Origin of the sequence: Micromonospora sp. NPDC048871, from assembly GCF_043198155.1 — a bacterium.
Classification (GTDB): Bacteria; Actinomycetota; Actinomycetes; order Mycobacteriales; family Micromonosporaceae; genus Micromonospora.
Window position 1 is genome coordinate 56219 of sequence record NZ_JBICUM010000010.1, and the last position, 55639, is coordinate 111857.

Genomic DNA, 55639 nt, shown 5'->3' on the forward strand with positions numbered 1-55639 from the left:
ATCAGGGCCCATTCCGTCGCGGAGTAGCCCGCGGCGCAGGCGGGCAGGGTGTGCGGGTCAGCCTCGGGCGATCCGCCGAAGGCGGGTCGCCTCAGCATCGCGGGGTGCCGTCGTGGGCCACCGGCGCGCTGAGTCGATGACGTGCTCGCTGACGCTCGCTCATGGCGGGACCTCCGGCGTCAGCATATGCGCCGCGCCGCCGGTAAGGGCTGGTATGGGGTGAATCCCAGCAAGGGGCCCGGGCCGCCGAACGGGGCCGGACGCAATGAGCGGCGGGGCCCTCCCCGGCACCCGCCGCCCACGCTTTGATGGGTTCAGATTCTGCCGTACGGCCGTCCGACTGCACAGAGACCGAGGTCACATTTATATTTTTGTGACATTACTCTGCGTAGCAGAACCTCCCCCACGAGGCGATCTCCGCAGGTCGCATCGGTGCCCGTCAACACCCAAGTTACTTGCAGGTAGCACGATTTGAGCCCGTCCTAATTGGAAACGCTCCCATCACCCGCCGTCACGCAAATGCGACATGCATTTGCGATCAGCCAGTGCCCGTCTTCACTCAAGTCGATCGATGTTTCCATGTGACGCTGGGTGCCGTCCCGGCCGGTTTCGGCGATACTCCGAGGGGAATGCGACGGGGTGGCACAGAGTTCCACCCGACGTAGCTGTTCCGCGTGATCGGAGAGATTCAGATGGCAACCGTCGACCTGACCACCGCCAACTTCGACCAGGTGACCGAGAGCGACGGCATCGTTCTGGTCGACTTCTGGGCCGACTGGTGCGGCCCCTGCAAGCGGTTCGCGCCGGTCTACGAGCGATCGTCCGAAAAGCACTCCGACATCACCTTCGGCAAGGTCGACACCGAGGCCCAGCAGGAGATCGCGGCCAAGTTCGACATCCGCTCCATTCCGACGATCATGGCCATCCGCGATGGGGTGATCGTCTTCGCGCAGCCGGGCGCGCTGCCGGAGTCGGCGCTGGAGAACCTGATCGAGCAGGTCCGGGCGCTGGACATGGATGACGTGCGCAAGAAGCTCGCCGAGCAGAGCTCCTGACGACCCGACGACCTCGGGCGGGGTCGGACCGGCCCCGCCCGGCGTTGCCGCTTGCGACACCGTCGTACGTGTGTTCGAATGTCTTCCATGCGCTGGGAGAACCTCACCGCTCCCCCGGTCGAGGGAGACCCCGGACGGGCAGCGTCAGCGACTCCACCCCTGCCGCTGGCGCTGCCCGGCGCGGTCGTCCGCACCTTCGACACCCCCGGCTTCGCCGGCATGACCTTCTACGAGGTGCAGGCCAGGTCGATCCTGAACAAGGTCTCCGGGGCCTCCGGGGTCCCCTTCGAGTGGTCGCTCAACCCCTACCGAGGGTGCAGCCACGCCTGCCTGTACTGCTTCGCCCGGAAGACCCACACCTACCTCGACTTCGACGCCGGAGCGGACTTCGACCGGCAGGTGGTCGTCAAGGTCAACGCGGGTGAGCTGTTGCGCCGCGAGTTGGCCGCACCCCGATGGCGAGGCGCACATGTGGGCATGGGCAGCAATGTCGACTGCTACCAGCGGGCCGAGGGGCGATACCGCCTCATGCCGCCGATCATCGAAGCGCTGCGCGACTTCGCCAACCCCTTCTCGATCCTGACCAAGGGCACCCTGATCCTGCGCGACCTGCCCCTGCTGCGGCAGGCGGCCGAAGTCACCCGGGTAGGGGTCTCCTTCTCGGTGGGCTTCATCGACGAGCAGCTGTGGCGCACGGTCGAGCCGGGCGCCCCCAGCCCACGGCGACGACTCGACGCCATCCGCCAGTTCACCGACGCCGGCTTCGAGGTCGGCGTCCTGATGGCGCCGATCCTGCCCGGCCTCAGCGACGACGACGAGTCCATCGAGACCACGGTCGCGGCGATCGCCGCCGCCGGGGCCACCAGAGTGCTCCCGTTGCCCCTGCACCTGCGCCCCGGCTCTCGCGAGTGGTACGCCCAATGGCTGGCCCGGGAGCATCCCCACCTGGTCCCCCGCTATCGGGAGCTGTACCGCTCCGGCTCCTACGCGCCGCAGTCCTACCAGCGGGAGCTGACCGCCCGGGTACGCATCGCCGCCCGGCGGCACGGCCTGCACCGACCCGACAACGGTGACCACCGCGGGGCATCCACCCCGCCGGCCCCCGCACCCGAGCAGCTGAGCCTGCTGTAGCGACCGCCGCCCCACCGGCCCGCGCACCCCGGCCGGTGGGACTACAGTCGGCAGATGCGCTCACCCAGCCAGATTCTCGCCGAATCCGCCGTGATCGCCGTCGTCGGCGCCTCCCGTGACCCGGACAAGCCGGCCCACAGCGTGCCGGCGGCGATGCAGCAGCAGGGCTGGCGGATCATCCCGGTCAACCCCACTGCGGACGAGTTGTTCGGGGAGCCGGTGTACCGCTCCCTGGCCGACATTCCGCACCCGGTCGACCTGGTGAACGTGTTCCGGCCGGCGGAGGAGGCCGAGGAGGTGGTCCGGCAGGCAGTGGCGATCGGCGCCCCGGCGGTGTGGTTGCAGTTGGACATCGTCTCCCCGCAGGCCCGCCAGATCGCAGAGCAGGCCGGGATCGACTACGTCGAGAACCGCTGCATCGCCGTCGAGCGGGCGGTGGCGAGTCTGACCCGGCTGGGCTGACTGCTCGGGGCTGCCCTCCGGACAGCAGGAACACCGGCCGGCGCGGGCAGTCCACCGAACCGCTGTGAAACACCTCCGGTGCGGGTAGCGTCCCGAACTGGGGGCGTCATCCGACAGCCACCGGCACCGTCGGCGGACGGAGGAGATCAGCATGAGCCAACCGCCCGAGCCGGACCAACCGCCGTCACCGGACCAACCGCCACAGTCACCGTACGAGCCACCGCCGTCGCCGTACGAGCAGCCGTCGCAGTACGGGCCGCCGGGCGAGACCGGGCAGCCGTCGCCGTACGGGCAGCCGGGCGAGACCGGGCAGCCACCGTACGGGCAGCCGGCCTACGGGCAGCCCACGTACGAGCAGCCGGGGCAGCCGCCGCACGGCCAGCAGTGGGGGCAGCAACCGCCGTACACCCCGCAGGTGCCCTACGGGCAGTACGGCCCGCCCTCCCCACCGGGCGGCGGTGGTGGCACCAACGTGCTCGCCGTCCTGGCGCTGGTCTTCGCGTTCGTCTTCGCTCCCGCCGGCATCGTGCTGGGGCATCTGGCCCGGCGGCAGTTGCGCACCAGCGGGGAGCAGGGGGAACAACTGGCCAACTGGGGCCTGATCCTCAGCTACATCTTCACCGGCCTGTACCTGCTGGCCTGCTGCGGTTGGCTGGCCCTGGCCCTCTGGGCCGGTTCGGACAGTCAGTACACCTGAGGCGGGTCAGCGGAACTCGGCCTCCCGCACACTGTTGCCGCCGTCCACCACCAGCATCTGCCCGGTGATGTACGAGGCCGCCGGCGAGCAGAGGAAGGTGATCGCGGCGGCCACCTCGTCCGGCGTACCGGGGCGTCCCACCGGGGTACCCAGGCCCTGCTTGAGCTCGGCGATGGTGGAGGCTGCCGTGTGGATGGTGCCCGGTGCCACCGCGTTCACGGTCACCCCGTCGGCGATCATCTCCATCGCCAGGGCCCGGGTCAGCCCCACCACACCGGCCTTGGCCGCCGCGTACGCCGCCTCGGTGGGCAGGGCGTTCACCGGCCCGGCGGTCGCCGCCAGGTTCACGATCCGTCCCCACCCCCGCTCGGCCATCCCGCCGATGAAGGCCCGGCTGCACAGGAAGGCCGTGGTGAGGTTCCGGTCGATCTCGCCCCGCCATTCGTCGTAGCTGAGCTGGGCCACCGGGCGCAGCACCTCCGGGGAGGCCCGGCTGGCCAGCCCGGCGTTGTTGACCAGGACCTCCACGTCGCCGAGTTGCTCGGTGACGGCGTCGGCCAGTGCCCCTACCTCCGACTCGTCGGTGAGGTCGGCGACGAATCCGGTGACCCCCAGTTCGCCGGCCCGTTCGTGGATGCGTCGGGTGGTGGAGACGATCGCCACCCGAGCCCCCAGGTCGGTCAGCCGCCGGGCGGTGGCGTACCCGATCCCGTCCGCGCTGCCGGCCCCGGTCACCAGGGCAACCTTGCCGTCCAACCGCATCGTCACCGGCTCGGGTAACACGGCCGGCGAATCCTGCTCCTCCGCCCCGGCCGCCGCGGCGGCGCGGGTCCGTCGGACCACACCCGGCCGACTGTTGTCCCGCCTCGGCCTGCTACCGAACCGGTCCGCCGCTCGTGCGTCAATCCCCATGCCGCGATCCTGCCCTGCGGCACCGCCTCGGGCAACGCGGCACTCGGGACGGTGTGGGTGCACCCTGGTCGGCGGTGGCTACGCTGACGTCCCGATATCCCGATGGAAGTGAGCCGATGACACAGCCCACGTCCGGCGGCTGGCCTGATCCCTCGGCCGGCCAGCCCTCCAGTCCGCCGGTCGATCCCACCCTGCCCGCGAGTGCGCCACCGTCCGTGCCCGCCCAGCCCACCGGGTACGACCCCTACCAACCCGCCGACCCGTACGGCGGTATGAAGGCCGACCTGGGCACGCCGGCTCCCGCGCCGTACCCGCCGGCCGGTTACCCCGGGCAGGCCGGTTACCCCGGGCAGCCGGAATACGGGTACCCGCAGCCGGGATACGGCTATCCGCCCCCGCGACCGACGAACTCGATGGCCATCGTCGCGCTGGTGCTAGCCCTGCTGGGGATCGGCTCATGCATCACCGCACCGATCGGCGCGATCATGGGACATGTCGCCATGCGGCAGATCCGTGAGACCGGCGAGGGCGGCGAGGGCATGGCGAAGGCCGCCATCATCGTCGGCTGGATCCTCACCGGTCTGATAGTGCTCGCGATCGGCGCCTACGCTGTCCTGATCGCCTTCGCGATCTCCAGCACCCCCACGAGCTACTGACCGGGGTGGGCCCGCCGCGCGGCACGGTCGAGGCGGGCTCACAACCGGGTTGTCACGGTAATCTCCTCCGGTGACCGGGGTGAATGAACCTGTGGAGCAGCCCACCGGCCGTCGACTGGTGGTGGTCACCGGAGCCAGTTCCGGCATCGGACTGGCCGCCGCGGTCGACCTGGCCCGCCGAGGTGACCAGGTGGTGCTGGTCGGTCGAGACCCCTTCCGGCTGCGCGCCGCCGCCGAGGAGGTACGCGAGTGCTCAGGTGAACGTCCCGCGGTGTTCCGCGCGGACTTCGCCGTGCTCGACGACGTCCGGCAGTTGGCCGAGCAACTGCGGGCCGCGTACGACCGGATCGATGTGCTGGCCAACAACGCCGGAGCGATCGTGCTGGCCCCGGCCACCACGGTCGACGGCTTCGAACTGTCCATCCAGGCCAACCACCTGGCCCCCTTCCTGCTCAGCAACCTGCTGGCCGACCGGGTCCGCCGGATGGTGGTGACCGCCTCCGGTGCCCATCGCAGCGGGGTACTGGATCCGGACGATCTCAACGCTCCCCTGCGCCGTTACCGCCCGATGACCGCGTACGGCACCAGCAAGCAGGCGAACATCCTGTTCACCGCGGAGGCGGCCCGGCGATGGCCGACGGTCGACTCGTACTGCTTCCATCCCGGGGTGGTGCGGACCCGGTTCGGCAACGAGAGCCGGCTGGTGGCCGTGGGGATGCGTCTGCTGCCGCTGCGCAGTCCGGTCAAGGGTGCCCGGACCCTGGTGTGGCTGGCCCACCAGGACCGGTCGCGGCTGCGCGAGGGCGGGTACTACTTCGACTGTCGGCCTCGGCGACCGTTGCGCAAGGCGGCCGACCCGCAGTTGGCCGCCCGGCTCTGGACGGCCAGCGCGGTCGCGGTCGGTCTGAGCACTGATCCGCCGTGATCACTGCCACCCCGGACCCGTCGTACGCCCGAACCAGCGGCCTACGGGGTCGCGGTACTCGCCGAGCGTTGACATACTCCGCCGGTGACGACCACGGGGGACGCGCGCCTTGAGGTGCTCGACAAGGACGACGAACTGACCGAACGGCTGGACGCGGAACTGACCGCGTACAACCGGCAGGCGACCGGGGCCGACGACGAGGCGGAGCTGTCCGTCCGGGTCACCGGGGCCGACGGGGAGCTGGTGGCCGGGCTGACCGGGTGGACCTGGGGCGGCTGCGCCGGGATCAACATGGTGTGGGTCCGGGAGGACCGCCGGGGCCAGGGCTGGGGCGGCCGGTTGCTGGCGGCGGCCGAACAGGAGGCCCGACGGCGGGGCTGCACCCAGATCTCGGTCGCCTCCTTCTCCTTCCAGGCCCCGGACTTCTACCGACGCCACGGCTATCTCGACACCGGCCAGCGGGAGGGCATCCCGGGCGGCCATGTGGACCACCAGTTCTTCAAGTCCCTGGTCACCGATTCCGCCGCCGCGGTACGCCTGGTCGCCCTGGTGGAGCTGGCGGCCACCGGGGTCGAGGCCGGGCAGCGGTACGAGGATCAGGTGCTCGCCCTGCTGGCCCGGCACGGTGGCCGGGTGGAGCGGCGGTTGCGCACCGGCGACGGTCGTACCGAGGTGCACCTCATCCGGTTCGACACCCGGGCCGGCTACTCGGCCTTCCTGGCCGACCCACACCGGCTGGCGCTGCGGGCCGAGCTGGGTGACGCCGCGCCGGAGACCCGGGTCCTGGAGGTCCAGGAGGTCTGAGCGGGCCCTCAGTCCCGCACCGGTGCGGCGTCCGCCGGCACGGCGGTGCTCACCCGGGTCGCCCGCCGGGCGGTACGGGCGCTGCTCAGCACCACAATGGCCACCCCGACCAGCAGCAGTGACAGGCCGGGCAGGGTCACCGGATCGGGCAGCTGCCCCAGCCAGGCCCAGCCGATCAGGGCCGCGCCGGGCGCCTCCAGCAGGATCAGCACGCTGACCGTGGTGGCGGAGACCCGCCGCAGGGCGTAGCTGAACATCGAGTGCCCCAGCAGTTGGGCACCGGCCACCAGGGCCAGCACGGCCACCCAGGTCCCGGTGTCGAAGCCGCCCAGCGGCACCCCGGCCACCAGGCAGACCACCAGCAGGATCAGGGCACACACCCCGTAGCAGATGGTGGTGTAGGTGGCCGTGCTGACGGTGACCCGGGCCCGCTCGCCCAGGGCCGTGTAGATCGCCGCGAACAGCCCCCCGGCCACCGCCAGCAGATCACCGGTGAAGGCTTCGGCGGAGACCGTGAAATCGGCGCCGGTGGCCAGTACGGCACCGACGACGGCCACCCCGATACCGGCCCACACCCCGGCTGGGAGGCGACGGCCCTGGGCCCGGGCGATCAGCCCCTGCCAGACCGGCTGGGTGGCCACCAGGGCGGTCGCCGCCGCCACCGAGGTGAGTTTCGCGCTCGGCATCCAGGTGGCGAAGTGCGCCGCCAGCGCCACCCCGGACAGCACACAGAACATCCCCTCCCGCCGCCCGGCCCCGGTGACCAACGACCGGAACTCGGCCCGCCGCCGGATCACCGCGAAGGGACTCAGCACCCCCACCGCGATCATGTTGCGCCAGAACGCGACCGCCAGGGCGGGCGCGGCGGCGAAGGCGATCAGCGGGGCGGACGAGGACACCGCGACGACGGCCAGGGCCAGAGCGCCGGTGGTGAGCAGGTCACGGGGTGGACGATGCGGTTCGAGGGGCACGAGGGGTAATCCTCACACGCCGACTTTCGGGCACGGTCTGTCAGCGTTCGGTTACGATCACGCGCGTCCCGTCGGGACCCCTCCCTCGCGCCGGAGGCGCCTTTAGATGCCCAGGTTTCAGGCGGTGCTGTTCGACTTCTTCGGCACCCTGACCGGTCCGGTTCAGCGGGGCAGCGGCCACCGGGCCACCGCCGAGCTGCTCGGCTGCCCACCGGAGGACTTCGTCGAGGTGCTGGACCGCAGCTTCTACGAGCGCGCCTGCGGTCGCTTCGGCACCGCCGAGGCGACCCTGCGGTGGGTCTGCGAACAGGCCGGGGTGCGCCCTTCGGAAAAGGCCCTGCGGGCGGCGGTGGCCTGCCGGCAGCGGGCGATCCGGGCCGACACCCGGTTACGGGTGGACGCCGTGCCGACCCTGCGGGCCCTGCGGGACCGGGGGATGCGGACCGGGGTGATCAGCGACTGCACCCACGAACTGCCGCTGTTCCTGCCGGAACTGGCCGTAGCGCCCCTGCTGGACGTGCGGATCTTCTCCATCCAGGTGGGACGCTGCAAGCCGGACCCGGCGCTCTACCTGGCCGCCTGCGCCCGCCTGGGACTGCCGCCGAGGGACTGCCTCTATGTGGGTGACGGTGGCAGCCAGGAGTTGACCGGGGCCCAGCAGGCCGGGCTTACCGCCGTCCGGCTGGCCGCCCCCGATCTGGTCGACCATCTGGTGTTCGGGGTCGACAGCGGCTGGGTGGGCCCGGCTCTGCTCACCCTCGGTGAGGTGGTCGGACTGGTCGACAGCAGCCCGGTGACCGTGCCCCTCGCCGGTCAGTGACCGCGTACCCGGTGCAGCCGGAAGGGCTTGCGGACCTCCCGTACCGCCGGGGTGGCTCGGGGTGGCTCGGCCAGCGAGTCGGCCGGCAACCGCCCACCGTGCACCGCCTCTCCGGCCGGGGTCAGCCGCACCAGGGCGCAGTCCTCGGCCGCCCAGCGGGCCACCAGGTCGGCCGTGGGGCCGGGGGCGTTGAGCCGTTTGGCTCCCACCAGGGGAGCCAGGGTGTCCCACTCCTCGGTCCCGGGCAGCACCCGGGACACCTGGGCCGTCCAGGTGATGATCCGGCCGCCATGGTCACCGCGGAGGGTCACCTGCGCCTGGTCGGCCTCGGCCAACCCCGGCGCGGACTGCTCCCCGGGACCACTGACCACGAACAGGGCACCCTGATGTGGCACGCACCACAAGGCCAGTGCCGGGCCCTCGGCAACCGCCACCCAGGCCACCGAGGCCTTCTTCGTGGCTTCCTCGACCAGCGGGGTGTTGTGCGTGTCGGTCACCACGGCATCCTCTCCCACCAGGCCCCTCCCGTGTCGGCCGGTCAGCCGACGAAGGGCGGGATCAGGATCTCTCCCCGGGCCACCGCCATCACCTGGCCGGCCACGGTGGCGCCCAGCACCGTACCCCCGGCTGCGGTGACCGTGCAGGCCAAGGAGGAGGGCCTGCCCATCTCCACCCCCTGCCGGACGGTGTACGACGAACGCCCCTCCCCCGGCAGCAGGCCGCTGGCCACCAACCACACCCCCAGCCCCAGGGCCGCCGAGCCGGTGGCCGGATCCTCCGGCACCCCCAGGCCGGGCACGAAGACCCGGGCGTACGCGGTTTGCGAGGCGGCCTCCCAGGAGAAGACGCTGACATGCTCGATTCCGTACCGTCGTGCCGCTACCGAGTCGACCTGGGCCCGGGCCAGCGCGTCGGGGTGCACCGGCAGGAAGGGGAACTCCAGACCGCAGCCGGCCACCCGGGGCGCCGGGCCGACATGGTCGCCGGCGCTCAGACCGGCCATCTCCAGCAGCGGCTCGGGATCCAGTTCCGGCCCGAGGGTGGGCATCCCGCCGGTGAGGGTCGCACCCCCCGGGGTCACCTCGATGGGCAGCACACCGGCCCCGCACTCCTGGGTGACCTGTCCGGGCGCGAACATCCCCCGGCGGCTGGCGGTGACCGCCGCGCCCACGCTGGGGTGTCCGGCGAACGGCAGTTCCTCCACCGGGGTGAAGATCCGGGCCCGGTAGGTGGCGCCGACCTGGGTGGCGGGCAGCACGAAGACGGTCTCCGACAGGTTGAACTCCCGGGCCAGCGCCTGCATCTGCTCGGTGGCCAGCCCTTCGGCGCCGAACACCACCGCGAGCGGGTTTCCCGCGTACGGCCGATCGGTGAACACGTCCACGATCTCGTAAGCCAAGGTCGACATGTTGATAAACCCTAGGCGCTTAGGCTGGTGCGCGTGAGCACGCCGACCCGGGTCTACCTCGCCCGCCTCTCCGGAGTCGCCGTCTTCGACCCCAACGGTGACCAGGTGGGTCGGGTCCGTGACGCGGTGGCGCGGTTGCGGTCCGGCCAGCGGTCACCTGAGGTGGTGGGACTGGTCGCCGAGATGCCGATGCGTCGGCGGATCTTCCTGTCCATCAACCGGATCACCTCGATCGACGCCGACGCGGTCGTGCTGGGCAGCGGGACGCTGAACCTGCGTCGGTTCGAGAAGCGCCCCAACGAGTTGCTGGTGCTCCAGGAACTGCTGGACCGCCGGGTGCAGGTCCAACCGGAAGGCCGGGCGGGGACCGTGGTCGACGTGGCGATGGAGTGCAGCCGCAGCGGCGAGTGGTCGCTGACCCGGGTGGCGGTACGGGAGCAGACCGGCCGGCTGACCCGCCGGGGCAACCTGCACCAGGTCGAGTGGGACAACGTACGCGGACTCAGTGGGGTCGCCGACGCCCGGGGCACGGCCAACCTGCTGGCCGTGCTGGAGGACATGCGCCCGGCCGACCTGGCCAACGCGTTGCAGGACCTGCCGGACAGTCGGCGCAACGAGGTCGCGGCGGCCCTGGACGACGAGCGGCTGGCCGATGTGCTCAGCGAACTGCCCGAGCACGACCAGGTAGAGATCCTGGCCGCCCTGGACCGTGAACGGGCGGCCGACATCCTGGAGGAGATGGACCCGGACGACGCCGCCGACCTGCTCGGTGAGCTGTCCCCACCGGAGCAGGACGTGCTGCTGGACCTGATGGAACCGGGCGAGGCCGACCCGGTCCGGCAGTTGCTGAAGTACACCCCGGGTACGGCCGGCAGCGTGATGACCTCCGAACCGGTCATCCTGCCGCCGGACGCCACGGTGGCGGAGGCCCTGGCCCGGATCCGGGAGCCGCAACTGTCCCCGGCGGTGGCCGCGCAGGTGTTCGTGACCCGGGCGCCGATGACCACCCCGACCGGCCGCTACCTGGGCATGGTGCATTTCCAGCGGCTGCTGCGTGAGCCCCCCGCCGACCTGCTCGGCGGGGTGGTGGTCAACGACATCGACCCGTTGCGCCCGACCACCCCGCTGCCGGAGATCACCCGCCGGATGGCCACCTACGATCTGGTGGCCATGCCGGTGATCGACCGGAACAACCGGCTGGTGGGGGCGGTCACCGTGGACGACGTGCTGGACCATTCCCTGCCCCGGGACTGGCGGGACCGGAGCGCGGCGATGAGCACCAACCACGACCCGGCGACGGAGGGCAGGGATGTCTGAACAGCGCCGAGCGGAGCGGCTGGACCTGCCCCGGGAGCCCCGCGGGCTGAAGCTGCCCCGAATCGACCAGGAGACCTTCGGCCGTTGGGCCGAGGGCATCGCCCGGGGCATGGGTACGGCGAACTTCATCGTCTACATGACCTTGGTCATCGGGGCCTGGTTCGCCTGGAACACCCTGGCCCCGGCGGACCTGCGCTTCGACCCGTACACCTTCACCTTCCTGACCCTGGTGCTGTCGATCCAGGCCTCCTACGCGGCCCCGCTGATCCTGCTGGCCCAGAACCGGCAGGCCGACCGCGACCGGGTGGCCTCGGACGAGGACCGCCGCCGGGCGACGATGCAGAAGGCCGACACGGAGTACCTGGCCCGGGAGATCGCGGCCCTGCGGATCGCGTTGGGTGAGGTGGCGACGCGGGACTTCCTCCGCTCGGAGCTGTCCCGGCTGGCCGAGGAGTTGGACGAGGCCGCCCAGCGCCGGCAGCGGCTGGAGCGCCGCCAGCGGGAGGGTGCCGCCGGCCGGGGCGGTGGTGAGGGTCTCGACGAGCCGCGCGACGAGCTGGACGGTGATCATCCGAGGGAGGGTCGGCGGAACTCCGACACCCCCCACCAGAGGGAAACCTGATCGAGTCGCTCACAACCGCCCCCCGCTGACGCCGGTACGGGTCGGTCCCCGACGTAACATTGCCGCCATGTCAGCTCCCGTCAGCACCGTCAACGACGCTGTTCAGGCCGCCCTGGCCACCGTCAACGACCCGGAGATCCGCCGGCCGATCACCGAACTCGGCATGGTCCGCTCCGCCGAGGTCGGCGAGGACGGTGTGGTCCGGGTCGAGTTGCTGCTCACCGTGGCCGGCTGCCCGTTGAAGGACAAGCTGCGCTCGGACATCACCGCCGCGGTGAGCGCGGTGAGCGGAATCACCGGGGTCGAGATCGAATTCGGGGTGATGAGCCCGGAGCAGCGCCAGGAACTCCAGGCCAAGCTGCGCGGTGGTGGCGCCACCGAGGAGCCCGTCATCCCCTTCGCCCAGCCGGGCTCCCGCACCCGGGTGTACGCGGTGGCCAGCGGCAAGGGCGGGGTGGGCAAGTCCAGCGTGACGGTGAACCTGGCCGCCGCGCTGGCCGCCCGGGGCCTGTCCGTCGGGGTGGTCGACGCGGACATCTACGGACACTCCGTGCCCCGGATGCTCGGCGCGGACGGCCGTCCCACCCGGGTCGAAGACATGATCATGCCGCCGCAGGCGCACGGGGTGAAGGTCATCTCGATCGGCATGTTCACCTCCGGCAACGCCGCCGTGGTCTGGCGCGGGCCGATGCTGCACCGGGCGTTGCAGCAGTTCCTCGCGGACGTCTACTGGGGCGACCTCGACGTGCTGCTGCTGGACCTGCCCCCGGGCACCGGCGACGTGGCCATCTCCCTGGCCCAGTTGCTGCCCAACGCGGAGATCCTGGTGGTCACCACCCCCCAGGCCGCCGCCGCCGAGGTGGCCGAGCGGGCCGGTGCCATCGCGCTCCAGACCCACCAGCGGGTGGTCGGGGTGATCGAGAACATGTCCTGGCTGGAACTGCCGGACGGCTCCCGGATGGAGGTCTTCGGGGCGGGCGGCGGCCAGACGGTGGCCGACTCGCTGACCCAGACCATCGGGGCCCAGGTGCCGCTGCTGGGCCAGGTGCCCCTGGACACCCGGGTACGGGAGGCCGGCGACGAGGGGAACCCGATCGTGCTGGCCGAGCCGGAGTCCCCGGCGGCCAAGGCCCTGAACCAGGTAGCCGACCGGCTGGCCCTGCGCCGCGAGTCCCTGCTCGGTAAGCCCCTGGGCCTCAAGCCCTCCGGTCGCTGACCCGCCATCCTGACCAACCACACACCGCCGGCCACCTCTGAGGTGACCGGCGGTGTGGCGTAGCGGGGGTGTTCGGGGGCCGAGCGCTCAGGTGACCTCGTCGTAGCCGGCGGAACGCGGTGCCGGGGCGGGAGCGGGAGCGACCGGGGCCGGGTCGGGGGTCCGGGGATCCGCTGCGGTGGCCACGTTCTTGATGTCCTTCTGCACCTTCGTGACATCCGTCCGCAGATCGTCGTACATGCCCTGGAGGGGCTTGCGGATCGCCTGCTCCTCCTCCTCGCTGAGCAGGTGCTTGCGGATGAACGCCTTCGGGTGCAGGTCCTCCAGTTGGATGTCAGTGCCGAGTTCCTTGCTCAGGTCGCTGGTCGCGTTGCGGGCCATGGTGCGCAGATTGCGCACCATCCGAAGCCCGTCGCCGATCACCGCCGGCAGCCGGTCACCGAAGATCAGCAGCGCCAGCAACAGCAGCGCGCCGACCTCCCACACGTTCAGGTTCTCGAACACCCCTGGGGCCTCCTCACCGGGCTACCCAGCAAGACTACGCACGTCAGCGGCCTGCCAGAAGGGGGACGAGGTCACTTCGCATCGGCGGCCAAGGTCACCGAAGTGTTCTGTCGACTGGACCCCCGGCGATACTCGACAGTCACCACCGAACCGGGCGCGTACTTGCGGACCAGGGCGATCAGGTCGGTCGGCTCGGTCATCGGCTTGCCGTTGAGTCGCAGGATCACGTCACCGGCCCGCAGCCCCGCACCGGCGGCCGGACCGGAGGGCTCCACCGCGGCCAGGCGCACCCCGGCCCCGCCGGTGTTCGACCCGGGTCCACCCACCTGGGCGCCGATCACCGTACGGCGGGCCTTGCCGGTGCCGATGATCTCCTGGGTGATCCGCTTCGCCTGGTTGATGGGGATGGCGAAGGCCAACCCGATGTTGCCGGCCTCCTGCCCCTCGGACACCAGGGACTTGATGGTGGAGTTGACCCCGATCACCCGCCCGGCCGCGTCCACCAGCGGGCCGCCGGAGTTGCCGTGGTTGACGGCCGCGTCGGTCTGGATGGCGGCGTAGTAGCGGGTCGGCCCCCCGGGCTCACCGGCCTGCATGGTCCGGTCCAGGGCGCTGACGATGCCCGCGGTCACCGTGTTGGCCAGGGACAGCGGCGAACCGATGGCCAGCACCGGGTCGCCGACCGCCAGCGCGTCGGAGTCACCGAACTCCACCGGACGCAGCCCGCTGCGAGTGACTTTGATCACCGCGATGTCGGATTCCTCGTCCTGCCCCACCACGGTCGCCGGGGCCGTACTGCCGTCGTTGAAGATCACCGAGGCCTTGCCGGTGCCACCGGCGACCACATGGTCGTTGGTGATCACATGCCCGTCGGCGCTGACGATGAACCCGGAACCCTCGCTGGTGCCACCGATCCCCGCCATCCGGACGGTCACCACGCTGGGCAGGACCCGCTCGGCCACCCCGGCCAGGGATTCCGGCGGACGCTGGGCCAGGGTCGGCACCGATCCCGCCGCCGCGCCGAGGACCGGCCCGGCCGCACCCCCGCGTACCGCGAAGGCGTAACCGAGGGCACCGCCCAGGGTGCCGGCCAGCAACGCCGTGACCAGGGAAATCAGCAGCATCTGGCGGAGTTTCGGAGACCCGGGGGCGTCCGGGTCGGTGACCGGTTCCGGCTCGGTTCCCGGGACCGGAGCGGCCGGAACCACCACTGCGGTCGGAGCGTACGGATCCCGCCACGGGTCAGCCAGCGCGTCGGACCACCACGGCGAGGCGACCGGCCCACCGCCGTACGGCGATGTCGTCGGTGAACCTCCCGGCGGGTGTCCAGGCCCCGGCTGTCCCGCCGGTACGCCGCTTGCCCCGGGCTGGCGCCAGTCCCAGCCGTCGGTCACTCGGTGCCTCCCAGTCCGTCCCCGGTATCCACGATCCGCGATGGACGCCGTCGGACGGGCGGTCGACGGGATACCGCTTCCAGGATTGCACGGATGTGCCGCGTGGGGTCAGCGGTTGTCGCCTCGGGTGGGTGCCCGGCTGCGCCCGTGGCGGGTCACCTCTAGAGTCACAGTGCCCGGCCACCCCTTCCCGCTCGCTGCCCGGAGGTGTCCCATCGCCACGGTCGCTGGTTCCGGCAGTTCGGTGAACCCGGCGTTGCACTTCGCCGAGTCGTACGTGCCGGAGGACCTAGTGCTGCGGACCGCGCGCAGCCTGGCCAACGAGGTAGGCCTCGACGCGGTCACCCCCGGGGCGGGTGCCGCCCTGCGCCTGCTGGCCGCCGCCGGCAACGCCCGCGCGGTGGTCGAGATCGGCACCGGCACCGGGGTCAGCGGGGTGTGGCTGTTGCGGGGCATGCAGGCCAACGGGGTGCTCACCACCATCGACCTGGAGGTGGAGCACCAGCGCATCGCCCGGCGCATCTTCACCGAGGCGGGCTTCGTCGCCGGCCGGACCCGGATCATCACCGGCCGGGCCCGGGAGGTCCTGCCCCGGCTCGCGGACGGCGCGTACGACCTGGTCTTCTTCGACGCGGACGCCACCGGCTTCTCGGCCTGTGTGGACGCCGCCCTGCGGCTGCTGCGGCCCGGCGGGGTGCTGGTGCTCAACGGTGCCCTGGCCGGCGGCCGGATCGGTGATCCGGCCGCCCGCGACGCGGAGACCGTGACGGTGCGGGAGACCATCAAGGCCCTCCGCGAGTCGGAGCACTGGATTCCGACCCTGTTGCCGGTCGGGCACGGCCTGCTGGCCGCGGTCCGCTGCTGAGCCCGGCCTCAGGGGCCGGGCACCGCCGCGTTCAGGACAGGGTGGCCAGCCACCGCAGCAGGCCGCGTACTCCCCAGCCGGTAGCCCCCCGGGTCAGTTCCGCCTCGTCCCGCTCGCACCAGGAGGGGGCCGACATGTCGATGTGCAGCCACTTCTCCCGCAGGTCGCCGGTGAACTCGCGCAGGTAGAGGGCGGCCAGCACGGAACCGGCGCCCTGGGTCGGTGCACTGTGCAGGTCGGCCAGTTCGCTGCCGAGGTGCTCGACGTAGTCGGCCGGCAGCGGCATCCGCCAGGCGGCCTCACCGGCTGCGGCCACGGCGGCCAGCATGTCCTCGGCCAGTTGGTCGTTGTCGCTGTACAGGGCACCGGTACGCATGCCCAGGGCTACGGCGTTCGCCCCGGTCAGGGTGGCCAGGTCGATCAGCAGGTCGGGCTTGAGCTCGGCGACGGCGTACGCCATCGCGTCGGCGAGCACCAGCCGCCCCTCGGCGTCGGAGTTCGTCGTCTCGCTGGTCAACCCACCGTAGTGCCGGACGATGTCGCCGGGTCGGAAGGCGGCACCGCTGACCATGTTCTCGGCCAACGGGGCCAGGGTGGTTATCCGTACGGGCAGCCGCAGGGCCGCCGCACCCAGGGTCGCCGCCACCACGGCCGCCGCTCCGGCCATGTCCTTACGCATCAGCTTCATGGCCGGCACCGGCTTGATCGAGATGCCGCCGGTGTCGAAGGTGATGCCCTTGCCGACCAGGACCACATGGGTGTCGGCCTCGGCCGGCTGCCAGGACAGCTCGACCAGTCGGGGGCCGCTGGCCGAGCCCCCACCCACGGCGAGGATCCCGCCGAAGCCCTCGGCGGCCAGTTCCTCGGGCTCGCGTACCCGCAGCCGCAGTCCGGGTCGATCGGCGGCGGCCTCGGCCACCTGGCCGGCGAACCACTGCGGGTTCTTCATCGACGAGGGGGCGTTGGTGAGGTCCCGGGCCAGCCGGGTCATCTCGGCCGTGGTGCGGGCCACCTCCACCGCCTGCTGGTAGGCCTCCGGCTCGGCGACCGCCAGATCCACCCCGGTCAGCGCGGGTGGCTCGGGGTCGGCGCCCAGCCGGTACCGGTAGGAGGCCAGGAGCAGCCCCTCGACCAGGCCACGGACCGCCTCCGGGGTAGCCCCGGTCGGCAGCATTACTGTGAGATAGGTCTCATTCTTGCCGGCGCGGGCCAGGGCCGCTCCCGCGGAGCGCCACCCCGCCTCATCGCCCTCCCCGATGCCGACCAGCAGCAGGCGGGCCGGAGTCGAGCCAGGTCGCAGCTGTCGGTGGGCCTCACCGGCCCGTCCGGTCAGCCCGATCATCGAAGCCAGCGCGGTGGCCTCGTCGGCCACCCCGTGGGGTAACGCCACCGCGGTCGGGACCGGTTCGGCCGAGGCGGTGTCGGTGGCACCGGGACGAAGGGGCAGCGCTACGGCGTCGAGCTGGTCCGGCTCGGCGATCAGACGAATGGCGAGCACGCGGAGCCGTACCTCCTGAAGACGATGTGGGTGGAATCGCCCACATAATGGGATGAAGGCCCTGAACCATCGGGCGAGCCGATGGCTCAGGGCCTGGGCACGACTACCGCAGCCGCGCCCAAGACGAACCGTCCGCAGCGGCGATCGTCGCCGATCACACCCGCCGGCTCAGCCGGCAGCCGCCTTCAGCGCGTCACCGAGCGCCGTCGCCTCGTCGGGAGTCATCTCGACGACGAGCCGGCCACCGCCCTCCAGCGGGACCCGCATGACGATGCCCCGGCCCTCCTTGGTGACTTCCAGCGGACCGTCGCCCGTCCGCGGCTTCATCGCCGCCATGTTGTCTCCCCTCAGACCTACATCAGGGTCGGTGGGTTGCCCCACAGCCACTTCGCCACGACCACCCGCAACTTGCACGGGGGGCCGACTAACGATTTTCCCTGATGAACACCGCCGGACCCAAACCGAAGCAGCATTGATGTAACAGCATCTAGCTTATCCCGAGATGGCCTGTCACAATGTGCGGTCATGCAGGCACGGTCGGCACTATTCGACCTGTACGGCGACCACCTCCGGCCCCGGGGTGGCCGGGCACCGGTTGCTGCCCTGGTCAAACTCCTGGCGCCGCTCGGGATCGCCCCACCGGCCGTGCGGACCGCGGTGTCCCGCATGGTGCGACAAGGCTGGCTCGAACCGGTCAAAATGCTGTCCGGTCCCGGATATTCGATCACACCGAAGGCGGCACGCCGACTCGACGAGGCCGCCTCCCGGATCTACCGCACCGGCCGGGTCACCTGGGACGGCCGGTTCGATCTTCTGGTGCTCGACGCCCCCTCCGCCCGGCGGGACCGCCAGCGCCTGGCCGCCAACCTGCGCTACCTCGGCTACGGCACCCTGGACGAGCAGATCTGGGTGGCCACCCGGCCCGGCGAGGATGTCGACCTGCTGCTGGACGAGGCGGGGGTGAGCTTCGAGCGGTTCAGCGCCGCGCACGCCGCCGGCACCCCCGGGGCGATGGGCCTGGTGCGCCGGGCCTGGGACCTGGCCGAGATCGGCCGGGCCTACGAGCAGTTCGTCGCCGAGCAGCGCACCCTGCTGACCGGGATCACCGCCCGCAGCGGCGACGAGGAGGCGTACGCGGCCAGATTCCGGTTGGTGCACGCGTGGCGTACCTTCCTCTTCCGGGACCCGCAGCTGCCCCCGGCGCTGCTGCCCGAACGTTGGCCCGGCACCGCCGCGGCCAGCTTCTTCGACCGCCACGCGGCCCGGCTCCGGCCGGCTGCGGACCGGTACGTCGAGCAGTGCCTCGACAGTGGTAACCGGATGATCCGACAGAAGGAACGCCAGCCGTGACCGAAGCGCTGCTCGTCGACCGCACCGACGCCGTCGTCACCCTCACCCTGAACCGCCCGTCCGCGATGAACTCGCTGAACGTGGAGCTCAAGGAGGCGCTGCGGGACACCCTGGCCGAGCTGGAGGCCGACCGGAGCTGCCGGGCGGTGGTGCTGGCCGGGGCCGGCAAATCCTTCTGCGCGGGGCAGGATCTGCGCGAACACGTGGCCACCCTGGAATCGGGCAGCACCAACTCCCTGGACACCGTCCAGGTGCACTACAACCCGATCGCCGCCCGGCTGTCCAGCCTGCCCAAGCCGGTGGTGGCCGCCGTCCGGGGAATGGCCGCCGGAGCCGGGGCCTCCCTGGCCTTCCTGGCCGACATCCGGATCGGAGGGCCCTCGACCAGCTTCCTGATGGCCTTCGCCAAGGTGGGGCTGGCCGCCGACACCGGCGCCTCGTGGACCCTGCCCCGGCTGGTCGGCCACGCCAAGGCCGTGGAGCTGCTGATGCTCGCCGAGCCGGTACGCGCCGAGGAGGCCTGCCGACTCGGCCTGCTCAACCGAATCGTGGAGGACGACGAGGGGGTGCTGTCGGCCGCCCAGGAACTCGCCGCCCGACTCGCCGCCGGCCCCACCGTGGCCTACGGCGCGATCAAGCGTCAGCTCTCCGTCGCCGACGCCGGCACCCTGGCCGACGCCCTGGCGGCCGAGGCCCAGGCCCAGGCGATCTGCGGCGGCACCGCCGACCACCGGGCGGCCACCATGGCCTTCGTCAACAAGCAACCGGCCGTCTTCGAGGGCCGCTGAGGCTTAGTCGTCCTCTTCCGGGTCCTGGTTGGCCTCGGCGCCGAGCACGAAGGCCTGCATGGCCAGCTCGTCACCGTAGGGGGAGACGAAGGCGGGCAGCTCCTGGGGGCCGAGTTCCTGCACGTACGCCCAGAACAGCCGGACCGCCTCGGCCCGGGAGTCGGCCTCGATCGGCAGGTCCAGGCTGACCAGCCAGGACTGCCGCTGCGGTGGCGGGCCCAGCCGGTCGACCAGATCCTGGAAGGCTCCGGGGTCCAGGGCGGTCACCGGGCCGTCGAGGGCCAGGGTGTCGGCCGGCACCGGTTCGTCGAAGGCCCGTCGGGTGTACGTCACCACCAGGGTCTGCGGCCCCGGGTCGGACTGGGGGTCGTCCGGATCCTCCGTGGGCCGGAGGGTCGGGGTGGCCACCCGGCCCACCGCCACCAGTCGCAGCGGCTCATCGGCCAGCACCGCGACCTGGTCACCGGGGCTCGGCAGGGCGGCGACCTCGGCCAGCCCGGTCAGCTCCAGCGTGTCATGGTGCACTAGCCGCTCGGCGTCGTACCGGCCGGCGGGCAGCAGCACGGCCCAGGTGCCCGTACCGTTCGTCGGGTTCGCCCCGGCCACCCGGGGTGCGGTGTCGGTCGTCATGCCGCTATCCCATCACGCTCGAACCGGCCGGCACGACGTGACAGCCCGCGAGGTGATCGTCGACCATCCCGGTGGCCTGCATCAGGGCGTACGCCGTGGTCGGGCCGACGAACCGGAAACCCCGCCGCTTGAGGGCCTTGGCCATCGCGGTGGAGGCCTCCGTCAGGGCCGGCACCTCGGCGAGGCTGGCGGGCCGGGGGCGGGGCGGGGGCGCGAAGGACCAGAGCAACTCGGACAGGCCCTCGGGCAGCTCCAGGGCGGCCCGGGCGTTCGCGATCGCCGCCTCGATCTTGGCGCGGTTACGGACGATCCCGGCGTCGGCCAGCAGCCGGTCCACCTCGGCCTCGCCGTACTCCGCGACCGCGCCGATCCGGAAGTCGTCGAAGGCCCGCCGGAAGGCCGGCCGCTTGCGCAGGATGGTCAGCCAGGACAGCCCGGACTGGAAGGCCTCCAGGGTCATCCGCTCGTAGAGGGCGTCGTCGCCGCGTACCGAGCGACCCCACTCCTCGTCGTGGTAGACGGCGTAGTCGGCAGTGCCCGCGCCCCAGGCACAGCGGGATAATCCATCGGCCCCGATCATCAGGTCAGTCACCCCACCAGGCTAGGCCCGCCCACCGACAGACCGCCGCCCCGGTCGGCTCCGTGGTGGTCGGCTCCCGCCCTGCCGGGCGCGATCAGGGCAGGCGACCCTGCTCGATCTGCCGGGCCAGCCGCCGCAGTGCCTTGCTCAGACCGAACTTGGAGCCCGGCCAGAGCACCGGCCAGGCCACCCGGCCGGCCGGACCGCCCGGCAGGTGGAACCACTCGTGCCAGACCACCTGGCTGCGTCCGCTGGCCAACTGGGTGCAGCGCAGCACCCCCGGGCCACGCAGCAGGGTGCCGCAGTGCACCACCCCGATCTCGTACGGCGCGTCCACCCGGACCACCCGCATCCGGTCCCGCAGCACGGCCGGGCCCAGGGTGGTGACCGCCTCCACCAGGCTGCCCTCGCCACCGTCGCCCTCGACCACCCGCACGGTGGTGAAGGGAATCCACTCGGACTGCCGTTCCCAGGCCAGCAGGGCCGCGAAGACCCGCTCGGCGGGGGCGTTGACGATGACGCTGGCGGTCACCTCACCGGCGCCCCGCTGGGCCGCCTCCCGAAGCTCGTCCGGCGCACCGGGGTCGGTCACGGCGAGTCCGCGCGCACCGCGGCCGCCCGCGGCTCCTCCTGCGCGACCTCGTCGTCCGTCTTCCCGGCCGAGTCGGCCGCCTTTGCTGAATCGGTCGCCTGCGCCGGGTCGGTCGCCTTGGCCGGGTCGGTTGCTTTCGCAGCCGGGTCGGTAGACCCGGCGTCCAGCTCGCCCAGGTCGATCTCGCCCGCCTCGGCGGTGTCGCCTTCCTTGGCCGCCTCGGTGTCCGGGGCCGGGCCACGGGCCAGGCTGGCGGACTGCTCACGGGCGGTACGCAGGGCGTCGGCCTCGGCCGTCCGTCCCTCCCGCAGCGCGGTCACCTCGGCCTCCAGCACCCCGATCAGCTCGGTCTTGTACCCGATGTCGTAGGCCGCCCGGCGCATCGCCTGGTCGACCTGGGCCATCCGGTACCCGCGCAGGGTGGTGTCGAAGCGCACCTCGCCGACGTCGGACTCGCGCAGTGGTCGGTCGCCCGGCAAGGGCACCCCCCGCCCGTCCGCCTCGGCGGGCACCAGGCCGGGATCCCGGCCGGTCGCCACGAGCGTCACGCCGAACACCACCGCCGCGACGGTGACCGCCACGACCAGCAGGAGCAGAAGCTGATCCATGCACTGATCGTGGCATGTTCCGCGGTGCGGAGCGACCCCACTCGGCGCGCCGGACCGCAGCGGCCCCGCGACCTGCGACCGGATAGCGTCACGGTGTCCGGCAAACGGCCAGCCGGGCGGCGTACGGCGTGAAGGAGGCGGCGTGTCCGGGGTGCTGCGACTCGGTGGACGCACGTTCGACCCCGACGAGCTGGTGGTGATGGCGATCGTCAACCGCACCCCGGACTCGTTCTTCGACCGGGGCGCGACCTTCGCCGCCGACAGCGCCCTGCGGGCGGTGGAGCGGGCCGTGACCGAGGGGGCGGAGATCGTCGACATCGGCGGGGTGAAGGCCGGCCCCGGTGCCGAGGTCGACGTCGCCGAGGAGATCCGTCGGACGGTCGACACCATCGCCGCCGTCCGGGCCGCCTTCCCCGACCTGGTGATCTCGATCGACACCTGGCGGGCCGAGGTGGCCGTGGAGGCGGTGGCGGCCGGGGCGGACCTGCTCAACGACACCTGGTCGGGGGCGGATCCCGCGCTGGCCCAGGTGGCCGCCCGCACCGGCGCCGGCCTGGTCTGCTCGCACGCCGGAGGGCTGAGCCCGCGTACCCGCCCGCACCGGGCCGCCTTCGCCGACGTGGTGGCCGACGTGGTGACGACCGTTACCGGGCTCGCCGAACGGGCGGTCTCCCTGGGGGTACGCCCCGACGGGATCCTGATCGACCCGGCGCACGACTTCGGCAAGAACACCCGGCACTCGCTGGAGATCACCCGACGCCTCGGCGAACTGACCGCCACCGGCTGGCCCCTGCTGGTGGCCCTGTCGAACAAGGACTTCGTCGGCGAGACGCTGGACCTGCCGGTGGCCGAGCGGCTGGAGGGCACCCTGGCCGCCACCGCGGTCTCCGCCTGGCTGGGTGCCCGGGTCTTCCGCGCCCACCAGGTGCTCCAGACCCGCCGGGTGCTGGACATGGTCGCCAGCATCAAGGGCAGCCGCCCACCCGCGCTGAGCCGACGAGGGCTCGCCTGAACCGGCTCAGGTCCAGTGCAGGATCCGCCGCCGCCAGGCGTAGAGCAGGCCCAGGGCGAGCACGGCCACGAAGATCGCCATCTCCACGACGGTGACCAAGCCGAAGTCCGGACGATCGAAGATCAACGCCCAGGGGAAGAGGAAGACCGCCTCGACGGCGAAGAGCACGTACAGGTAGGCGTAGACGTAGTAGCGGATCTGCATCTGCGCCCAGTCCCCGCCGACCGGGTCGACTCCGCTTTCGTAACTAGTTCGCTTTCCGGGCGGATCGGCCGGTCTAGCGGGCCGCAGCACCCGGTTCGCCGAGAAGGCAACGACGAAGAACAGGACGCTGACGAGCAGCAGCAGCCCGAGCGTCGCGTACGAGCCCAGATAGCCGGTCACAGGAGGTCAGCCTACCGGCCGCCGGTCCGGGGCACGACCGACAGCGCGGCGGTGATCTGGATTACCCAGAGGGCGCGAAACGGCGCAACACGCCGCATAAACCCACACAATCCAGTCCCAGTCGACGGACCTCCGGCAAAGGTGCGAGGCCGATTCGACGTAGGCTCTCGGGTGAGGACGACGCGCCGCACCGCGGCGCGCAGCGAAGCGAGGTGCGGGCGTGACCAAGCAGATCCGCCAACTGGACCGGGTGGTCATTCGATTCGCCGGTGACTCCGGCGACGGCATGCAGCTCACCGGTGACCGGTTCACCTCGGAGACAGCTCAGTTGGGCAACGACATCTCCACCCTGCCCAACTTCCCGGCCGAGATCCGGGCCCCCGCCGGCACCCTGCCGGGCGTGTCGAGCTTCCAGGTGCACTTCGCCGACTACGACATCCTGACCCCGGGCGACGCACCGAACGTCCTGGTGGCGATGAATCCGGCCGCCCTGAAGGCGAACCTCGCCGACCTGCCCCGGGGTGCGGACATCATCGTCAACACCGACGAGTTCACCAAGCGCAACCTGGCCAAGGTCGGGTACGCCAGCAGCCCGCTGGACGACGACACCCTCGCCGGGTACGCCGTGCACCCGGTGGCGCTGACCTCGATGACCATCGGTGCCCTGGCCGACCTCGACGTGTCGAAGAAGGACGCCGAGCGGGCCAAGAACATGTTCGCCCTGGGCCTGCTGAGCTGGATGTACTCCCGGCCGTACGCCTCGACCCTGCGGTTCCTGGAGCGCAAGTTCGCCAAGCGTCCGGAACTGGTCGCGGCGAACGTGGCCGCCTTCAAGGCCGGCTGGAACTTCGGCGAGACCACGGAGGACTTCGCCGTCCGGTACGAGGTCAAGCCGGCCAAGATGCCCCCGGGCACCTACCGCAACATCACCGGTAACGCGGCCCTGTCGCTGGGCATCGTGGCCGCCGGGGTCCGCTCCGGTCTGCCGGTCTTCCTCGGGGCATACCCGATCACCCCGGCCTCGGACATCCTGCACGAGCTGAGCAAGCACAAGCGCCTGGGCGTCACCACCATGCAGGCCGAGGACGAGATCGCCGCGGTCGGCGCCGCCCTGGGTGCCTCGTACGGCGGCGCCCTGGGTGTGACCACGACCAGCGGCCCCGGGGTGGCCCTCAAGAGCGAGACCATCTCCCTGGCGGTGGCCCTGGAGCTGCCGCTGCTCATCGTCGATGTGCAGCGCGCCGGCCCGTCCACCGGTATGCCGACCAAGACCGAGCAGGCCGACCTGAACATGGCCCTGTTCGGCCGGCACGGTGAGGCCCCGGTGGCGGTGATCGCCCCGAAGTCCCCCTCCGACTGCTTCTACGCGGCACTGGAGGCGGCCCGGATCGCGTTGACCTACCGCACTCCGGTGATCCTGCTGTCGGACAACTACGTCGCCAACGGTTCCGAGCCCTGGCTGCTGCCGGAGGTGGAGTCCCTGCCCGACCTGCGGGTCGAGTTCGCCACCGCGCCCAACGGCGAGGACGGCACGACCTTCCTGCCGTACCTGCGGGATCCGCAGACCCTGGCCCGGCCCTGGGCCATCCCGGGCACCCCTGGCCTGGAGCACCGCATCGGCGGGCTGGAGAAGGCCGACAAGACCGGCGACATTTCCTACGACCCGGCCAACCACGACTTCATGGTGCGTACCCGGGCCGCCCGGATCGAGGCCATCCCGGTGCCGGACGTCGAGGTGGAGGACCCCGACGGCGACGCCCGGGTGCTGGTACTCGGCTGGGGTTCGACGTACGGCCCGATCGGCGCCGCCTGCCGGGCCCTGCGCCAGCGCGGCCTGCCGGTAGCGCAGGCACACCTGCGACACCTCGCGCCGATGCCGGCGAACCTGGGCTCGGTGCTGCGCTCCTACGACCGGGTGGTCATCCCCGAGATGAACCTCGGCCAGCTCGCCCAGGTGATCCGGGCGCGCTACCTGGTCGACGCGATCGGCTACAACCAGGTCCGCGGCCTGCCGTTCACCGCCGCCGAGCTGGAGACGATGCTGGAAGAGGTCCTGAAGAATGTCTGAGCCCGTCGCCCTGAAGCTCACCGCCAAGGACTTCAAGTCCGACCAGGAGGTGCGCTGGTGCCCCGGTTGCGGTGACTACGCCATCCTGGCGGCCGTCCAGCAGTTCATGCCGGAGCTGAACATCCCCCGGGAGAACATCGTCTTCGTCTCGGGCATCGGCTGCTCGTCGCGCTTCCCGTACTACATGAACACCTACGGGATGCACTCGATCCACGGCCGGGCCCCGGCGATCGCCACCGGCCTGTCGGTGTCCCGTCCGGACCTGTCGGTCTGGGTGGTGACCGGTGACGGTGACGCCCTCTCCATCGGCGGCAACCACCTGATCCACGCCCTGCGCCGCAACGTCAACCTGAAGATCCTGTTGTTCAACAACCGGATCTACGGCCTGACCAAGGGGCAGTACAGCCCGACCTCCGAGGTCGGCAAGATCACCAAGTCGACCCCGGTCGGCTCGGCGGACGCGCCCTTCAACCCGATCTCGCTGGCGCTGGGGGCGGAGGCCACCTTCGTCGGCCGCACCATCGACTCCGACCGCAAGCATCTCCAGTCGGTGCTGCGGGCCGCCGCCGAGCACGAGGGCTCGGCCTTCGTGGAGATCTACCAGAACTGCAACATCTTCAACGACGGGGCCTTCGACCAGCTCAAGGATCCGGGCATCCGGGACGACCACCTGATCCGCCTGGAGCACGGCCAGCCGATCACCTTCGGCAAGGACGGGCAGTTCTGCGTCGTACACCCCCCGGGTGGGTTCGGGCTGGAGGTCCGGGAGACCGCCGGCACCCCCACCGAGGAGATCGTCGTGCACGACGCCGGGGTGGCCGATCCGGCGTACGCCTTCGCGCTGTCCCGGCTGCCCGGGTTCGACCTGCGCAACACCCCCATCGGGGTGTTCCGCTCGGTGTCCCGGCCCTCCTACGACAGTGTGGTGCAGGCTCAGGTGGCCGAGGCCAAGGCCACGGCCACCGAGACCCCGGAGCAGCAGCTGGCCGGCCTGCTGGGCAGCGGCGACACCTGGACCATCGTCGGCTGACGACCGCATGTCGAAGGGGGCGGGCCGGAACCGGCCCGTCCCCTTCGCTGCTGGAGCGGCCGGTTCAGGGCAGGGTGTGGGACGTGGGCCGATCGTCGCGTACGTAGACCAACATGTCGCCGGTCTCCACGACCGCGCCCGCCTGGTCCGCCAGGGTGACCACCTTGCCCCGCCGGACCAGCGCGATCACCAGCGAGTCCAGCTCCCGGGGATTGCGGCCCACCTCCTGCCGTTCGGCCGAGCGCATGGCCAGCGCCATGCCCTGGCCGGGGGTCAGCAGGTCCTCCACCACGTCGATCAGGGGTGGGGCGGAGGTGGACAGGCCGAGCAGCCGACCGGCCGTGGCCGAGGAGACGATCACATGGTGGGCGCCGCTCTGCTTGAGCAGGGGGGCGTTCTCCGCCTCCCGGGCGGCGGCGATGATCCGCACCTGACCGGCGGTCAGTTGGCGTACGGTCAACGCCACCAGCACGGAGGCGTCGTCGCTGTCCGTCGCGATGATCACCGCTTTGGCGGTCCGCACATGGGCCTGGTTGAGCACCGAGGAACGGGTCGCCGAGCCCTCGATGGCGACCAACCCGTTCGAGGTGGCCTGGCGCAGCGCCGACCCGTTGCGTTCCACCACGACGATCCGGGACTTGTCCAGCCCGTTCTCCTGTAGTGCGGAGATCGCGCTGCGCCCCTTCGTGCCGTAGCCGCAGATGATGACGTGGTCCTTCAATTTTCTCTCCCACCGGTGCAGACGGCGCCCGGTCCGGTACTGCTCGGTCAGCACCTCCAGGGTGGTGCCGACCAGGATGATCAGGAACAGCACCCGGGCCGGGGTGATGAGCAGGACGTTCACCAGCCGAGCGGCCTGGGTGGCCGGCACGATGTCGCCGTAGCCGGTGGTCGACAACGAGACCACCGCGTAGTAGAAGCAGTCCAGCAGGGTCAGGCCGTCGCCGTTGATGTCGCGGTACTGGTCGCGTTCTAGATAGACCACCGCGACCACCAGGAGCACCAGCCCGACGGCGGCGGCCAACCGTAGGCTCAGCGCGCTCAGCGGGCCCCGCCGCTGCGCGGGAAAATGGATCACCGGGGGACCTGCCCCGCCTCCGTCGCCTGCACGCCCACAACATAGCCCTTGGCCGGCGATCCGCACGCCGAGGTGCCCGAGCGGCTGCCCCGGCAGCCGACGGGGCTGATCCGGCAGGCGGCGGGACGACATCAGGGCCGCCAGCGGGGCATGATGAACGGGTAGCGCAGGACCGGCGAGAGTGAGGCCCGCATGTCGTTGCTGCGACGGGTGATCGGGGCGGTCCTGCGCCGGGAACGCCAACGCCAGGGCCTGACCCTCCGCGAGGTGGCCCGGGCCGCCGGGGTCTCCGTGCCCTACCTGTCCGAGGTGGAACGGGGGCGCAAGGAGGCCTCCTCCGAGGTGCTGGCGGCCGTCTGCCGCGCCCTGGGCCTCTACCTCTCCGACCTTCTGGAAGCGGTCCGGGACGACCTTCGTCGGGTCGAGCGCAGAGGGCCCTCCGCGGTCCCGGGCACGGTCGGGTTCGGCGGCCACCTGCCGGGCACCCGGGCCGGCTCGGTGTTGCCGTCCACCCGGCCCGTCTCCGGCGGCACCCCCCGCCCGATCGCCCGACTCGGCTCCGACCCCGCCCTGCTGGAGGTGGGTCGGTTCGGCTCCGCCCTGCGGCAGGTGGGAAGGCTCGGGGTCGGCGGCACCCGCAGCGGGAGCAGCATGTTCCTCAGCGGGGGTCTGCGGATCATCGTGTTCGCCGACCGCCCGCAGGCCGCTGGCGACCAGCTCATCCGGGGTGCCCTGCCCCGCCCGGCAACGGTCACCAGGCCCAGGGGCGGCGCACTGGGCCGGGCCCGTCGGCGGCGCTCCGCCGCCCTGGCAACCCGGTTGATGCGTACGCCGGCCCGCCAGGACACCCGGCGACGGCCGGGTGGTGACCGGGTCGTGGGGGTATCGGCCCGGTTGTCCCGCCCGGCACGCGACCTCGCCCGCGCCTAGGGCCTGTGTCGAAGTCCTCGGCCGAGCTTCGACACAGGCCCCCGGTTCTGCCGAGGGCGAATCTGCCCCGGGCAGAAGCTCTGGGAACCCGACCCGCCGCCGGGCCAGGCTGAGAGGGCCGGTTTCCGGGCGGTCGCCTCGCCCACCGGCCGATGGAGGGGTGGACGAGATGATCACGATGCTGGACGACGGACAGCGGGCCTTCGGCGACCAGGTGTTCGAGCGACTGCTGCGGGAGCGGATCGTCTTTCTGGGCAGTGAGGTGACCGAGGAGTCCGCCAACCGGATCACCGCCCAGATCCTGTTGCTCGCCGCGGAGGACCGGGACCGGGACATCCACCTGTACATCAACTCGCCCGGCGGCTCGGTCAGCGCCGGCATGGCCATCTACGACACGATGAACTTCGTTCCCAACCAGGTGGCCACCCTGGCCCTGGGGCTGGCCGGGTCGATGGGGCAGTTCCTGCTCTGCGCGGGTGCGGCCGGCAAGCGGTACGCCCTGCCGCACACCCGGATCCTGATGCACCAGCCCTCGGGGGGAATGGGTGGCACCGCCTCCGACATCACCATCCAGGCGGAGAACCTGCTGCATGTGAAGCGGACCATGCTGGAGCTGATGGCCCGGCACAGTGGGCGGGACCTGGCCGAGATCCAGCGAGACTGGGACCGGGACCGCTGGTTCACCGCCGAACAGGCCCGCGACTACGGCCTCATCGACGAGGTTCTCACCACCAGCCGGCTCCCCACCCCCTGACCACCCGGTCTGGCCTTTTTACGGCGTTTGCCGCTCGCCCGCCCCGGGGTTGGTCGAGGATTTTCTCAACCACTCAGGCGACAGGGCCTCGATGACCCTGCTCCGGTGCAGGCGGCCTGAGTCTGATGTCGATGCGAGGTGACGGTTGGGTTCCGCAGAGCCGGCCGAGTCGACTCGCCAGAACGAGCACCACGCCATGTCCTCCCACGAGGTGGTGCTCCTGCTGGAGACGGACCCCCGGGAGGGGTTGAGCGGGGAGGAGGCCGCGCGCCGGCTGGAGCGGTACGGGCCCAACCTGCTGCCCGCCTCCACCGGCGGTGGCTTCCTCCGTAGGGTGCTGCGGCAGTTCGACAACCCGCTGATCTATGTGCTGCTGGCCGCTGCGGTGATCACCGCCGTCCTGGACGAGTGGGTCGACGCCAGCGTGATCCTCGGGGTCGTCCTGGTCAACGCGGTGGTCGGCTACCTACAGGAGTCCAAGGCGGAGGCCGCCCTGGACAGCCTGCGGTCGATGGTGCGCACCCAGGCCCGGGTGGTGCGGGCCGGGCGGGAGACCATGATCGCCTCGGAGGAGCTGGTTCCCGGGGACCTGATCGTCCTGGAGGCGGGCGACAAGGTGCCGGCGGACCTGCGGCTGGTCCGCCTGGCCGAGCTGCGGGTGGACGAGTCCGCGTTGACCGGTGAGTCGGATCCGGTGCCCAAGGACGAGGTGGAACTGCCGGAGGTCACCGCGGTCTCGGACCGCCGCAACATGGTCTACTCCGGCACCCTGGTCACGGCGGGCAGCGGGGCGGGCATCACGGTGGGCACCGGCGCCGAGACCGAGCTGGGCCAGATTCACCGGCTGGTGAGCACCGCCGACACCCTGGCAACCCCCCTGACCCGCAAGCTCGCCTGGTTCAGCAAGGTGCTGACGGTGGCCATCCTCGCTCTGGCGGCGGTGACCTTCGGGGTCGGGGTGCTGCGGGGTCAGGACGCGGCCGACACCTTCACGGCGGCCATCGCGCTGGCGGTGGGGGCGATCCCCGAAGGGCTGCCGGCGGCCGTCACGGTCACCCTGGCCATCGGGGTGACCCGGATGGCGCGACGACGGGCGGTGGTCCGCCGCCTGCCGACCATCGAGACCCTGGGCAGCACCACGGTCATCTGTTCCGACAAGACGGGCACCCTGACCGAGAACCAGATGACCGTCCAGGTGGTCTGGACCCCGGACGGCGAGTTCACCGTCACCGGATCGGGCTACCGACCCGAGGGAGAGCTCCGGGACAGCTCGGGTGCCGCAGCCGACGAGACCACCAGCGAGGCCCTGCGCTGGTCCCTGCTGGCGGGGTCGGGTTGCAACGACGCCCGGATCGGCGAGAAGAACGGGGAATGGACCATCACCGGCGACCCCACCGAGGGGGCGATGCTGGTGGTCGCCGGGAAGGGGGGCATCGACCACGAGCGGCTGCACACCATCCTGCCGCGTACCGGAACCATCCCCTTCAGCTCCGAGCGGCAGTACATGGCCACCCGCCACGAGGATCCCGACTCCGGGCAGGAGGTCGTACTGGTCAAGGGCAGTGTGGAGCAGATCCTGTCGATGTGTCGTACGGAGTTGGGCGCGGACGGCAGGCCCCGGCCGCTGGACGCCGAGGCGGCCCTGCGCTCGGCGGAGGAACTGTCCGGTCAAGGGCTTCGGGTGCTGGCCACGGCCGTTCGTCGTGGTGAATCCGACGGCTTCGACGAACAGGGGCTGCCCGGCACCCTGAGCCTGGCCGGTCTGCAGGCCATGCTGGATCCCCCCAGGAGCGCCGCCGCCCCGGCGGTACGGGCCTGCCACACCGCCGGCATCGGGGTGAAGATGATCACGGGAGATCACGCGGCCACGGCCACCGCCATCGCCACCCGCCTGGCCATCCTCGGCGACGACCACCGGGGTCAGGTGCTCACCGGCCGGGAGCTGACGGCGCTGCCGCCCGAGCAGTTCGCCGACACGGTGGACCGGGCGGTGGTGTTCGCCCGGGTGTCACCGGAGCAGAAGCTGCGTCTGGTCGAGACCCTCCAGCAGCGCGGCCATGTGGTGGCGGTGACCGGCGACGGGGTCAACGACGCCCCGGCCCTGCGGCAGGCCGACATCGGGATCGCCATGGCGCGTACGGGAACCGAGGTGGCCAAGGACGCCGCCGACATGGTGTTGACGGACGACAACTTCGCCACCATCGAGGCCGCGGTCGAAGAGGGCCGGGGGGTGTTCGACAACCTGATCAAGTTCATCGTCTGGACCCTGCCGACCAACCTGGGCGAGGGACTGGTCATCTTCGTGGCCATCATCGCGGGCACCACCCTTCCCCTGCTGCCCACCCAGATCCTGTGGATCAACATGACCACGGCCGTCCTGCTGGGCCTGACCCTCGCCTTCGAGCCCAAGGAGGTCGGGGTCATGGGGCGCCCGCCCCGCGATCCCCGTCAGCCGCTGCTGACCGGGGCCCTCGTGGCCCGGATCGGCCTGGTGGCCGCCCTGTTGGTCGCCGGCTCCTGGTTGGTGTTCGTCTGGGAGCAGGACCGGGGCTCCAGCGTGGCCGAAGCACGGACCGCGGCCCTCAACGTCTTCGTCGTGGTGGAGATGCTCTATCTGTTCAGCTGCCGCTCGATGGTGCGTTCCGCCTGGCGCATCGGCCTGTTCTCCAACCGGTGGGTGCTGGCCGGGGTGGGGGTCCAGGCCGTCGCCCAACTGGCCATCACCTACCTGCCCGCGATGAACAGCATCTTCGACACCGCCCCGATCGGCGGCGATGTCTGGCTGCGCATCTTCGCGGTCGGGGTCGCCGCCGCCGCCGTGGTGGCGTTGGACAAGCGACTCCGACGACACCGGATGTGAGGGGTCAGGTGGCCCGCTTGTCGGCACCGATGCCGGCGTCCCGGGCCAGCAACGCCGCCTGCACCCGGTCGCCGACCCCCAGCTTCCCGAGGATCGCCGAGACCTGATTACGGATGGTCTTGGTGCTCAACCCGAACCGGCGGGCGATCTGGGCGTTGCCCTCACCGGCGGCCAGGTGAGCCAGGATGTCCCGCTCACGCGGGGTGAGCCGGTCGAAGGGCGGCGGCAGGCTGTCCCCCACCGGCTGGGCCCGCCCCAGGGCGGCGACGGTGATCCCCGGACCCAGCACCAGACCCCCGCCGGCCACCGTCCGCAGCGCGTCGACCACCAGGTCGGGGTCGGTGTCCTTGAGCAGGTAGCCCCGGGCGCCGATGCGCAGGGCCCGGGCGACCAACTCGTCCTCGTCCGCCATGGTCAGCATGATCACCGCGATCTCCGGCCGGTGCCGCAGGATCTGGCTGGTCGCCTGGATCCCGTCCCCGTCCGGCAGCGCCAGGTCCATCGCCACGACGGTGACCTGGCCGTGCGCGACCGCGGCGATCGCCTCGGCGCAGGAGGCCGCCTCCTGCACCTCCGCCACCCACGACTCGCCCTCCAGCATGGTGCGCAGGCCACGGCGTACCACCGGGTGGTCGTCCACGATCAGCACCCGGGCCTGGTCCGACATGCTCGCCCCCTCACCGTCCGCCGCCCTCCGGCGGCTACCCATCCTCGACCCAGGGCAGCCGTACCCGCACCAGGGTTCCACCCCCGGCACCGGGGGTGATCTCGCAACTGCCGCCGAGTTCGGTGGCCCGGTGCCGGATCGAGTCCAGCCCCACCCCGCCGGGTCGCGGGCCGCTCACTCCGACCCCGTCGTCGGCGACCTCCACCAGCAGCCCCTCGCCACGGCGGACCCGCACCTCGCACCGGCCGGCCTGCGCATGGCGTACCACATTGGACAGCGCCTCGGCCACTATCCGGTACGCCGCCACCTCCACCGCGGCAGGCAGGCTGCGCAGGTCGCCCTCGACCTGCAAGTCCGTCGTCAACTGGGGGCCGTCGAAGCGGCGGCACTCCATCCGCAGCGCCGACTCCAGGCCCTGGTCCAGGGCGGCGGGCCGCAACTGGTCCACCAGTCGGCGTACCTCCGCGGTGCAGGTGCGCAGGTCGTCCGCCAGGCTGTCCAGGATCTGGCCCAGCCGTGGGGTACCGGTGGAGAGTTTGCTCGCCGCGCGTACCTGCATCGACATGCCGGCGAAGGTCGGCCCCAACCCGTCGTGCAGGTCCCGGCGGAGCCGCCGGCGCTCCTCCTCCCGGGCCAGCACCAGCCCTTCCCGGGCCTGCCGAAGCTGACGGATCAGCCGGGCGGTCGCCACCGCCACGGTGGCCTGCCGGGCAACGTCGGTGAGGATTCGCCGTTCCATCGGGGTGAACCGGTCACCGGTGCGGCGATGGGCCACCACCAACTGGCCGACCCGGTCGCCGTGGATCAGCATGTCGAAGCGTTCCACCGAGGTGGTCGGGGTGCCGTGCGCCACCTGCGGCCAGCGGGTCGCGCCGCCGCCCGGCGGGTCGCCCCCCTCCGGGTCGTCCACCTCGACCGCCACGTACGGCACCCGCAGCGACTTGGCGATGGTGTCGGCCAGCAGCGCCGGCACCGCGTGCGGTTGCCCGGTCCGCTCCAGCAGACTGCCCAGCCGGGTCAGCATGGCGTACGGGTCGTCCCGATCCCCGTAGAGCAACCGGTTGACCCCCCGCTGCACCCGGTTGCGCAACGGCTCGAAGGTGATCGCGATCAGGCCGGTGGCCACCAGCGAGGAGTTCGAGGTGTCCGTGCCGACGACCAGATCCCGCAGCAGGGCGACGATGGCCACGAACCCGGCGATCACCAGCAGGCTCATCACCAGCCAGACCAGGGTCCGGTTGATCACCCGCTCCAACTGGTAGAGCCGGTAGCGCAGCACGGCCAGGGTCATCGCCCCCGGGATGGCCACCACCATCAGCGCCCAGGCCCCGGCCAGGTTCAGGGTGTCCAGCACCCCGCCGAGCAGGAACAGGGCCCCGGCCGCGAGCAGGCAGGCCAGTTGCTGGCGGGCCTCACCGGTCGCCCGGCGCCACCGTCGGACCAGCGACACCAGCACGGCCACCACCAGCAGCACCTGCACGGCGATGGCCAGCAGGGCGATGCGTACCAACAGTTGGGCCCGCCCGGTGGCGGCCAGCTCGGCGGAGAGCAGCAGCCCGCGTGGGTCGTCGAGGGCGGCGACGGCGAAGGCGCCGGTCGACAGGACGGCGCAGCCGATGAGGCCCGCGGCGACGATGCGCCACCGCGGGCCGGGCAGCTTCCCGTCCGGGAAGACCAGCAGGGCCAGCATGACCAGGGTGTACGGCGGCCACCACAGCCACTGGCCCAGCCAGGCCAGCGGCAGCCACGAGGACCAGCTCAGCGCCAGCACCGCTACCGTGGCGACCAGGCCGGCGGCGAGCATCAGCCGGCCCACCGGGTGACCCGGCACCCCGGCCAACACCAGGGCGCCGAGGGCGGTGAAGGCGGCGGCGAAGACCGCGGTCAGCGTGCTCGGGCCGACCAGCAGGGAGTCCCGCTGGTAGAGCTGGCCGGCCAGGACGAGCAGCGCCACCACCACCGCCGCACCGGCCAGCAGGCCGCGGCGGCGGGATGTGAACTCCGCACCCGGTGTCACGGTGGGCCTCCTGGTGGCTGATGCCGGTCAGTGCGCCCAACCGGCGGCGTGCATGGCGTTGTGCAGGAAGTTGCCGGAGGTTCCCTTGCCCGGCTGGTGCCAGGGCATCTTGTCGAGGGCATCGGTCAGGGTGCCGTTCAGCGTGGGCAGGGCTTTGATCATCACTTCGGCACCCATGATGCTGGCGTCGTCTCCCGCCTCCGACTCGGCCTTGAGGAACCGTTCGAGGTGGTCGAGTACCGCCTGAAGGCGGCGCAGCACCGCCTCCGGATCTGCGGCTTCACTGCTCGGCTGGAGTTCGGTCAGGCGCCACTCCTGGTCGAAGCTGGGGACCAGTCGCCGGCCGGTGAAGTCGAAGAACTCCACCGCACCGCGCAGGGGGTCCCCATCGGACTGCTCTTCGAGCAGTCGCCGCAGGTCGGGGTAGGTGTGTGCGAAGGTGTCGTCGTTGGCGATCAGCAGGATGCGCTCATCCATCTCACCGGAGACCAGGCCCATCTCACTCTCCTTTGTGTACATCGAGCCGTTGGGTAAGGCATAAGTCAATACGGTGGGTCGGGACGCCCCCCGGTCGCCCCGACCCCTTCCGGCGGCCAGCCCCCGATATCACTGGGCCGCCAGATTGTCGTACTCATTGCCACGCCCGTGCCGATCCCCCCGCCGGGGCGGTCCCCACCGCCCCGGCAGTCGGCTCCGGCGCCTACCTAGCTGATCTTCAGCAGGGTGGCCTTCGGCTGCTTGGTCGGTGCGGCTGCGGGGGTACCGTCCAGGTTGTACTGCTTGAGGTTGACCTGGACGTTCTCGCTGTTACCGCCGGCGAACATGCCGCCTACGGTGCCGGCGGCCCGAGCGCCGCTGCGGTAGATGAAATCACCGCTGAGGGAGTACGGCACCCGGATGTTCGCGTGGGTGACCGTCACCGTCGCCTCCACGATCGATCGCGCCGGCACCAGCACCGGCTGCCGCCAGGAGACCGAACGGGTACGCGAGGTGGATCCGTTCTGGGTGAAGCTGAAGGACCCCTCGGCCGAGACCGTCACCTTGCCCTCGGCGAAGATCGGAAAGCCGGCCTTGAGAGAGGTCGACACCGAGACCCTGACTCCGGCGGTGTCCGACCACCCCTCGGTCTCCGTCACCGACTTCGTCCCGCTGATCTCGGTCGACTGTTGCAGGGTCGTGTCGTTGCGGTTGGTCACCTTGTCCAACTGCTGGAGTGAGGTTCCGACCAACTGCGCCCGGGAGAGGTCGTAGTCGATGTCATACGCCATGAACTCGACGATGTCGTCCATCTGCCGGCAGACCTGCTTGTTCGCTCCCCCGCCGACGCTGATCGCCGTCACACAGACGTTGTGTCCTGCGGCCGAGGCCGGCAGCACCACCTGGAAGCCGTGTGCCGCACCGAACCTCGGGTAGACGGCGGCCACGTCCGGCCGGTGCTGGTTGGCGACCATGGACCGGGCCAGGGTGCCGTCGATGTGGATGTTCACCGTCAACGCCGTGGTCGGCGCGTCGTCGTCCGCCGTCCAGCCCCAGACGCTGACCCCGTCCCGGGTGACCGTCTGCTGCGCCCCGTCGAAGGCGAGCACCGGGATGTGACTCGGCGGCGGGGGGTCCTCCGGGGGCTCGTACCCGCAGGCCGGCGGTGGCACCGGCACGTCGCAGTACGGTCCCGCGACTGCCGGCTGCGCCATCACCAGGGCGGTCGCCCATCCGGTCACGACGGCGCTCAGGACCGCCACGCTCCTTGCAACTCGCATGGAACCTCGATTCGTCGTCGCCTCGCGAGAGGCGTCTCTCCGCCCTCCGGTTCGGCGGGGCGGCCGTTACGCCTCGAAGTCTGTTTGCGCGGCAGACCCGGTCACCAGGGACGGGCGTCCCTGATGACCGGGAGGTTGTCCCGACTGAAGACGCGAGCCCTAAGTCCCGGTCAGGGGGTCAGATCCAGCCCGCCTCGGTGGCGATGCGGATGGCGTCGACCCGGTTCCGGGCGTTCAGCTTGGTCACGATCCTGGTCAGGTAGTTGCGCACCGTGCCGACCGAGACGTGCATGGCGGCGGCGATCTCCGGTGGTTCCGCGCCTCCGGCGGCCAGCCGCAGGGCCTGGATCTCCCTACCGGACAAGGGGATGTCACCGACGTCCCAGGCGGCCAGGGCCAGCCGGGGATCGATGACCCGATGCCCGGCCGCCACCTCCCGCACCGCCTCGGCCAGTCGGTCCGAGGGGGAGTTCTTCAGCAGGAAGCCGCCCACTGACATGGACAACGCCCGGCGCAGGGTCCCCGGCCGACCGAGCCCGGTGAGGATCAGGGTGCGGCAGGACGGCAATTTCTCGTGCAGTTCCTCGGCCGCCGACAGGCCGTCCAGCATCGGCAGGTCGACATCGATGATGGCGACATCGGGTCGGTGGGACAGGGCCGCCGGGACAATTTTGTCGCCACTGTCCACTTCGGCGACCACCGACATGTCCGGTTCCAGGTTCAGCAGTAAGGCCAGCGCGCCGCGGACCATCTGCACGTCCTCGGCCAGGAGAATCCTCAACACCGGCGAATCATCCTCTCGACGCGGCCGGGAAGATCGGTAATTCCGCCACGAGTCGAAAGGTGTCGCCCGTCGCCGCAGCGGTGAGATCGCCGCCGGCCGCGCGGAGGCGCTCCGTGAGATTCTCCAGACTCGTTCCCGTCTTCGCACGCGGGGACGCGCCGTCGTTGGTGACCAGCAGCCGCAGCCGGCCGCCCTCGCTGCGTACGGAGATCAGGCAGGTGTGGGCCTCACTGTGCCGGACGATGTTCGTCACCGCCTCCCGCAACACCACGGCCAGCAGGGCATCGATCTCCCGGGCCAGTTCACCCTCAGCTATGTCGATCTCCACCTCGACCCCGGCGGTGTCCAGCACGGTCGCCGCGGATTCGAGTTCGGCCCGCAGGGACATGTGGCGGTATCCGGTGGCCACCGTCCGGATGTTCGAGGCCGCGATCCGGGCGATGCCGAGCATCTCGGCCACCTCCGCGCGGGCCTGCTCAGGGGCGTCCGGGAGCAGCCGGATGGCGGTACGGCCCCGGAAGAGGATCGCCGAGAACAACTCGCCCAGGCGGGTACGCAACTGCTCGGCGACCTCTAGGCGCTCCTGGGTCACCGCCTCCCCGGCCAGCTTGACCCGGGCCTGATCGATCTGCTGCACCAGGCCGGAGAGCGAACTGACCCCGTACACCACCAGACCGGTCAGCAGGGTCGAGATGGTCAGGTAGGCGACCTGCTCCACGGTCGCGCCGTACGCCACGGAGGTCAGCAGCACAGCGACCCCCACCAGACCGTACGAGACCCACCGCCACACCCCGCCGAAGACCAGCAGCAGGGAACCGGCGAGGAAGCCCCCCATCGATCCCCAGGGCATCTCGATCCACAGCAGCGGCAGGGCGCTCAGCACAGCCTGCGCCACCAGCACGGCGGCCTGCGACCAGCGGGGCCATCGATAGGGGTATCGCAGGGCCTGAAGCACTTGAAGGCCGACCACGGCGGCCAGGCAGAGGCCCAGACCCAGCAGGTGGAGAACGTTGGGATCGCCCGGAAGTACGTTGATCACCATGAGCAGCCCGTAGCCGGCGAGCACCAGCACGGTGAACGCGCGGGCCACGCGACGGTGCCAGGGCACGGCAGCCGGTTCCCCCAGGCTCCGGTCGGCGGATGACGCGCCCGGCGGCAGGGGCCCCACCGGCAGGGGGATGGTCGCCTCCAACCGGAACCATCCCTCATCCGTACTGGCCACCAGCCGACCGCCGACCACCGCCAGGCGGTCGATCAGGTTGTCCAGCCCGAACCCCCCGTCGGACCGGGAATCGGCCTCCACCCCGTCGTTGCGTACGGACAACCGTGCCTCGTGGTCACGGACCGACACCTCGATGACGCACTCCTCCGCCTTGCTGTGTCGCAGCACGTTGGTGGCGGCCTCACGCAGCACCACGCCCAGCACCGATTCCACCGGCTCGGGCAGCACGGACAGGCCGGGCTCGACCGTCACCCGCATCCCGGCGCAGGTCAGGGCGGTCCGGGCGGCCTCCGCCTCGATCGCCATCGACATCCGCTGGTCGCCGCCGGCGACCACCCGGATGTCCGACAGGGCACGGTCGGCGATCTGTAGCACCTCACCCAGCTCCTGGCGGGCCCGCTCCAGCGTCATCGGCAGCAGGCGGTAGGCCAGCTCACTCTTGAGCATCATCGCGGAGACGTTGAAACCGAGCAGGTCGTGCAGGTCCCGGGCGACCCGCAGACGCTCCCGGGCGACCACCATCGCCACCATCTGGCCGATGGTCGCGTGGACCAGCCCGACCAGTACGACGAGGGAACTGACGGCGTAGATCATCAGACCGGTCAGGGCGGTGAAGTAGACCCCGTACCCGATGTCGATCGCACTCAGGCCCTCGACCCACTGGCCCAGCAGCACGGCCAGGACCACCGCCCCGAACAGCCACCAGCGCCAGCCCCCGGAGACCGCCAACAGCAGGGAGCCGGCGAGGAACCCGGCCAGGGCCCCGGCCAGGGGCCCCACCCACAGGAACGGCAGCAGGGTCACGGCCGCCTGGGCGACGAGGGTGAGCACCCGGGTACGCACCGACCAGGTCAGCGGCTCCAGAGTGGAGTGTGCGATCTGAAGAACGAGGGCCACGCCGCTGCAGGCGACAAAGGCGAAGAAAGCCGCCCCATGCGGACTGTTGTTAAAGGCCGCGAGGAGGACATTGAGGATATAGCCCAACACCACCGCGAGGATGACGCCGCGTGCCATTCGGGTAGCTGAGCGTTCTTCCGAGTGAAAAGCTCGAGGATCGGCGTCTGGGTCCAGTGAACCGTCGCCTTCCGCTCGAGACATCGGACCCTCCACATCGGTCCCTCATGCCAACTATGGCTGTCCCGATAGGACACCGCCATTCGCCACGCGTGTCAATCAGTCGACCGGAGCAATACGTCGGTCGATGCGGGCCCGAGGGAGGTCCCGGCCTCACTGTCCCGGAAGGGTGCCGTAACTGTTGTGGTAGGTCTTGCCTCGCTTGGGATGGGTGAACTTCAGACCCGACCAGGTGGGGTCGACGCTCAGGCAGGTGCTCTCCACCAGACCATGGTTGTAGCCGATTTCGATGACTTTGGGCAGGGTCAGGTCGGATCCCAGCTTTCGGCCCTTCGGCCAGGACAGCCAGAGCATTCCCCCGGCCCTCAGGTGCGCTTTCAGCCGGGGAAACTGATCATTCATCTCGGCCTGGGTGATGACGAACAGGTGCATGTAGTCGAACTCGCCGTCCAGCCCCTCTCCGACGACCAGGTCCGGCAGGTCGATCGTCTCGTGGACCGACTCCGGAGCGTTCATGAAAAAGGTTCGCGAACCGGGCTTGACACCCATCTTCTGCGCTACCGTCCTGGGCACGGGTCCTCCTGACATCGGGTTCATCATGTGTGATCAACGTGAGTGGGTGGGTGTCACGACGGGACGCCCGATGGCGAAACTGCCGACTCCGGGCTCGACCCGCCAGTCGAGACCGAGGATGCGGGAGGTCGCCTCGATCTCGGCCGCGTCGATCCGCAGGCCGGACAGGCCCAGAGCGGTGCAGGCCAGAGACATCAACTGGGTCAACGCACCGAAGTTGCGCAGCACCAACGAATAGCCCAGGCCGCTGTACTTCCAGGACACCCGCTCGAACCGGGCGGTCACGGACAGCAGCACCCCGGGCAGGCTGCTGAGGTTGGCCGCCACCCGGCTGGTCTCCAACATCTCGTCGGCCTCGGCCCCGGAGACGGCCAGGGGTTCCAACCGGTGACCGGCGGGGTCGTAGTGGTAGACCCCCCGCGGCACCCCGTCGCAATGGTGCACGGTGGCGTAGATCTCCAGCTCATAGCTGCGGCCGGGCGACGAGTACGGTCGGTCGCTGGCCGCTGCGGCGGAATGCGGGTCGCCCACCGTCGTCGACCGCACCCTGGCCGTGCGGTAGAGCAGGGTCCCCAACTCCCGATCACTGACCGGGTCCACGGCCAGGTACCCGCTGCCGTGCGGGGCCTCGATCGTCTCCACCAGCCCTGGGCCGTCGTCGCCGGTCGGCCGGTACAACTCGATCGCCGGGCCCGGGGCGGGCGGCTTCACCACCGGCGGGAACCGGCCGGTCTCCCCCGCCGGGTAGGTGGCCCCGAAGTCATGGTCGTGCCGGCCGAGGGTGGCCCGGGTGTGGAAGAACAGCTCCGCGGGATCCCAACCGAGCAGGGCCGAGTCGGTGTCACCCCCGGTGGTGGTGCCGTCCAGCGGCTGACCGCTGTTGTCCACCAGCATGCCGGCCATCACCAGGGGGGAGATCAGCGCGCGTACCACCGGATCGTCGAAGTCCGGGACGGCCGGCCGGATCAGGGTGGCCAGGGCGGCCACCGCCTCAGGGCCGTGCAGGATCACCCGGTGCAGGCACAGCGGCGACTCGATGACCAGGGTTCCGCCCTCGGCGCGGATCACCGCGAACCGGGACAGCCGCACCGGCGCCTGGGGCACCGCCGCCGGCTCGGCCAGCCGGGCCGCCGGGGTCAGCGGCTCCACCGAGATCAGGGGCTGCTGGGGATCCAGCCCGTAGGAGTGCACCACCAGGTGCGGATGGTCGTCGATGATGGACCGCAGGGCGGTCCAGTCCGACTCCTCGGTGATCACGTTCGACAGCGTCGTCGGGCCCAGGCTCATCCGCTTCAGGGCCTGCACGATCGCGGGCCCCACCGGGGTGAGAACGGACTCTCCGGAGCGGCTGTGCAGCACCACGGCGGCGTTCGCGGGCTGATCCTCCACGAAAACGTCGTCACGGAACGACCACAGTGGCAGCGGCAGCATGGGAGGTCATCCAATCGTCAGACTCCCGGTCACAGGAACATGGGAATCGGATTGAGTTCCGGGTACGGTGTCGGCGCGGCGACCCGTCCCAGCCGGACCGGTACGTCGAAGAGCCGCCCGGGGGCGAAACGGGCCCAGAAGTGACGCAGCCCGGGAACGATGACCTTGACCACCGGCAGACCCACATCGGGGCGGGTCTGGTCCAGGACGAGCACCTCCAGACCCTCGGCGGCGGCGCGGGCGACCAGCCCCTCCACATCGTCCCGCAGATCGGTGGACTCGGCGTACCGATAGTCCTCGCGCCGCAGCGTGAGCCCCGGAGCGGGCCGCAGGTAGGGCTGGTTCGCCACGGTCGCCGAGCGCCACCAGCGCACCACGTGCGGATCCTCCGCGCCGTAGGCCCCGGCCGCGTCAACCTCCACCACGGCCGGCAGCAGCTGCCCCAACTCGGTCAGGGCCCGTCGGGCGGCGACGGTCGGATCCGGGTGTGCCCCGAAGCCGAGCATCAGGTCCTCGGCCGGCTTGTCCGTACGACGGGAGACCGCCGCCATCACCGGCACCCCCAGGTCGGCGGTGAGGTCCAGCAGCCAGAGTTCCCGATTGACCCGGGCGTACCGGGCCGGCAGGGCGTTCATCCACTGGTCGGCGAAGGAGGCCAGGTCCACCTCCGGCTGCCGGGTGCGGTTGTACCACCACAGGGCCACCGCGTCCCGCTCGACCAGTTCCAGCAGACCCTGCATGATCGCGTCCTCCCGGCTGGCCCCGGCGGCGTTGCCGTTCGAGGTGGCGCGCAGGGACCGGTGGCCCTGGGGGGAGAAATAGAGCAGGTCGGTCGGCAACATCCGGGCACGGTCCCGGGTCAGCGACCAGACCGGGGTCCAGTCGAGCACATCGGTCTCGTCGAAGATCTCCGGGACGTACTGGAACGCGCCGTTGGCCGCGTTCCACCGCTCCCGGTCACGGAACTGGCGGGGGTCGAACAGCTGCACCTGGTCCGGATGCACCGCCCGGTCGCCCAGGTCCCGCAGGCTGGCGCGGACCACCGGCTCGTCACCGCAGCGGGAGCCGCACCAGCGCTCGACCGCCTCGCACAGGGCGCCGACCCGGGCCTCGATGTCGGTGCTGCCCTTGCCGCCGCTCTGCTGTCGGAGACCGGCTCTGGCGGCGGTCAGGGTGCCGTGGCCGGTCACCGCCCGATTGGCCCCGGACAGATAACTGTGCAGGAAATCCGGGCAGCGCGGGTCGCGGCGGATCGGGTCGGTGATGCCGGTGATCGGGTCGGCCAGATGCCGGTACCTCTCCCACACCTGGTCGGCGGTGAGCGCCCGGTGCCCGTTGCCGACGAGTGACGCCTTGGGTCGCGCGACCAGTTGAACCGGCTGGGAGACCTGGGCGGTCATGAACTCCGGGTCGCCGCAGGCCACACACTGGGGGCGGCGGGCGACCGGATGCCGCCGGCTCTGAAGGGTCACCGTGTCGAAGGTGCTGACCGTGTTCCAGCTGTCGGTCCCGGCACCGGCCGAGAACTTGATCGCTTCGAGAACCGCGAGTTGCAGCCCGATCAGACGGGTGACCGCGAGGGAGGCCTCGGGCGCGGTGACCCCCTGGGCCCGGCCGCGCGCCAGGGTCTCACCGGTGCGCCGCATCCGCAGGCGACCGGCCAGGCAGCCCCAGCAGGGGCCCTGACCGTGAAACACCGGGCCCACCCACAGGTCCGCGCCGGTGGTCTTGGCCAGCAGCCAGGGAAGCCCGGCCGCCAGCATCGCGGCGTTGATCGACTCAAGCCGGGGGTCCAGGTAGTCGTCGCAGAGCACCATGGTCAGGGCCGGGCCCAGGTCCGGGCCCTCCGGTACGGACAGGCCGGCGGCGCGCAGGGCGACCGCGGCCTCCTCCGCACCGGTGGCGCTCAGCGACAGCACCCGGACGGACCCGGCGGCCAGCCGTTCGGCCGCCTGGTCGGCATCGCCGGTGGTCAGGTCCCAGTAGGCGCCGGCTGCCGGGTCGGTGTCCGGCGCGCTCGACCGGCGCAGGCCGATCAGGTCCGCCTTGGCCAGTGACACCAGTGTCGCGCCCAGCTCCTGCGAGGTCAGCCTCCCGGCCGTCCGCTGCTGGAGTTCGGCCATGCTCAACGAACCGTCGAGCAGGGGCCCCAGGGCGACGGCACGCTCGCCGGAGAGAGCGATCGTGCCGCGGGCCGACACCAGGTATACGGCGGCCTCCTCGGGAACGGTCACCGCCGTCAGATGCCGGCGGAAACCGATCCGAGTCGAGGGGTGGGCGGACACGGCGAGATCCTCAGCCGCAGTAGGTGTACGCCGGGGTGCTGTCCGAGCACCGGTCCAGGTCGTGGATGAAGGTCTCGGTGTCGGTGATCTCGGCGACCGTGGTTCCGGTGCCGGAGGCGATCACGTCATAGAGCGCACTGTCGGTCGAGGTCTGCGGGGTCTCCCAGGTGGCCATCTCCGGACTCCTCTGCTGTGATCCACTGCGTACGACTTATGGGATCAATTATCGACAGCGGCCCACCCGGTCGATAGTTTTCTCCTCACCGGCTGGGTGTGAGAATTTCACACCCAGCTCATGAACTGAGGTGTATGAATACGGCCGGACGCAAACCTACGATTGTGGGAATTGATGCCGCACCTCGCATCACAGTCGACAAGTATGTTTGCGAGGAATCATGCACCACGACCTGCAAATCAACAGGCTCCGTGCGCTGGTGACCGTGGTGGATCTCGGAGGCTTCCGGCGGGCAGCTGAGGCGCTGCACGTCACCCAGCCCGCCATCAGCCAACAGATCCGTCAGCTGAGCTCGCTCATCAAGGAGCCGGTATTCCTCTCCACCGGCCGCGATCTGCGGCTCAGCACCTCCGGAGAGGAACTGCTCGGGTACGCCCGCCGGCTGGTCGCGGTCAACGACGAGGTGGTCGAGCGGTTCATGCCGCCGACCGGCGACACCCGACTCTCCATCGGGGTCGACGACCAACTGGCCGAGGCCCTGCCGGAGATCCTCGCCTCGCTGTCGTACCGGATGCCGCACACCAGAATCAGCGTACGAACCGGTCTCAGTGAGACCCTGGAAGGGCAGGTCGTCAGCGGGCAGCTGGACCTGGCCCTGTTGCTGCAACCCTGCCCCCCGCGCGCCCCGGTGACCCACGAACTCGGCCATCTGAAGATGGACTGGTTCGGCAGGCCGGTGTACGGCGAGGGCGCCGCGCTGCCGGTCACCCTGTTCACCGAGCCGAGCACCCTGCGCAGCCGGGTGGTCGACCTGTTCAACGCCGCGGCGGTGCCCTGGCGGGTGGGGTACGAGGGCTCCGAGCTGGTCGGCCTGCGTGCCGCCACCAAAGCCGGCCTCGGCATCACCTGCCTGATCGACAACGGTGACCGGTTGTGGGGGCTGCCGCGTACCGGCCCCGACGACCTGCCCGCGCCGCCCGGACCGATTCCGGTCACCATGGCGGTCTCCGCCAACGCCGGAACCCCTCCCTTCGTCCGTACCGCCCGGCGGGTCCTCCAGAACGCCCTGGCCGGATATCCCTTCGCCGAGTAGCACCGCGACCAGGCCCGACCGGATTCGGTCGGGCCTGCGGCGTGCCCGGCCGTTTGTTCCAGTGGGCTGCGGCCCAGTGGACCGCCGGCACAGACCGGCCGCCGCAGACCCTGAGACCCGGGGTCACCTACGCCATCGCGCGGTGACCCCGGGCCGGGTACCCAGGGTTCAGCGGACCGCCTGCGGGGTCCGGGCGGTCAGCCAGTTCCGTACCGCGATCTTCAGAACCTGCCGCGCGGTACGCAACTGCGCGGCCGGAAGATGCTCGTGGGGGGTGTGATCCAGGGTGGCGTCGCCCGGTCCGTAGGCGACCATCGGAATGCCCTGCCAGGTGGTGGCGAGGGTGTTCATGTCGCTACTGCCCTTCTTGGCCAGGAATCGCGGCACCAGATCCTGCTCCCGGAAGGCTCGGGAGAACGCCTTCACCAGCGGGGTGCTGCGTGGGGTGAGGACCCCGGGGGTGGCCCGCAGGATCTGCGGTTGGGCATCCGGCGCGGTCTCCCGGATCAGGGCGACCAGATCCTGCACCGAGGCCGTGGGCGGCACCCGGATGTCTAACAGGGCCTCACCCTGCTGACGGTCCCCGGCGTTGCCCGCCCGCACCCCCAGCACGGCCAGCATGGCCTCCGGGGCCACCTCGGCAAGCCGATCCCGGATCGCCGCCAGGTGCTCGTGGAGTCGGTCGGCCGCGGTACTGACCCCCCGCCCGGCGGTGTGGCCGACCGGGTGGCTGACGGTGAGCCGGGCCTTGAGCAACCCGTAGTAGCCGACCGTCAGCGCAGCCGCCCCGCTCGGCTCGCCGACGATGACGGCATCGGCCGGGTAATGGTCGCGCACATGGAAGGCCCCCTTCGCGGTGATCTCCTCCTCGACGGCACCCACCACCCGGATCTCACAGTCCGGCGGCACCGCCGTCTCGGCCAGGACCTCCAGGAAGGCCGTCAGGCAGCCCTTGGCGTCGACACTGCCCCGGCCGTACAGGGTCTCGCCCTCCCAGCGGGCCGGCCAGCGGTACGGCACGGTGTCCAGGTGGGCGAGCATCAGCAACCGGTGCCGACCCCCCTCCCCCCGGGTGACCACCAGGTTGCCCAGGTCGTCGATGCGGGCGTACAGCCCTCGGGTGGTGCACCAGTCGACCAGGTACTCGGCCAGTTCCCGCTCGTCGCCGGAGACCGAGGAGATCTCCGTGGCGCGGGCCAGCAGCTCCAGGTCGGGGGCCGGGGCCGGGGCGCGCCAGAACCGGGTGCCGGTGGCCGGACTCAGGGTGTGCGGGCCGGTGATGGCCACGTCAGCCGGGCCGGCCAGGGCGATCTCCGCGGCCCGGACCTTCTGCCGCATCCGGCCCTTGGCGTACCTGCCGGTCTCGCCGGCGACCGCGTCGGTGATCCGGTCCGTCGGGTCCGCCGGGTCCCGGAGCAGGCCCGGGGTGCCGGTCACCAGCCGCAGATGGTCGGCGGCCAGGGCGTTGGCCAGCTCGGCGGCGAGCACATCGGCGTCCACATTCAGCGGTGCGTGGCCCGGATCGGCCACCGGGGCGCAGACACAGACCATGTCGAAGGCGTCCAGCAGGGCTTGCAGCCGGTCGGTGGCCACCTCGGCGACCCGGCCGGCCCGATGGTCGCGGACCACCCGGGTACGCCCCTCGGCGGTGACCTTGACCGGCGGGTTGGGCCGCCCGGTCACCAGCGCCCCGTCGGCGGCCACCGCGGTGAAGGCGGTCAGCCCACGGGCGGCGGCGGCCTCGGCGATCCGGCGCAGGGTCACCGAGCGGTACGCCTGCACGATGTACGGCAGTTCCTCCGGCGGGCAGTACCGCACCTCGTCCCCGTTGGCCAGGGTCAGGGTGCGGATCGGTCGACCGATCTCGGCGTAGTGCTGACGGATGCCCTCGGCCCCGCCCACCACCACGAGCAGTCGGGCCCCCCGGGCCCGCAGGTCGGCCAACTCGTCGAAGACCCGTTCGTGGGCCAGGGTCGCGCTACCGAGTTTGATCACGTAGAGGGGGTCCTGGCGGCTGTTGGCGGCGAATCCCAGTGCTGACATGCCCTTCTCCTTCAGAATCCACGGGTGTTGCCGCCGTCAGCCACCACGACGGAGCCGGTGATGTACGCGGCCTGTTCGCCGGCCAGGAAGCTGACCAGCGCGCCGAAGTCCGCGACATCGCCGACCCGACCGAGCGGGATCCGCTCGGCGACCTTGGCGATCTCGACCTCGACATCGACGCCGAACTGTTGATCGAGGATGGGGGTGCGGTGGAAGCCGGGTGCGATCACGTTGACGGTCACCCCGGCCGACCCCAGCGCCTCCACCAGGCCCTTCATGTAGCCGAGCAGCCCCAGGCGGGCGACCGAGGACAGGCCGCTCTCCGGGTGCGGTTGCCGCACCGACTCCGAGGTGATCATCAGCAGTCGCCCCCAGCCGTTGCGCCGCACGTGTGGCAGGGCGGCCAGGGTGACGCTGATGTGCGGAAGCAGATTGCCCTCCACGGCCTCCCGGAAGTCCGGGACCCGGAAGCTGTCCACCGGCCCGAACTGCACCCCGCCGGTGTTCGTCACCACGATGTCCAGCCGTCCGTACGCCTCGGCGGTGCGTTCGACCCAACCGGCGGCGGCGGTCTCGTCGGTGAGGTCCACCGGCATGCTGAACACCTGGCCGGGGCCGCAGGCGGCCACCTCCGCGTGTGCTCGGGCCAGTCTGGCCGGGTCCCGGCCGCAGATGGAGACGTGTGCCCCTTCTCCGGCCAGGGCCCGGGCCACGGCCAGGCCCAGCCCGCTGCTGGCTGCCGCCACCATCGCCACCCGTCCCTGGAGTCCCAGATCCATGAGCGTCATCCCTCGGTTCGAGGCACCAGTGGGTAGCCGTAGCGGGCGAGCAGCGGCAGGGCGGGCGCGGTGGCCACCGCTATCTGGGCCGGGGTCATCCCGGTCCGCCAGCGGTCGTCCCCCCGGATCACGGTGGCGCCGCTGACCAGCCGGTCCGGGTTACCGGTGACGGTGTGGTTGGGGTGCAGCACCACCCGACCGGCCGCATCCACCGGGGAGGGACCCGCCAATCCGGCGAAGCGCATCACCTCGTCGATGGTCTCCTGGGGCCGGGCGCAGAGGTCCTCGTGCCGCACCCGCAGGTACCGCTCCCCGGCCTGCCGTCCGACCAGTTCGGAGGCCAGGTTGAAGGCGGTCCAGAACCCGCTGCTGCGGGCCGGGCTCATCGGGTCGATGTACTCCTTGGCCTTCAGGAAGGAGAAGGCGGTGGGGCGGGGGTCGCGCACGATGTGCAGCACCCGGACATCGAGATCGGAGCGGCCCAGCAGGGTGGCCGCCTCGGCGGGGTACTTCGACCCGTCGATGATCAGCCGTTCACCGCCCCGGTCGGCCAGCAGCCGGTAGATGTCCGCGGTCTGCCCGACCACCTCGTCGACCTCCGGGTTGCGGACCCCCCGGCGTACCTCCCGCAGGCGGGCCGGGGTGTGCCGGGTCCGCAGCAGGGACCCCTGAAGCCGGAGGGTGCGGCGGGCGGAGTCGACCCGGACGGCGGTGTGGTGGCCGCCGCCCAGGGCGCTGGCCCACAGGTCGCAGTCGGTCAGGGTGCGCCCGCAGCCGCAGCTGGAGTTGGTGCCGTCGGTCAGCACCCCGTTACGCCACAGGTAGTGCAGTTCGCCGACGTGCAGCACCCCGGGCAGCTCGCCGAGCACATTGCCGAGCATGGTGCTGCCGCTGCGCAGCCAACCGGTCAGGTAGAGCACCCGTGGCTCAGCCATCGCCCAACTCCATGATCATCAGGTGCTGCGGCAGGCGGACCGCCAGGCCGACCCGGGTGGTGGCCACGATCAGGTCGCCCCCCTCCGGTCCCGCGCCGGGGCGTACCGCCAGGGAGCTGACCCCGGGCAGCAGCAGGGTGGTCGCGGCGCTGAAGTCGCCGAGCAGCAGGCGGGTGGGGGGAATCATCCGGGTCCGGGAGACCGTGATCCCGGCGGCGTTGAGCCGGCCCAGGGCGCCGTGGCGGACCAACTGCCAGTAGACGTCCGGGTGCGCCACGATGCCGTCGCAGGAGCCGCCGGTGTTCTCCACATCCGCGGCGGCTGCGGTCACCGCGGTCACCAGGTCGGGCTCGGCGGTACGGCGGCGGGTTCCGGGCTGCCGGAGCAGCCCCTGGATCACCCCGTCCTCCGTGCCGTTGAGCAGGGCGTCGTTCTCCCGGGCGGAGAGCCGGACCAGCACCCGCAGGTCCACGAAGGTGGCCAGCAGTTCGGGCTCGTCGAGCAGGCCGGCCGGCAGCGGCACGGCGACACTGAGGTCGGTCAGCCCGGCCCGGGTCAACCGGGGCGCGAAGGCCGCCTCCGGGGTGGTCGCGTAGGTGGACCCGGACTCCAGCCGACCGGCCGGCGGCTCGTACACGAACGGGGTCGGCTCGTCCGGCACGTTCGCGGTCTTCATCAGGTGCCGGACGGTGTACCGGGGGCGGGACGCGAACAGGGGGAACGCCGCCGGCAGGTGCAGGCTGTACCGCACCGTGATCTCGTCCCCGGGGGTGTCGCGGACCGCGGCCGCGAACACCTCTCCCGGGCTCCGGTCGGACTGACCCAAGCTGTCCAGGGTCGGGGCAAACGCAGTTCCGCGCATTTTCCCTCCATGTGTACTGGGCGTTTTGGCGAGCCTAATCACGTATGCAGATGCATCGGACCCGAACACGAGAAGCGTTCCTTATTGGCGAGGCCGATAAGCGTTCAGCGGATCGGTGAAACAGTGTCCTTATTGGAGGTCGATGTGAGTGGCGCTTAGATTGTTAACAGGAAATCAATCACATCGATCAAGGGAGGCGAGATGCAAAACGTCATAAGCGGCGCCGAGTGCCCCGAGTGCATGGCGGAGATCTACGTGGGCGACGACGCCCTGGTAAGCGAGATCATCGAGTGCACGGACTGCCGTTCCGACCTGGAGATCACCTCTGTCCGGCCACCGGTCCTGAGCACCGCACCGGAGGTCGAAGAGGACTGGGGCGAGTAGAGCGGAGACGCGGTCATGGACACCTCTCCCCCCGATCTCGTCGTACTCGCCTCGCGGGTGCGGTACGAGGAAAAAAGGATCATGGCCGCGCTGGATCGGCGCGGCAGCCGGTTCACCCACCTGGATTCCCGGTCGTTGTCCGTGACCGCGGCCACCGACCGGTACGCCGGCCGGGTAGTGCTCAACCGCGAGGTCGGGCACTACCGGGCCTGGTACGCGGCCGAAGCCCTGGAGGCGGCCGGTGCCCGGGTGGTGAACACGGCTGCTGCCACCCACCTGAGCGGTGACAAGTGGCTGACCTCGGCGGCACTGCTGCGGCACGGGTTGCCGACCCCCCGGACGGCCCTGGCGATGACCCCGGAGGCGGGTCTGAAGGCGTTGGCCGAGGTCGGCTACCCCGCAGTGATCAAACCCCTGGTCGGTTCCTGGGGCCGGCTGGTCACCCGGGTCACCGACGAGGCGATGGCCGGTGCCGTGCTGGAGCATGTGGCGGCCCTGCCGTCGCCGCAGTCCCACATCGTCTACGTACAGGAACTGGTGCCCAAGGCGGACCGGGACATCCGGGTCGCCGTGGTCGGCGGACGCGCTCTGGGCGCCACCTGGCGCCGAGGCGAGGACTGGCGCACCAACGTGGCCCGGGGGGCGGTCAGCGAACCCTGCCACCTCGGGCCGGAGCTGGTGCGGCTGGCGGTCGCGGCAGCCGCCGCGGTGGGCGCCGACATCGCCGGGGTGGACCTCATCGAGGACGGCGACGGCCGCCTGACGGTGCTCGAGGTCAACGACCGGGTCGAGTTTCGCGGGTTCGAATCCGCGCACGGCGACATCGATGTCGCCGGGGCCATCGCGGACCTGCTCATCACGAAGGCGGAGGCATGAAAAGGGTAGCGGTGATCGGAGCGGCCGGTTACATCGGCGGGGAACTGTTGCGCCTGCTGAGCGCCCATCCCGGGATCGAACTGGCGGCGGCCACCTCCCGGCGGCTCGGCGGCCGACTGGTCGACGGGGTGCATCCCAACCTGCGCGGGCGCACCAAGCTCTCGTTCGTCGGCGAGGACCAACTCGACCGGTACGACGTGTTGTTCCTGGCCACCCCGCACCGGGAGACCATGCAGCGGATGCCGGAGTTCCTGGACCGGGCCGAGGTGGTGATCGACCTGTCCGGTGACTTCCGGCTGGGCTGCACCGACACCTACGCCGACTACTACGGGGTGGCGCACACCGCCCCCGACCTGCTGGACACCTTCGTACCCGGCATCCCGGAGTACCACCGGGGACGGCTGCGTACCGCGGACCGGATCAGCGTGCCGGGCTGCATGGCCAACGCCGGCATCCTGGCCCTGGCCCCACTGGCCCGGGCCGGGTTGATCGAGGGAGAGGTGGCGATCGACGCCCGCACCGGGTCGAGCGGGGCCGGCAACACCGCCGGACCGGCGAACCTGCACGCCGAACGCAGCGGCGCCCTGCGGGTCTTCGCGCCCACCCGGCACCGCCACGAGGCGGAGATCTCCCAGGTCACCGGCCTGCCGGTCCGGATGACGGCCACCGGGGTGGAGGCCGTCCGGGGGGTACAGCTGCTGGCTCGGGTGAAGGTGACCAAGGAGGTGGACGAGCGGAAGATCCGCGCGGCCTACCGCACGGTCTACCGGGACGAACCCTTCGTCCGGGTGGTGGCGCATCGACGCGGCCTGCACCGGTTTCCGGACGCCAAGATCCTCTCCGGGTCGAACTTCTGCGACGTGGGCTTCGCGATCGACCCCGGCGCACCCCAGGTGACCGTGATCAGCGCCCTGGACAACCTGGTCAAGGGCGGTGCCGGCAACGCCGTGCAGTGCATGAACATCCGCCTGGGACTGCCGGAGCGGCAGGGCCTGGAGTTCACCGGCCTGCACCCCAACTGAGCAGCCCCACCCACATATCGGACGGAAGGACGGGCATGAGCATCGCTGTCGCATCGCCACCCAGCACCGATCTGACGCAGAGAACGACCCGGATCCGGGAGAGCATCGTCACCATGTGTGCCTGCCCGGACGGTGGGCACCTGGGCGGTTCGATGTCCCTGGTCGAGATCCTGGCCACCCTCTACCTGCGGGTCATGCGCGTGGACCCGGCCGACCCCCAGGCCCCGGATCGGGACATCCTGCTGCTCAGCAAGGGACACGGCGGCATCGGGCTGTACGCCACCCTGGCCGAGGCCGGCTACTTCCCGGCCGAGCGCCTGGCCGAGTACTCCGTGCCCGGCGGACACTTCATGGCCCATCCGCACCCGGGGGTGCCGGGGGTGGAGGCCCCCTCCGGCTCCCTGGGGCACGGGTTGGCGCTGGGCATCGGGTACGCCCTGGCCGCCCGGCTGGACGGCAGCGCCCGTCGCTGCTTCGTGGTGATGGGGGACGGTGAGACCCAGGAGGGGTCGGTCTGGGAGGCCGCCGGGGTGGCCTCCCATCATGGCCTGGACAACCTCACCGCGATCATCGACCGCAACCAGTTGCAGATCACCGGTGGCACCGAGCAGGTCAGCCGGCTGGGGCCGATGGCGCAGCGCTGGCGGGCCTTCGGGTGGACCGTCCACGAGGTGGACGGGCACGACGTCGAGGCGCTGACGGCCGCCCTGGAGGCCCCCGCCGAGCAGGGTCGCCCCACCCTGGTCATCGCGCACACCGTGAAGGGCAAGGGCCTGCCCTACCTCGAGGGGGACCTGCGCAGTCACTACGTGGCCCTCAAGGAACGGCAGTACCACAAGGCGATGGCCGTGCTGCGCCGGAGCCGGTCGTGACCGCCCCCGCCGTCGCCCCGCCCGCCTCCCGGGAGACCTACCGGGACACCCTGGTCGAGCTGATGGCCCTGGATGATCGGGTGGTCTGCCTGGACAGCGACACCGGCCTGTTCAAGGGGGTGGACTTCGGCCCGACCGCCAACCGGTACCTGAACGTGGGCATCGCCGAACACACCCTGATGGGCGCCGCGGCCGGACTGGCCCGGGCCGGGCGGATGCCGTGGGTGAACACCATGGCGGCCTTCGCCTCGGCCCGGGCCCTGGACGCGGTCAAGGTGGACATCGCCCTGACCAACGCCCCGGTACGCATCGCGGCCACCCACTGCGGGGTGTCCGCCGGGCACCTCGGCCCCACCCACCACGCCCTTGAGGACCTGGCGGTGATGCGGGCCCTGCCGAACATGACCGTGGTGGTGCCGGCCGACGCCACCCAGACCCGGGAGCTGGTCCGGCAGGCGGCCGGGGTGCCGGGGCCGGTCTACCTGCGGCTGGGGCGCAACGCGACCCCGGCCCTGCCCGCCGGGCCTCCGCCCCGACTCGGCACGGTCCAGCAGGTCCGGGCCGGCACGGATGTGACCATCGCGGCCTGTGGGCCGTACCCGCTGCTGGCCGCCCTGGAGGCCGCCGACCTGCTGCACCGGGACGGCATCCGGGCCGCGGTGTTGAACGTGCACACCCTCAAGCCCCTGGACGTCCCGACCATCCTGGCCGCGGCGAGCATCACCGGCCTGGTGGTGACCGTGGAGGAACACTGGGCGGCCGGTGGTCTGGGCAGCGCGGTCACCGAGGCCCTGGCCGAGACCCTGCCGGTGCCCGTGCACCGGATCGCCATGCCGGACTCCTTCATCGACGTCTCCGGGGGCCAGCGTTTCCTGCTCGATTACGCCGGGGTCACCTCCGCCGCCGTCGCCGCCAAGGTCCGCGCGGCCCTGCGCCGGCCGGTTCACCCCATCGGAGGTACGCGATGATGCCGCCCGGCCAGACCCTGCCGCAGCTGCTGCACCACTGGGCGGCCCACCGGCCGGACCGGACCGCCCTGATCTGCTACCGGGGCGACACCGCCGAGGCCCTCACCTACGCCGACCTGGCCGACCGGGTCGACCGGCTGGCCACCAACCTGGTCCGCCTGGGGGTACGCCGGGGCGAGGTGGTCACCCTGCAACTGCCGAACTCCTGGCAACTGGTGGCGATGATCCTGGCCTGTGCCCGGATCGGGGCGGTGGCCGGACCGGTGGTGCCGATCATGCGCCAGCGCGAGGTCGAGTTCATGACCCGGTTGACCCAGAGCCCGGTGTACGTGGCCGCGGCCGAGTTCCGCGGATTCTCGTACGCGGACATGAGCGCCGCCGTGGCGGCGGCCGTGCCCACCCTCCGTCACCGGGTGCTGCTGCACGACGGGCACCACTGCGCCGCCGGCGAGGCGGGGACCCTGGACTTCGACATCGACCTGCTCCGCCCGGCGCCCCCGATCGACCTGGCCGCCCTGGCGCCGGACCCGGACGACCCGGCCCAGGTCATCTTCACCTCCGGCACCACCGGTGAGCCCAAGGGCGTGGTGCACAGCCATCGCACCATGGACGCGATGAACCGGGCCCAGGCCCAGGTGCTGCACCTGACCGGCGACGAGGTCACCGCGATGGGGTCACCCACCACCCACCAGGCCGGCTACACCTGGAACCTGGTGATGCCGCTGCTGCTGGGGGGAACGGCCGTGCAGGTGGACGCCTGGAACCCGGCCGCAATGCTGCGGATCATGCAGGAGCACGGGGTCACCTTCTTCATGGGGGCGCCGACCTTCCTGTCCGATCTGATCGAGGAACAGCGGGCCCGCCCGCGCGACCTCTCCGCGCTGCGCACCTTCGCCACCGGCAGCGCCCCGATCGCCCCGAAGCTGGTCGAGGACGCCCGGGAGGTGCTGGGCTGCCGCCTGTACGCCCTGTGGGGCATGTCGGAGAACGGCTGCGTGACGATCACCCGGCCGGAGGAACCCCCACTGCGGGCAGCGGAGAGTGACGGCACCCCGGTGCCCGGGATGCAGGTGCGGATCGTCGACCGGGAGACCGGCCGGCCGGTCCCGTCGGGCACCTCCGGGTTGCTCCAGGTGCGGGGCGCCAGCCAGTGCCTGGGCTACTTCCGTCGATCGGAGACCTATGCCGCCTCGGTCACCCCGGACGGCTGGTTCGACACCGGGGACCTGGCGCGTGACGACGGGTACGGCGGCATCCGGATCACCGGTCGGGTCAAGGACATCATCATGCGCGGGGCGGAGAACATCCCCGTGGTGGAGGTGGAGGCGGCCCTGCTGCGCCACGAGGCGATCCGCGATGTGGCCGTGGTCGGCTATCCGGACGACCGCCTGGGCGAGCGGGCCTGCGCGGTGCTGGTCACCGGCGGTCCGCCGGTGACCCTGGACGAGGTCCGGACCCATCTGGCCGGCCTGGGGATGGCCAAGCAGTTCTGGCCCGAACGGGTCGAGCTGCTGCCGGCCCTTCCCCGCACCCCGTCCGGCAAGATCCAGAAGTTCGTGCTGCGCGAACGCGTCAGGGGGTAACGATGGATTTCCACCTCTCTACCGATCAGGACCTTTTCGTTAAGGAGATCCGCGCGTTCGCCAGCGAGCGGGTGGCACCCTTCCGGGTGCAGAGCGACCGGGCCGGGCGGTACCGCGAGGGCCTGCTCACCGAGATCGCCGCCACCGGCCTGTTCGGACTGCGCATACCCACCGGTTACGGCGGTCGTGGCCTGGATACGGCCTATGTCGGCCTGGCCCTGGAGGAACTGGCCGCCGCCGACCTGTCGGTGTGCTTCCCGGTGCTGAACGCCGCCCTGGTCGGCGGGGTGCTGGCCGCCAACGCCACCGAGGAACA

Annotated in this window: 56 protein-coding genes and 1 pseudogene (2 of these 57 cut by a window edge); 28 read left to right on the forward strand and 29 right to left on the reverse strand. The window is 71.2% G+C overall.

All coding sequences use genetic code 11. From position 1 onward, the window contains the following. Positions 1 to 98, reverse strand: partial view of a hypothetical protein gene (locus tag ACGFIK_RS20930; RefSeq protein WP_393340740.1) — the 5' end (the start) only. The gene continues 412 nt to the left of window position 1, outside the view; the window shows 98 of its 510 coding nt (coding positions 1–98); its start codon is at positions 96 to 98; its stop codon lies beyond the left edge, outside the window. 594 nt (positions 99 to 692) lie between these two features. Between ACGFIK_RS20930 and trxA the strand changes: the two genes are divergently transcribed. The 4 genes from trxA (at position 693) to ACGFIK_RS20950 (ending at position 3345) form a co-directional block, all read left to right on the forward strand. Then, positions 693 to 1055 (forward strand): thioredoxin, encoded by a 363-nt coding sequence (gene trxA, locus ACGFIK_RS20935; protein WP_327022868.1) that lies wholly within the window; start codon positions 693 to 695, stop codon positions 1053 to 1055. An 87-nt stretch (positions 1056 to 1142) separates the two neighbouring features. After that, complete coding sequence (locus tag ACGFIK_RS20940) at positions 1143 to 2186, forward strand: Rv2578c family radical SAM protein (protein WP_393340742.1); 1044 nt, start codon at positions 1143 to 1145, stop codon at positions 2184 to 2186. A gap of 54 nt (positions 2187 to 2240) precedes the next feature. After that, on the forward strand, positions 2241 to 2648 hold the full coding sequence (locus tag ACGFIK_RS20945) for a CoA-binding protein (protein WP_327022870.1): 408 nt from the start codon (positions 2241 to 2243) through the stop codon (positions 2646 to 2648). 151 nt (positions 2649 to 2799) lie between these two features. Next, the gene (locus ACGFIK_RS20950) at positions 2800 to 3345 is read left to right on the forward strand and encodes a DUF4190 domain-containing protein (protein WP_393340745.1); all 546 of its coding nucleotides are present in this window, start codon (positions 2800 to 2802) and stop codon (positions 3343 to 3345) included. Positions 3346 to 3351: 6 nt separating this feature from the next. On the opposite strand, the gene ACGFIK_RS20955 is transcribed toward ACGFIK_RS20950, so the two are convergent. After that, entirely contained in the window at positions 3352 to 4257 is a 906-nt protein-coding gene (locus ACGFIK_RS20955; RefSeq protein WP_327022872.1) for an SDR family NAD(P)-dependent oxidoreductase, read from the reverse strand. A gap of 116 nt (positions 4258 to 4373) precedes the next feature. Between ACGFIK_RS20955 and ACGFIK_RS20960 the strand changes: the two genes are divergently transcribed. The 3 genes from ACGFIK_RS20960 to ACGFIK_RS20970 all read left to right on the forward strand — a co-directional run bounded on the left by ACGFIK_RS20960 (position 4374) and on the right by ACGFIK_RS20970 (position 6642). Beyond that, a complete protein-coding gene (locus ACGFIK_RS20960) occupies positions 4374 to 4913 on the forward strand; it encodes a DUF4190 domain-containing protein (protein WP_327022873.1) in 540 nt (179 codons plus the stop codon). Between the two features lie 91 nt (positions 4914 to 5004). Further along, positions 5005 to 5838, forward strand: coding sequence for an SDR family NAD(P)-dependent oxidoreductase (locus ACGFIK_RS20965; protein ID WP_357531249.1), 834 nt, complete (start codon positions 5005 to 5007; stop codon positions 5836 to 5838). A gap of 84 nt (positions 5839 to 5922) precedes the next feature. Further along, entirely contained in the window at positions 5923 to 6642 is a 720-nt protein-coding gene (locus ACGFIK_RS20970) for a GNAT family N-acetyltransferase (protein ID WP_393340749.1), read from the forward strand. 8 nt (positions 6643 to 6650) lie between these two features. Here ACGFIK_RS20970 and ACGFIK_RS20975 read toward each other — a convergent pair whose 3' ends face one another. Continuing rightward, the gene (locus ACGFIK_RS20975) at positions 6651 to 7613 is read right to left on the reverse strand and encodes a DMT family transporter (RefSeq protein WP_393340751.1); all 963 of its coding nucleotides are present in this window, start codon (positions 7611 to 7613) and stop codon (positions 6651 to 6653) included. A gap of 106 nt (positions 7614 to 7719) precedes the next feature. On the opposite strand from ACGFIK_RS20975, the gene ACGFIK_RS20980 reads away from it, so the two are divergent. Then, on the forward strand, positions 7720 to 8433 hold the full coding sequence (locus ACGFIK_RS20980) for an HAD-IA family hydrolase (protein WP_327022876.1): 714 nt from the start codon (positions 7720 to 7722) through the stop codon (positions 8431 to 8433). Here ACGFIK_RS20980 and ACGFIK_RS20985 read toward each other — a convergent pair. Continuing rightward, the gene (locus tag ACGFIK_RS20985; RefSeq protein WP_327022877.1) at positions 8427 to 8948 is read right to left on the reverse strand and encodes a hypothetical protein; all 522 of its coding nucleotides are present in this window, start codon (positions 8946 to 8948) and stop codon (positions 8427 to 8429) included. The genes ACGFIK_RS20980 and ACGFIK_RS20985 overlap by 7 nt on opposite strands. A 23-nt stretch (positions 8949 to 8971) precedes the next feature. Continuing rightward, the gene (locus ACGFIK_RS20990; RefSeq protein WP_327022878.1) at positions 8972 to 9841 is read right to left on the reverse strand and encodes a PhzF family phenazine biosynthesis protein; all 870 of its coding nucleotides are present in this window, start codon (positions 9839 to 9841) and stop codon (positions 8972 to 8974) included. Positions 9842 to 9874: 33 nt separating this feature from the next. Here ACGFIK_RS20990 and ACGFIK_RS20995 point away from each other — a divergent pair, with 33 nt between their 5' ends. The 3 genes from ACGFIK_RS20995 to ACGFIK_RS21005 all read left to right on the forward strand — a co-directional run bounded on the left by ACGFIK_RS20995 (position 9875) and on the right by ACGFIK_RS21005 (position 12996). After that, positions 9875 to 11158: a magnesium transporter MgtE N-terminal domain-containing protein gene (locus ACGFIK_RS20995; RefSeq protein WP_327022879.1), complete on the forward strand. Its 1284-nt coding sequence runs from the start codon at positions 9875 to 9877 to the stop codon at positions 11156 to 11158. Beyond that, the gene (locus tag ACGFIK_RS21000) at positions 11151 to 11780 is read left to right on the forward strand and encodes a DUF1003 domain-containing protein (RefSeq protein ID WP_327022880.1); all 630 of its coding nucleotides are present in this window, start codon (positions 11151 to 11153) and stop codon (positions 11778 to 11780) included. The genes ACGFIK_RS20995 and ACGFIK_RS21000 overlap by 8 nt, the downstream gene beginning before the upstream one ends. 67 nt (positions 11781 to 11847) lie before the next feature. Beyond that, positions 11848 to 12996 (forward strand): P-loop NTPase, encoded by a 1149-nt coding sequence (locus ACGFIK_RS21005; RefSeq protein ID WP_327022881.1) that lies wholly within the window; start codon positions 11848 to 11850, stop codon positions 12994 to 12996. 87 nt (positions 12997 to 13083) lie between these two features. Here ACGFIK_RS21005 and ACGFIK_RS21010 read toward each other — a convergent pair whose 3' ends face one another. Both ACGFIK_RS21010 and ACGFIK_RS21015 read right to left on the reverse strand, forming a co-directional pair. Then, a complete protein-coding gene (locus ACGFIK_RS21010; RefSeq protein ID WP_357531185.1) occupies positions 13084 to 13500 on the reverse strand; it encodes a preprotein translocase subunit TatB in 417 nt (138 codons plus the stop codon). Positions 13501 to 13571: 71 nt separating this feature from the next. Then, entirely contained in the window at positions 13572 to 14894 is a 1323-nt protein-coding gene (locus tag ACGFIK_RS21015; protein ID WP_393340757.1) for a S1C family serine protease, read from the reverse strand. A 277-nt stretch (positions 14895 to 15171) separates the two neighbouring features. On the opposite strand from ACGFIK_RS21015, the gene ACGFIK_RS21020 reads away from it, so the two are divergent. Further along, entirely contained in the window at positions 15172 to 15759 is a 588-nt protein-coding gene (locus ACGFIK_RS21020) for an O-methyltransferase (protein WP_327027283.1), read from the forward strand. 31 nt (positions 15760 to 15790) lie between these two features. Here the strand turns inward: ACGFIK_RS21020 and ACGFIK_RS21025 are convergent, their stop codons facing one another. Further along, positions 15791 to 17257, reverse strand: a complete 1467-nt coding sequence (locus ACGFIK_RS21025) for a leucyl aminopeptidase family protein (RefSeq protein ID WP_327022884.1) — start codon at positions 17255 to 17257, stop codon at positions 15791 to 15793. A gap of 168 nt (positions 17258 to 17425) precedes the next feature. After that, the gene (locus ACGFIK_RS21030; protein WP_013283866.1) at positions 17426 to 17593 is read right to left on the reverse strand and encodes a DUF3117 domain-containing protein; all 168 of its coding nucleotides are present in this window, start codon (positions 17591 to 17593) and stop codon (positions 17426 to 17428) included. Positions 17594 to 17782: 189 nt separating this feature from the next. On the opposite strand from ACGFIK_RS21030, the gene ACGFIK_RS21035 reads away from it, so the two are divergent. Further along, positions 17783 to 18607, forward strand: coding sequence for a PaaX family transcriptional regulator C-terminal domain-containing protein (locus ACGFIK_RS21035; RefSeq protein ID WP_327022885.1), 825 nt, complete (start codon positions 17783 to 17785; stop codon positions 18605 to 18607). Beyond that, positions 18604 to 19395, forward strand: coding sequence for an enoyl-CoA hydratase-related protein (locus ACGFIK_RS21040; RefSeq protein ID WP_327022886.1), 792 nt, complete (start codon positions 18604 to 18606; stop codon positions 19393 to 19395). Before ACGFIK_RS21035 ends, ACGFIK_RS21040 begins: the two co-directional genes overlap by 4 nt. A 3-nt stretch (positions 19396 to 19398) precedes the next feature. Here ACGFIK_RS21040 and ACGFIK_RS21045 read toward each other — a convergent pair whose 3' ends face one another. From ACGFIK_RS21045 to ACGFIK_RS21060, 4 genes are all read right to left on the reverse strand, one after another. Further along, on the reverse strand, positions 19399 to 20025 hold the full coding sequence (locus ACGFIK_RS21045; protein WP_393340761.1) for a hypothetical protein: 627 nt from the start codon (positions 20023 to 20025) through the stop codon (positions 19399 to 19401). 4 nt (positions 20026 to 20029) lie between these two features. Beyond that, positions 20030 to 20617, reverse strand: a complete 588-nt coding sequence (locus tag ACGFIK_RS21050) for a DNA-3-methyladenine glycosylase I (RefSeq protein WP_357531182.1) — start codon at positions 20615 to 20617, stop codon at positions 20030 to 20032. An 82-nt stretch (positions 20618 to 20699) separates the two neighbouring features. After that, a complete protein-coding gene (locus ACGFIK_RS21055; RefSeq protein ID WP_327022889.1) occupies positions 20700 to 21197 on the reverse strand; it encodes an SRPBCC family protein in 498 nt (165 codons plus the stop codon). Continuing rightward, complete coding sequence (locus tag ACGFIK_RS21060) at positions 21194 to 21805, reverse strand: DivIVA domain-containing protein (RefSeq protein ID WP_393340764.1); 612 nt, start codon at positions 21803 to 21805, stop codon at positions 21194 to 21196. The genes ACGFIK_RS21055 and ACGFIK_RS21060 overlap by 4 nt, the downstream gene beginning before the upstream one ends. A 142-nt stretch (positions 21806 to 21947) precedes the next feature. Between ACGFIK_RS21060 and folP the strand changes: the two genes are divergently transcribed. Further along, the gene (gene folP / locus ACGFIK_RS21065; protein ID WP_327022891.1) at positions 21948 to 22817 is read left to right on the forward strand and encodes a dihydropteroate synthase; all 870 of its coding nucleotides are present in this window, start codon (positions 21948 to 21950) and stop codon (positions 22815 to 22817) included. A gap of 6 nt (positions 22818 to 22823) precedes the next feature. Here the strand turns inward: folP and ndhC are convergent, their stop codons facing one another. Further along, positions 22824 to 23201, reverse strand: coding sequence for an NADH-quinone oxidoreductase subunit A (gene ndhC, locus ACGFIK_RS21070; protein ID WP_327022892.1), 378 nt, complete (start codon positions 23199 to 23201; stop codon positions 22824 to 22826). Between the two features lie 220 nt (positions 23202 to 23421). Here ndhC and ACGFIK_RS21075 point away from each other — a divergent pair, with 220 nt between their 5' ends. Together ACGFIK_RS21075 and ACGFIK_RS21080 are read left to right on the forward strand one after the other, a co-directional pair. Continuing rightward, the gene (locus ACGFIK_RS21075; RefSeq protein WP_327022893.1) at positions 23422 to 25269 is read left to right on the forward strand and encodes a 2-oxoacid:acceptor oxidoreductase subunit alpha; all 1848 of its coding nucleotides are present in this window, start codon (positions 23422 to 23424) and stop codon (positions 25267 to 25269) included. Continuing rightward, positions 25262 to 26299, forward strand: a complete 1038-nt coding sequence (locus tag ACGFIK_RS21080) for a 2-oxoacid:ferredoxin oxidoreductase subunit beta (protein ID WP_327022894.1) — start codon at positions 25262 to 25264, stop codon at positions 26297 to 26299. The genes ACGFIK_RS21075 and ACGFIK_RS21080 overlap by 8 nt, the downstream gene beginning before the upstream one ends. A 64-nt stretch (positions 26300 to 26363) precedes the next feature. Here the strand turns inward: ACGFIK_RS21080 and ACGFIK_RS21085 are convergent, their stop codons facing one another. Beyond that, complete coding sequence (locus ACGFIK_RS21085) at positions 26364 to 27377, reverse strand: potassium channel family protein (protein WP_327022895.1); 1014 nt, start codon at positions 27375 to 27377, stop codon at positions 26364 to 26366. 192 nt (positions 27378 to 27569) lie between these two features. Here ACGFIK_RS21085 and ACGFIK_RS21090 point away from each other — a divergent pair. From ACGFIK_RS21090 to ACGFIK_RS21100, 3 genes and pseudogenes are all read left to right on the forward strand, one after another. Beyond that, a pseudogene (locus tag ACGFIK_RS21090) lies at positions 27570 to 28184 on the forward strand (helix-turn-helix domain-containing protein); the annotation flags it as partial. Between the two features lie 292 nt (positions 28185 to 28476). After that, entirely contained in the window at positions 28477 to 29061 is a 585-nt protein-coding gene (locus ACGFIK_RS21095; protein ID WP_327022896.1) for an ATP-dependent Clp protease proteolytic subunit, read from the forward strand. Between the two features lie 196 nt (positions 29062 to 29257). Then, positions 29258 to 31921: an HAD-IC family P-type ATPase gene (locus tag ACGFIK_RS21100; protein ID WP_357531248.1), complete on the forward strand. Its 2664-nt coding sequence runs from the start codon at positions 29258 to 29260 to the stop codon at positions 31919 to 31921. Positions 31922 to 31925: 4 nt separating this feature from the next. Here ACGFIK_RS21100 and ACGFIK_RS21105 read toward each other — a convergent pair whose 3' ends face one another. The 10 genes from ACGFIK_RS21105 to ACGFIK_RS21150 all read right to left on the reverse strand — a co-directional run bounded on the left by ACGFIK_RS21105 (position 31926) and on the right by ACGFIK_RS21150 (position 43906). After that, entirely contained in the window at positions 31926 to 32588 is a 663-nt protein-coding gene (locus ACGFIK_RS21105) for a response regulator transcription factor (protein ID WP_327022897.1), read from the reverse strand. Positions 32589 to 32622: 34 nt separating this feature from the next. After that, entirely contained in the window at positions 32623 to 34605 is a 1983-nt protein-coding gene (locus ACGFIK_RS21110) for a histidine kinase (RefSeq protein WP_393340768.1), read from the reverse strand. 27 nt (positions 34606 to 34632) lie between these two features. Beyond that, positions 34633 to 35124, reverse strand: coding sequence for a hypothetical protein (locus ACGFIK_RS21115; protein ID WP_393340771.1), 492 nt, complete (start codon positions 35122 to 35124; stop codon positions 34633 to 34635). Positions 35125 to 35309: 185 nt separating this feature from the next. After that, positions 35310 to 36344 (reverse strand): ETX/MTX2 family pore-forming toxin, encoded by a 1035-nt coding sequence (locus ACGFIK_RS21120; RefSeq protein ID WP_393340773.1) that lies wholly within the window; start codon positions 36342 to 36344, stop codon positions 35310 to 35312. Positions 36345 to 36540: 196 nt separating this feature from the next. Continuing rightward, on the reverse strand, positions 36541 to 37146 hold the full coding sequence (locus ACGFIK_RS21125; protein WP_327022901.1) for a response regulator transcription factor: 606 nt from the start codon (positions 37144 to 37146) through the stop codon (positions 36541 to 36543). 7 nt (positions 37147 to 37153) lie between these two features. Beyond that, the gene (locus tag ACGFIK_RS21130; RefSeq protein ID WP_393340775.1) at positions 37154 to 39265 is read right to left on the reverse strand and encodes a sensor histidine kinase; all 2112 of its coding nucleotides are present in this window, start codon (positions 39263 to 39265) and stop codon (positions 37154 to 37156) included. A gap of 330 nt (positions 39266 to 39595) precedes the next feature. Next, on the reverse strand, positions 39596 to 40015 hold the full coding sequence (locus ACGFIK_RS21135) for a hypothetical protein (protein ID WP_393340777.1): 420 nt from the start codon (positions 40013 to 40015) through the stop codon (positions 39596 to 39598). 33 nt (positions 40016 to 40048) lie between these two features. Continuing rightward, positions 40049 to 41446, reverse strand: coding sequence for a SagB family peptide dehydrogenase (locus ACGFIK_RS21140; protein WP_393340779.1), 1398 nt, complete (start codon positions 41444 to 41446; stop codon positions 40049 to 40051). A 29-nt stretch (positions 41447 to 41475) separates the two neighbouring features. Then, positions 41476 to 43731, reverse strand: coding sequence for a TOMM precursor leader peptide-binding protein (locus ACGFIK_RS21145; RefSeq protein ID WP_393340781.1), 2256 nt, complete (start codon positions 43729 to 43731; stop codon positions 41476 to 41478). Positions 43732 to 43741: 10 nt separating this feature from the next. Continuing rightward, entirely contained in the window at positions 43742 to 43906 is a 165-nt protein-coding gene (locus ACGFIK_RS21150) for a hypothetical protein (RefSeq protein WP_327022906.1), read from the reverse strand. A gap of 220 nt (positions 43907 to 44126) precedes the next feature. On the opposite strand from ACGFIK_RS21150, the gene ACGFIK_RS21155 reads away from it, so the two are divergent. Continuing rightward, entirely contained in the window at positions 44127 to 44999 is an 873-nt protein-coding gene (locus tag ACGFIK_RS21155) for a LysR substrate-binding domain-containing protein (protein ID WP_327022907.1), read from the forward strand. Positions 45000 to 45167: 168 nt separating this feature from the next. Here ACGFIK_RS21155 and ACGFIK_RS21160 read toward each other — a convergent pair whose 3' ends face one another. The 4 genes from ACGFIK_RS21160 to ACGFIK_RS21175 are packed head-to-tail and all read right to left on the reverse strand — an operon-like array spanning position 45168 to position 49582. Further along, entirely contained in the window at positions 45168 to 47042 is a 1875-nt protein-coding gene (locus ACGFIK_RS21160) for a M20/M25/M40 family metallo-hydrolase (protein ID WP_327022908.1), read from the reverse strand. Between the two features lie 11 nt (positions 47043 to 47053). After that, positions 47054 to 47821, reverse strand: coding sequence for an SDR family NAD(P)-dependent oxidoreductase (locus tag ACGFIK_RS21165; protein ID WP_393340785.1), 768 nt, complete (start codon positions 47819 to 47821; stop codon positions 47054 to 47056). A gap of 5 nt (positions 47822 to 47826) precedes the next feature. Then, the gene (locus tag ACGFIK_RS21170; protein ID WP_327022910.1) at positions 47827 to 48756 is read right to left on the reverse strand and encodes a sulfotransferase; all 930 of its coding nucleotides are present in this window, start codon (positions 48754 to 48756) and stop codon (positions 47827 to 47829) included. Further along, entirely contained in the window at positions 48749 to 49582 is an 834-nt protein-coding gene (locus ACGFIK_RS21175) for a family 3 encapsulin nanocompartment shell protein (protein ID WP_327022911.1), read from the reverse strand. Before ACGFIK_RS21175 ends, ACGFIK_RS21170 begins: the two co-directional genes overlap by 8 nt. A gap of 237 nt (positions 49583 to 49819) precedes the next feature. Here ACGFIK_RS21175 and lysW point away from each other — a divergent pair, with 237 nt between their 5' ends. The 7 genes in view from lysW to ACGFIK_RS21210 are tightly spaced (at most 35 nt apart) and all read left to right on the forward strand, a layout consistent with a single transcriptional unit that may run on beyond the window. Next, a complete protein-coding gene (lysW, locus tag ACGFIK_RS21180; protein WP_327022912.1) occupies positions 49820 to 50002 on the forward strand; it encodes a lysine biosynthesis protein LysW in 183 nt (60 codons plus the stop codon). 15 nt (positions 50003 to 50017) lie between these two features. Next, positions 50018 to 50878, forward strand: coding sequence for a RimK family alpha-L-glutamate ligase (locus ACGFIK_RS21185; RefSeq protein WP_327022913.1), 861 nt, complete (start codon positions 50018 to 50020; stop codon positions 50876 to 50878). Beyond that, a complete protein-coding gene (argC, locus tag ACGFIK_RS21190; protein ID WP_327022914.1) occupies positions 50875 to 51900 on the forward strand; it encodes an N-acetyl-gamma-glutamyl-phosphate reductase in 1026 nt (341 codons plus the stop codon). Before ACGFIK_RS21185 ends, argC begins: the two co-directional genes overlap by 4 nt. A gap of 35 nt (positions 51901 to 51935) precedes the next feature. Further along, positions 51936 to 52772 carry a transketolase gene (locus tag ACGFIK_RS21195; RefSeq protein ID WP_327022915.1) on the forward strand — a complete coding sequence of 279 codons (837 nt, stop codon included), beginning with the start codon at positions 51936 to 51938 and terminating at the stop codon, positions 52770 to 52772. Further along, complete coding sequence (locus ACGFIK_RS21200) at positions 52769 to 53740, forward strand: transketolase C-terminal domain-containing protein (protein ID WP_327022916.1); 972 nt, start codon at positions 52769 to 52771, stop codon at positions 53738 to 53740. The genes ACGFIK_RS21195 and ACGFIK_RS21200 overlap by 4 nt, the downstream gene beginning before the upstream one ends. After that, complete coding sequence (locus ACGFIK_RS21205) at positions 53737 to 55323, forward strand: AMP-binding protein (protein ID WP_327022917.1); 1587 nt, start codon at positions 53737 to 53739, stop codon at positions 55321 to 55323. Before ACGFIK_RS21200 ends, ACGFIK_RS21205 begins: the two co-directional genes overlap by 4 nt. A gap of 2 nt (positions 55324 to 55325) precedes the next feature. After that, positions 55326 to 55639, forward strand: the beginning of a protein-coding gene (locus tag ACGFIK_RS21210) for an acyl-CoA dehydrogenase family protein (RefSeq protein WP_393340792.1). 832 nt of this gene lie beyond the right edge of the window; the window shows 314 of its 1146 coding nt (coding positions 1–314); its start codon is at positions 55326 to 55328; the stop codon falls past the right edge of the window.

What these genes read in the sequence shown, in the direction of transcription:
- trxA (WP_327022868.1), top strand. Translation starts at nt 693, where the DNA reads ATGGCAACCGTCGACCTGACCACCGCCAACTTCGACCAGGTGACCGAG.
- ACGFIK_RS20940 (WP_393340742.1), top strand. Translation starts at nt 1,143, where the DNA reads ATGCGCTGGGAGAACCTCACCGCTCCCCCGGTCGAGGGAGACCCCGGA.
- ACGFIK_RS20945 (WP_327022870.1), top strand. Translation starts at nt 2,241, where the DNA reads ATGCGCTCACCCAGCCAGATTCTCGCCGAATCCGCCGTGATCGCCGTC.
- ACGFIK_RS20950 (WP_393340745.1), top strand. Translation starts at nt 2,800, where the DNA reads ATGAGCCAACCGCCCGAGCCGGACCAACCGCCGTCACCGGACCAACCG.
- ACGFIK_RS20955 (WP_327022872.1), bottom strand. Translation starts at nt 4,257, where the DNA reads ATGGGGATTGACGCACGAGCGGCGGACCGGTTCGGTAGCAGGCCGAGG.
- ACGFIK_RS20960 (WP_327022873.1), top strand. Translation starts at nt 4,374, where the DNA reads ATGACACAGCCCACGTCCGGCGGCTGGCCTGATCCCTCGGCCGGCCAG.
- ACGFIK_RS20980 (WP_327022876.1), top strand. Translation starts at nt 7,720, where the DNA reads ATGCCCAGGTTTCAGGCGGTGCTGTTCGACTTCTTCGGCACCCTGACC.
- ACGFIK_RS20990 (WP_327022878.1), bottom strand. Translation starts at nt 9,841, where the DNA reads ATGTCGACCTTGGCTTACGAGATCGTGGACGTGTTCACCGATCGGCCG.
- ACGFIK_RS21000 (WP_327022880.1), top strand. Translation starts at nt 11,151, where the DNA reads ATGTCTGAACAGCGCCGAGCGGAGCGGCTGGACCTGCCCCGGGAGCCC.
- ACGFIK_RS21005 (WP_327022881.1), top strand. Translation starts at nt 11,848, where the DNA reads ATGTCAGCTCCCGTCAGCACCGTCAACGACGCTGTTCAGGCCGCCCTG.
- ACGFIK_RS21030 (WP_013283866.1), bottom strand. Translation starts at nt 17,593, where the DNA reads ATGGCGGCGATGAAGCCGCGGACGGGCGACGGTCCGCTGGAAGTCACC.
- ACGFIK_RS21035 (WP_327022885.1), top strand. Translation starts at nt 17,783, where the DNA reads ATGCAGGCACGGTCGGCACTATTCGACCTGTACGGCGACCACCTCCGG.
- ACGFIK_RS21045 (WP_393340761.1), bottom strand. Translation starts at nt 20,025, where the DNA reads ATGACGACCGACACCGCACCCCGGGTGGCCGGGGCGAACCCGACGAAC.
- ACGFIK_RS21060 (WP_393340764.1), bottom strand. Translation starts at nt 21,805, where the DNA reads ATGGATCAGCTTCTGCTCCTGCTGGTCGTGGCGGTCACCGTCGCGGCG.
- ACGFIK_RS21080 (WP_327022894.1), top strand. Translation starts at nt 25,262, where the DNA reads ATGTCTGAGCCCGTCGCCCTGAAGCTCACCGCCAAGGACTTCAAGTCC.
- ACGFIK_RS21095 (WP_327022896.1), top strand. Translation starts at nt 28,477, where the DNA reads ATGATCACGATGCTGGACGACGGACAGCGGGCCTTCGGCGACCAGGTG.
- ACGFIK_RS21100 (WP_357531248.1), top strand. Translation starts at nt 29,258, where the DNA reads ATGTCCTCCCACGAGGTGGTGCTCCTGCTGGAGACGGACCCCCGGGAG.
- ACGFIK_RS21105 (WP_327022897.1), bottom strand. Translation starts at nt 32,588, where the DNA reads ATGTCGGACCAGGCCCGGGTGCTGATCGTGGACGACCACCCGGTGGTA.
- ACGFIK_RS21115 (WP_393340771.1), bottom strand. Translation starts at nt 35,124, where the DNA reads ATGTACACAAAGGAGAGTGAGATGGGCCTGGTCTCCGGTGAGATGGAT.
- ACGFIK_RS21140 (WP_393340779.1), bottom strand. Translation starts at nt 41,446, where the DNA reads ATGCTGCCGCTGCCACTGTGGTCGTTCCGTGACGACGTTTTCGTGGAG.
- ACGFIK_RS21150 (WP_327022906.1), bottom strand. Translation starts at nt 43,906, where the DNA reads ATGGCCACCTGGGAGACCCCGCAGACCTCGACCGACAGTGCGCTCTAT.
- ACGFIK_RS21155 (WP_327022907.1), top strand. Translation starts at nt 44,127, where the DNA reads ATGCACCACGACCTGCAAATCAACAGGCTCCGTGCGCTGGTGACCGTG.
- ACGFIK_RS21160 (WP_327022908.1), bottom strand. Translation starts at nt 47,042, where the DNA reads ATGTCAGCACTGGGATTCGCCGCCAACAGCCGCCAGGACCCCCTCTAC.
- ACGFIK_RS21165 (WP_393340785.1), bottom strand. Translation starts at nt 47,821, where the DNA reads ATGGATCTGGGACTCCAGGGACGGGTGGCGATGGTGGCGGCAGCCAGC.
- ACGFIK_RS21170 (WP_327022910.1), bottom strand. Translation starts at nt 48,756, where the DNA reads ATGGCTGAGCCACGGGTGCTCTACCTGACCGGTTGGCTGCGCAGCGGC.
- lysW (WP_327022912.1), top strand. Translation starts at nt 49,820, where the DNA reads ATGCAAAACGTCATAAGCGGCGCCGAGTGCCCCGAGTGCATGGCGGAG.
- ACGFIK_RS21185 (WP_327022913.1), top strand. Translation starts at nt 50,018, where the DNA reads ATGGACACCTCTCCCCCCGATCTCGTCGTACTCGCCTCGCGGGTGCGG.
- argC (WP_327022914.1), top strand. Translation starts at nt 50,875, where the DNA reads ATGAAAAGGGTAGCGGTGATCGGAGCGGCCGGTTACATCGGCGGGGAA.
- ACGFIK_RS21195 (WP_327022915.1), top strand. Translation starts at nt 51,936, where the DNA reads ATGAGCATCGCTGTCGCATCGCCACCCAGCACCGATCTGACGCAGAGA.
- ACGFIK_RS21205 (WP_327022917.1), top strand. Translation starts at nt 53,737, where the DNA reads ATGATGCCGCCCGGCCAGACCCTGCCGCAGCTGCTGCACCACTGGGCG.